A 57,671-nucleotide genomic window follows, 5' to 3' on the forward strand; every position below is an offset into this window, starting at 1 on the left:
TCCATACAACAGGACATAAAAAAACCGGTTTGTGGCAAGATGTGCTACAAACCGGTCTTCCTATTGATGCCTACATTATCTTACATCGCGAGATACCTTCGCTGCAGTACCTCTGCCTGGCAGATAGATCTGCAATCCGAAAGACAGATTAAGTTTATGTTGGTACCCCTCGTTACCAAATCCAGTTAGTCCATTGTACTTCACCAGTGTCTCCAAACCAATGTTCGGTGTAATGAAGTATGCGAAGCCTGGACCAAAACTAAAATCAAAGCCGTTGGTATTACCACCACCCTGACTTACGTTAAGCCCACCCAATCCGGCTGTAACCTCTCCGAAGATACGGCCATGATTCAGGACTTCAACATCTGATCCGGAGTAGTAACGCGCCAAAGGTCCCACACCATAGCTGATGGTGGTTGCCGAGTTCTTCGCGGTTTGCAACCCGAAATTCGCATAGGCACCTAAGGCAATGTTGTCCTGCACAAACCAGGCAGCTTTAGGAGAAATGTTAAATTCAAAAACATGTGGGTCATCGATTCCGAAATTGATCCCTGCAAGGTTACCGCCGACCATGACGTTACCACGTTGAATTTGTGCCTGAGCGGTTAGCCCGGCGAAGCCTGCAACCGCAAGCAGTGTTAAGAAAAACTTTTTCATAGGTTAAAGGTTTAGGTTGTTATTTCTCATTGTTTCACAAAGCCTATGCCACCAGCGGCGCCGTGCCAAAAGCAATTTATTTTTTATGATTATCAGAAAACAAGAAAACTGGTTCAGAATGCTCTTTATCTGGCGAGGTTCCGTGCTACCACGCCTGCTTTACCGCCTGGGTCTGCTATTCGCCCTGAGCCTGCTGGTCCTGTATTTCAACGGTGTGCTTTTCAACTTTAAGATCCAGCTTAACCCGGCGCCATTCACACTCTTCGGCATTGCGCTGGCCATATTCCTGGGCTTCCGCAACAACGTAAGCTACGACCGTTTTTGGGAGGGACGTAAACTTTGGGGCGCATTATTAAACACCACCAGATCGCTTGCCAGACAGGCACAAACCCTCAGCGACCTCCCCGATGGTAATAACGCAGCGAACAGGTTTGTGAACCTGCTGATTGCCTTCACCTACTGCTGTAAACACCAGCTCCGCAATACAGATGCCGGCGAGGACCTCGGCAGACTGCTCGGTACAGCAGACCGCGAACGGTTTGTCCATGCCAGGTACATTCCGAATCTGCTCGTACTGGAGATGGGCAGCTGGCTCAAAGCGCTTCGTACCAACCAACAGATCGACCCTCTCCTGGCAGCCAACATCGATCATAATTTTAATGCACTTTCCGACATCATCGGTGGCTGTGAGCGCATTGCCAGCACGCCCATTCCCTATACTTACAAGGTTCTACTGCACCGCACGGTGTATATTTACTGTTTCCTGCTTCCTTTTGGCTTTGTCGACAGCCTGGGCTGGATGATGCCTCTAATTGTCACTTTTATCGCTTATACCTTTGTGGCGCTGGAAGCAGTTGCCGATGAACTCGAAGATCCTTTCGGCACAGAATCAAATGACCTGGCACTCAACGCGCTCTGCGCAATGATCGAAAATACGCTGCGGGAGATGAAAGGCGAGCCCCTGCGCTCTGTACCGCAGCACAAAGATTATAATCTGGATTAATCAACATCCCAACGAAATTACGTACGTATATACAGCCCGTACAATTTTATTTGCAATGCAATTATGGCGCTAGATTTGATAACGAAAGCTGACACACAAACTACCCCTAATTAATGACCTTTATAAATGATCCTTTATTTCAGGCAGCGCTCCATACGCCTTATCCACGTATTGTAATGGTGGCAGATCAGGGCGACTTTAAAATCCTCAGCTACAATAAGGCTGCGAGTGCCTTGCTAAAAGATGAATATGCTTTAGCCTTAAACCTGCAGCAATTCATCGAAGGGAGATATCGCGATCAACATACCAGTAGAGCCGTCATAGAAGGCCTGCATACGGCTCAGGAAAATCAGGAAACGATACTGCTCTACTTTTCTACAACCGAGATGGATGTAAATGACGAGTTGGATGAACAAAATTGGCTACAGGTGGAGATTGTCCCGTTTCAAACGCCGGATCATAAAACAGACTACCTGCTGGTAAATCTGATCAGCCTCCCGATTGCCCCATCCAGCAGCGAGCGTGCCCGGGAAACCTTCTTCAAGCAGCAGAATCTATCAGAGGAACTTGATGCCACCAATGAAGAATTATCCGCCAGTAATGAGGAATTAACAATCACAGTTGAAGCCTTAAACCAGGCGCAGGAAAACCTTAGACACACCAATGAGATTCTGGAGCGACGGGTTAGAGAACGTACCCTGGAATTACAGAACTCGCTTTCAATCATTCAGGAAGAAAGAAAGCGACTTAGTAACATCATCGCCAATATCCCCGCAGGGATCTGCATTTTAAAGGGTAGAGATTTTATTCTGGAGGATGTGAATAAAGGCATGTTGCGCATCTGGGGTAAGGACATGCGCATCCTTGGCACCAAACTGCTCGATTTCCTGCCGGAATTGGAGCAACAGGCATTTCCGGCTCTACTGCAGCGGGTTTACACGACTGGTGAACCCTACATTGAAAGAGATGCACGTCTGGATATTGTTACCGGAGATGGTAAGAAGACCATCTATCTTGACTTCTCTTATACGCCACTTTTCAATTCAAAAAAAGAGGTGGACCGCATCCTTGTTCATGCTGATGATGTTACCGAACGAAGTTTGGCGAGACTCCGTGAGCAGTATCTTTCGGAAGAGCTTACCGCCATCAACGAGGAGTTATCTTCTTCCAATGAAGAACTGGCCGCAACGAACGATGCCTTATCAGATTCACAGAAGACCCTGAAAAAAAGTGAGGCGAGCCTCAAGTTTATGTTCAATGCTATTCCGCAGCAGGTCTGGACCGCAGCTGAAGGAGGCAAGCTCAACTACGTAAATCAGATGATGTGCGAGGAACTCGGACAGGATATGGAAAGCTTGCTCCAACAAGGCTGGAGGCAATTTATACACCCCGATGATCTACTCGGTGCAATAGAAAAATGGACCATTGCCCTGCAGACTTCCCAGCCAATGGCCGCCGAATACCGCCTGCGATTTAAAGACAACAAGTATTACTGGCACATGGCCAAAGCAGTGCCGATGTTTGAAAACGGAATACTTAAGCTCTGGATCGGTACCAATACCAACATTGAACTTCAAAAAGCCAGTGAACAGAAAAAGGATGAATTCCTTTCTATTGCCAGTCATGAGTTAAAGACACCGCTCACGAGCATTAAAGCCTTCAATCAGCTGATCAGCAGAACCAGGGATAACGATAAAGTGCAACACTTTTCTCAAAAATCTGCCGAACACATCGATAAGCTGGAGTGGCTCATTAACGATCTGCTTGATGTAACGAAGATCAATGCCGGAAAGATGGTGTACAACATGCAACCACTTAACTTCAGGAATTTGCTATTGAGCAGTATTGATACCATACAACAAACCAGCACAACACACCGGATTATTCTTAAAGGAGCGGAAGAAATCACCTATATAGGTGACCATTTTCGCCTAGAACAAGTCGTACAAAACTTCTTATCCAACGCAATCAAATATTCCCCCAGAGCAGATCAGGTGATTGTAGATTATAAGATCGAAATGGACAACATCGTCGTCTCCATACAGGATTTTGGTATCGGGATCGCACGTAAGGATTTCAACCGCCTTTTCGATCGCTACTACCGTGTGGATAATTCGGCCATGCGTTTTGAAGGACTTGGTTTGGGACTATATATTTCTTCGGAAATTTTAAAACGTCACCAGGGCAGCTTTTGGATTGAAAGCGAAGAAGACCAGGGCTCGACTTTTTACTTCCGGCTACCACTGGAACTATCGACCAATCAAAAGCAGGAGATCAATCGGGAAGATTTCTTTAAGAACCAGGCAGTCACCATAGTATATAATGATGCAGATCATCGTTTAGACGTAGACTGGACAGGGTTCCAGGACTTAAAGACGGTACAGCATGGCTGCCTCAAGATGTTGGAAATGTTAACCCGGCATAAAGTAAGCAAAGTGATCAACGACAATAGCCATGTGCTTGGCACCTGGTCTGATGCTTCCGACTGGGTGGGTGAAGTATGGTTCCCAATGATGGAAAAGGCTGGATTGCGCCAGTTTGCATGGATTTACTCCCCTGCAGCATTCAGTCAGCTGTCCGCGCAAAAAGCCGCTGATGTGGCTTATGGTACGGTGCTCACGCGCTTCTTTACCGATATCGCCGTAGCAAGGGAATGGATTACCTCAAATGATTAGTCGCAACCCGGAATTTCAATGTAGAAGGTGGTTCCTTCGCCTACTTTGCTCGTAAACCAGATCTTACCCTGGTGCCATTCTACAATGGTTTTGATAATAGACATGCCCAGCCCCACGGAAGTTTCCCCCTTAATACCGGAGCGCCTGGCCTTACTAAATTTGTCAAATATTGTTGCGTGAAATTCCTCAGGTATACCGATGCCGGTATCTTTAACTTCAATACGTACGCGGTCATTATTTCTACCCACACGAACTTCAATATTTCCATTATCTGGCGTAAACTTCAGTGCGTTGGATAATAGATTATTAATGACCTGCATAAATTTATATTCATCGATCTCTGCATAAATTGCAGGCTCCTCGACAATAAAGCTAAAGTTCTTCTTAAGTTCCACTTCATGCTGCAGGTAATCCTCCATAAAGATCGATATCCTGTCTACCAGATTATATCGTGTTTTAACAAGATCTGTAGCAGAGGCTTCAATAAATTCTAACTTGACGAATTCCTGGATCAAGCGAATACAGCGCCTAGCAATACTCTCAATGGAATGTATCATCTTCAAAGTAAGCGTGTCACTAGGATTCGTTTTCTGTGATAGGAGGTAGCTGTAATTGGATATGGAACCTAAAGGCCCGGCCAGATCATGTGACAAAATGTTCAAGACGGCATTTTTCTTACTGGAAAGCGCCTCCATGGTATCCAGACTTTCCCGGAAGCCGGTCATATCGTCGATATAACCCGTGATCACCCGACCATTTACTTCACATTCTGATAGTGCCATACTGAGACGCAGATAATGCAGCCGTTCCCGAAGTATAAACCTGAACTCCAGGTTGTCACGGAACTCTCCAGGTTTCATAGATTCAAAGATGGTCCTAAGATAATTCTGATCTTCGGGATGAACCATCTGAAAGAGCAAACGTGGTGTTGCCTCCTCCGGTTGAAGTTGAAAGAAGGCTCGAAACGCCGGGTTAGAATACAAATAGGTGTTCTTACTGATGTCAAATGCACAGTAGATTCGCGTATCATGGTTCGCTAAATCAAGAAGAAGTTTCGCTGGATCTGACATAATATAAAAGCAAGGAAGCCTGTGAAAAAGGGAAGTAGAAAGGGGCTGCAACTACAACCCCATGTAAATCTTTTTAGATGAGCCTGTTTAACACGGCATATTTAATGAGTGTAGCGGTGTTCTTACAGCCCGTCTTATCCATAAGGTTCTGGCGATGTCCTTCAACCGTTCTACGGCTGATGAACAACTTCTCGCCCATTTCGCTGTTGGTCAAGCCCTCACCGATAAGTTTAAGGATTTCCAATTCACGACTGTTCAGATGTAAATTCACTGGTTCGGTTGCCAAGGCAGGCGGTCGTTTTGAAGATCGTTCCAGCAGGCCGAAAGACAGGTCTGAGCTGATGTATCTTTCCCCGGAGACAACCTGCCTCAACGAAAAGATCAGCTCATCCGGGCTTACGGTTTTTAAAAGGTAACCGGAAGCACCTTCGGAAAAGGATTGGATCATGTACTTTTCATTGTCCAGCATAGAGAGCATTACGACTTGAATTTTCGGATCAAACTCCTTCACGGCTTTGATCAGCTCAATCCCGTCCATATCCGGCATATTTATGTCAGCCAGGATAACATCAGGCTTATTGCCGTTTTTTAACAACTCAATTGCTTCCAGCCCGTTATGGGCTTCGCCTATAACATTGAAACCTTCATGTGTCTCCAACAATAACCTTATGCCATCTCTAACCAAATTATCATCTTCAGCTAAAATCACATTCATCTTTCTTCTGTTTTATTTTATTTTTTGTTTATGCAAAGAGTTTTCGTAACTACCTAATTTACAATTATTTTTCAACAATTTCACCTGCTCAACCAAGTCAAAGATGTCAAAAGGCTTAGCAATAAATAAGTCACAGTTGTAGCGCCCTAAGGATAATGTGTGCTTCGGGAAAGCAGAGATGATCACCACCGGAAGATCGGGATCAACCATTTTGATCTCGTGGCACAAATCACCACCATTTAGGCCCCGAAGTAAAAAATCAACAATTACCACATCAGGCATAAAGTCTTTAACTACAGCAACAACATCATTTACCGCCAGTAAGGTTTTAACCTCAAAATTTTCTTCAGCAAAACATTCTGTTAATACATCCAGAATGGATTCCTCATCATCTATTATCAGTACTTTACCTTCCATGAGCTCCGGTTATTACTTTTTCTAACCAAAGCATAACCCGGAAACACCGTTTACCAATGATTGTAAAGCAAATCTACAAAAGTTCAGAATCTAAATCTACACGTACATTTACCTCAAAAATAAGTAATACTACCTATTCGAAATGCGCTTTTGGCCCTTTATCTTTTGGTTGATCTCTCATTATTCTTCTCATACAGCAACTACTAGGCAGAAAATGAACTATTTACTTTAAAGCATTCAAATAAATTTCTGCATTAATCATATTAACACAAGCACATCAGAATCTTATTGCAAAGGCAAGTTTTATAATAACCATCGTAACTTTTCCTGATCCAACATTATCAACACCCAAATATGTCGGATCTCGAAACCTTCGAGAACATTGTATTAGGAGCCTGATGGTACCAAAATAACAAATCGTAATTCTACCTGTTGCTTAAAATAGAATAATCGTAAAACTACCTACAAAGCTAATCATTGCAGGGCATATGGTTTCTCAATCTCCTTTACATATTGCAGTGTCTCCATGACATGTTCCGGGTTGAAGAAAATAAATTCCTGCGGGATGGCATGTTCAAGTGCATGGTCCAGGGCATCCAACTCATTCGAGATCACCTCGACAGGCTTGCCGGGGTCTACAGACTGTACACCTTCCATCAACAAAGCCGTGATCTCTTCATTTGAACGTCCGCGGTATTCTTCATCATGCCTTATGATCAGCTGATCAAAGATTTCCGCAGCACATCTGCCATAGCTACAATATCTTCCCTGCGCCGATCACCCGGACAAGCGATGATTCCCGTTTTCCTGGAGGCAGCAACCTTTGCAGCATATTTTTTCAGCTCCAGATAGCCGCTTTCATTATGGGCGTAATCAACAAGCAAGGTGATATCTTTGATGTTAAACACATTCATCCTACCTGGTGTGTGCTCTGCAGAGGGAATAAATGCAGTAAGTGCATCCTTAATGATCGTCAGCGGGAACTTGTATAGCTGCGCCGTAATCAAAGCAGGCAAGATGTTCATCATCATACATTCCGACCGTCCTTCGTGGCTAAGAGGTACATCAGACACCCTTGCTACCGGTATATGTTGTTGCTGATCAATGATCACAAAGTAACCCTGATCGATACTCGCTGCCAGACCACCTGCCCGCACATGCTCCACGATCCTTGGATTATTGATGTCTAAACTGAAGAGTGCCACTTTGCATGTTAAACCTTCGCGCATGGCAAATACCAAATCATCATCTGCATTTAAGATGGCACAGCCATGGGTACTTGTACTGGCCGGCACTACACGCTTAACCTTTGCAAGCTGTTCTACCGTTTCAATGTCTTTCAGGCCCAGGTGGTCACTGGAGATGTTCGTCACAATGCTTACGCTGCATTCGTCGAAACCTAAACCGCTCCTTAAAATCCCCCCTCTGGCGCATTCCAGTACCGCAAACTCTACTAAAGGATCCCGCAGCACAGCTGCTGCACTGGCAGGTCCACTACAATCCCCGGCGGCTATCAGATGCCCGTCCAGGTAAATACCCTCGGTTGCCGTGAAGCCCACCTTCAGCCCTGCAGCTTTTACCAGGTGTGCAATTAACCGGGTGTTTGTGGTTTTACCATTCGTTCCGGTTACCGCCACAATTGGAATTCTGGAGGTACTTTCCGGCGGGTAGAGCATGTCGATAATTGGCGCAGCCACATTTCTGCCCCGACCAACTGTGGGCGCAAGGTGCATCCTTAAGCCCGGCCCGGCATTTACTTCCAGTACAGCGCCATGCGTTGCGGTAATCGGCTGGGCAACATCTGGCGTCATAATGTCGATACCACAGATATCCAAATCCATTAAGCGGGCAACACGTTCGGCAAGGAACACATTATCCGGATGTACCAGATCCGTCACATCTTCTGCAGTGCCCCCGGTAGAGATGTTGGCGGTATCTTTAAGGTCAAGCACCTGCTTTGCAGGCAAAACATCTTCCGGCGTATAACCAAGACTGGCCAAACGGCTTATTGTCGCATCATCTAGCCGGATGACCGTCAATTCCTTTTCATGCCCCTGTCCTCTTCTTGGATCTTTATTCACCTGATCCACCAGGGTACGAATGCTCGAACGCCCATCACCCACAACGCGGGCAGGTAAACGCATAGCTACTGCCACAAGCTTGAAGTTCACCAGCAGAAAGCGGTAGTCCCTGCCATGGATATGCTGCTCCACAATAACCTCCTCCGAATGCTTTTTAGCATAATCAAAGGCATGTTCGAGTTGCTGCTCGTTGGTGATGTACGTAGTAATACCCCTGCCGTGGTTACCATCCAGCGGCTTTACCACCAATGGAAATCTCAGGTTATCTATACAGTTTGCAAGAGAGGTCTTTTTAGTGATCACCATACCTTTCGGTACCGGGATATGATTTTCAGCCAATATGCGCTTCGTACCATCCTTATCACTGGCCTGCTCTACAGCCAGGCTATTCGTTGTGCAGGCTACCGTAGCCCTGAAGGTTTTCTGATTACAGCCATGCCCAAGCTGAATTAAGGAGTGCTTATCAAGTCTTCGGTAAGGTATGCCGCGCCTTAGCGCTTCTTCAACAATGGCGCGGGTACTTGGGCCAAGTTGCGCATTCCGGTACAATCTTTTCAGCTCCTCCAGTTCAGGCGGTAATGGGAAAGGCTGCTCATTCTTCAAGGCCTCTGCAATGCGGAGGGCTAAATTTACGGCATAAAGGCCTGACACCTCCTCGCCATAAGAATAAACCAGGTAAAAGCGATTTGGATTACAGGTGCCATGCACTTTGAAATAAGCACAATCCAGCCCCACCAAAGCCTGGAGCTCCAGTACCAGCTGTCCCGTCAGTTCAACAAGCGTGTTAAATGGCTGACAGCGCCGTGAATAAGGGAACATTGTGGTCTTACCTGCCAGGATCCGGTTAATCGCATCCGTGTTCAGGAATTCAGATTCGTCCAAAGCGATTGACATTACTACTTTATGCCGGTTTGGACACCAGAAGTTTGGGCCCCGCATAACATTTGTCTGTATAATTTGCATGATCTATAAAGCTGGAAACTACCCAACAATTTGACAGCCTCAGACGTTTGTAGGATATCTACCTCAAAACCAGAAATAACTACCTGTAAAACACTTCAGCATTTACGCGATTTAGAGGGCCAGAAAACAATACAATAAGCAACAGCGGTTAACCTTGTAGTTACATCTAATTAAGTTACCAATGGAAGTTGAAGAATTAAGAAAGTATCAGCAAGACAATGATTGCCCTACACCAACGGGCAAACTCATGATTATAGGCGGCGGAAAAGAACGGGAAGCCATTTTGAAAGACTATGTTGAGCTTATTGAGGTTGAAAATCCGGTGATTGAACTGGTCACCTCCGCCGGTTCGGTGGATGTAGAAGACACCTTCCGGGAGTACCGGACAATTTTAGAAAAACACATTTACTGTACTGTTAACCACATACATCATGACCGCAGGGAAGATATCAAGCCGGAGGAAGTTGAAGCGCGGATCAAGGCGGCTGACGCAGTATTCTTTGCAGGTGGCGACCAGCTGAAGCTGACCTCTGTTTACGGAGGTACCGGTTTTCTATTCCTGCTTAAACACCGCTACATCTACGAGGGCTTATTGATTGGCGGCACCAGCGCAGGCGCAATGGTCCTGTCTACCCCCATGATCTTTGCCGGTACCGGGGCTGATGAGATGATTGCCGGAGAGGTGAAGATTACCACAGGTTTCGAGTTCTTAAGAGACGTTTGCATCGACACACACTTCGTAGCCCGTGGCCGTATTGCCCGTCTTGCTCAGGTGGTTGCAACGAACCTTTCCACCGTTGGTTGGGGCATTGAGGAAGATACCGCCGTGATCGTTGAAAATGGTACCGAGGCCAGGGTAGCCGGCAAAGGTGTTGTCCTGATTTTGGATGGGAAGGAAAGCTTTGGCAATAACATCACCGAGTTCGACAAGCATCAGGCAATCAGCATTAGAAACATGAAACTTACCATCCTGCCTAAAGGTGAGCGGTTTGACATCCACCAGATGAACCCACCACATAAATAGAAGGGGTATGGTTAACAAGGGGTTGACAGGGGGTTGACAAGGCCTTCACAAGGCCTTGATTCGGCTGGAGCCATGTTAAGGCCCTGTCAAGACCTTGCCAGGGCCTTGTTAATTTTAACTCCAGTAGCCTGTTCTATTTATTAAAACTATCTTTAGCCGCGTACGTTAAACAACTTTACAGGTCATAAATGAAATCAGCTTCAGAACAGGATAAAAAGATGGATGATACCTCTACACAGATTTTTCCGGTTGTAGGTGTCGGTGCTTCTGCGGGTGGGCTCGCCGCTTACAGGGAATTTTTACAAGGCATACCCGCGGATTCTAATATGGCTTATGTGCTGTTGCAGCACATGAGTCCGAAACACGAAAGCACCCTGCCCGACCTCTTGTCGCAATTTTGCGCCATTCCTGTACTGTTTATTACCGATGATGTGAAACTTGAACCTAACCGGGTTTACGTGGTTCCACCGAATCGCATGCTGACCACGGTAGATGGCAAACTGAGCCTTGAACCCGTTAAGAACCGCCGCATTAAGCTGATCGACAGGTTCTTCTCTTCGCTTGGTATTGTACATCAAAGTTTTGCCGTCGGGGTAATCCTTTCTGGCACTATGGACGATGGCACACTGGGTCTGCAGGTCATCAAAGCCAGTGGCGGTATAACGTTTGCACAGGAAGCACACTCGGCCACACATGGAAGCATGCCACAGAGCGCAATTAACTCCGGTGCAGTAGACTTTGTGCTTCCCGCAAATGCGATTGTACCTAAACTCCTGCAGATCAATCAACTTTTTCATACCTCATATACCCCAGAAGAAATCAAGGAACATACACCGGAAGCAGACGAAGAAGTCTTCAAACAGCTGCTTACGGTACTCCGGATCCGCCGTGGGGTAGATTTTTCAAATTATAAACAGAGCACCATAAAACGCAGGATCATCCGTCGCATGGCGCTCAACAAAATCGATCGTGCGGAGGAATACCTGCGCTTTTTAAGGGATAATAAGACAGAACAGGATCAGCTTTATAACGATATGCTGATCTCCGTAACGAGCTTTTTCAGAGATACCAAGAGCTTTGAAGTGGTTTGTACCGATGTGTTACCAGGAATCTTAAGCAGAAAGAGTGCTTTTGATCCACTGCGCATCTGGGTAGCCGGTTGCGCCAGTGGAGAAGAGGCCTATACCCTGGCAATTTGCATTCAGGAACATTTAGGTGATAGCGCCTATAGCCGCAAGATCCAGATCTTTGCGACTGACATCTCCGAAACGGCAATTGCCAAGGCAAGATCTGGAATATACAAGCAAAGTGAACTTGGCGGGCTTTCTACACAACAAATCCTTCAGTTTTTTAATAAGATTGATGGTAATTACCAGGTTAATAAAGCGCTGCGTGACATGTGTGTGTTTGCACATCATAACCTGTTAAAGGATCCGCCCTTTTCGAATCTGGATCTGGTAAGTTGCCGCAACGTACTGATCTATCTGGATCCCATACTTCAGAAGAGAGCGCTGTCCACCTTCCATTACGGTTTGAATGAATATGGTTATCTTATGCTTGGCAAATCCGAAAGTGTGGGTGGAAGTGCTGACCTGTTCGCACCAGCCTTCGCGCATGAGAAGATTTATCAGACCAAAGGGCCAAAAGGAAGATACCGGAACATTACTACAAACATCACAGAAAGAGCACTACGGGATTTTGATCAGGAAACGGAACTGAGCACGCGTGCCAAAGATGTTCACAGCCTGGCAGACAATATACTGTTGTCACAATTTACCCCTTCTGGCGTCTTGGTGAACCCGAGTTTTGACGTCCTGGAGTTCCGCGGTAAAACAGATCAATGGCTTGTTGTTGCTCCTGGAAAACCAAGCTTCAACGTGTTGAAACTTGCCCGGGAAGGCCTCGCATTTGAACTCCGGAACTTACTCCATCTGGCGAAAACCAGCCAGGTGCCGGCACGTAAAGAACAAGTTTTCTTTAAAATAAATGATCAGCAACAATATGCAGATATTAACGTAATTCCCATCACGGAGATGGAAGAAACGCATTTTCTCATCCTTTTTCAAACCAGCATACAGCCAGTGGCCATAACGCTTTCTTCGGAGCCTTCTGAGCTGGACAATGCCAGCATTAAGACCTTAATTGAACGCAATGCACAGCTGGAAAAGGAGTTGTCGCAAACCCGTGAGGACATGCGTGCCATTACCGAAGTACAGGAAGCTGCAAATGAAGAACTACAGAGTGCCAATGAGGAACTGCTCTCCGGTAATGAAGAACTACAGAGTTTAAACGAAGAGCTCGAGAGCTCCAAGGAGGAGCTACAAAGCACCAATGAAGAAATTACCATCATCAACACCGAGCTGCTGGACCGTAACGAGCAGCTGAACAATGCCAGACGATACAACGAAGAGATCTTCAATACCATTCATGATCCCTTATTAATTCTGGATGCGGAGTTAAAGGTGCTGCGTGCGACGGACGGCTTTTACCGGCTCTTCAGATTACATGAGGAAGAGGTTGAAGGGAAATATATCTATGACCTTGGAAGCCGCCAATGGAAAATTCCATCGCTGAAAAACCAGCTCCTATCGGTATTGCCGAAACAGGGTTTTGTAAAGGATTTTGAGATCGATTACAACTTCAGCATTGGACGACGCATCTTGATGCTCTCGGCAAGGCTGTTTACACCGCATAATCAGGATAAAGTGATCATATTAGCCATTCATGACATTACGGATCGACGTAGAGTGGAGGAAGGGCTGCTGGATGCCGAGCGCATGCTGGCGGAAAGTCAGGAACGTCTGCATTTTGCGATGGAATCTGCCGGTGTGGGCTCCTGGGACTTTAACCCCTTATCGGGTGAGTTGATCTGGGATCAAAAATGTAAACTACTCCATGGCTTTACCTCAGGTGAACATGTGGATTATTCCCGATACCTGAACCAGATTCTTGCTGAAGACCGCGATATGATAGCCTTCGCAACGCATAAGAGTCTTGTTGGAGACAACAATGGCAATTTCAACGTTGAATACCGCCTGGTCGATCTCGGTGATGGCAAGGAACGCTGGATAAAATCCAAGGGTAAAGCGTACTTCAATAAAGAAAAGATCGCAACCCGCTTCATTGGAACTGTACTTGACATCAGTGCAGAGAAGCATGTGGAACGCCAAACCCGCGAACTTGTGCGCAAAAAAGATGAATTTATCGCGATTGCAAGCCACGAGTTAAAAACACCTCTCACGAGCATCAAAGGAATTATCCAGATTCTGGAACGCTCAGCTTCCAAAGGTGAAATAGAAAGGTTAAAAGAACTGACTGCAAAAGCCGCAGCACAGGTTGACAAGTTCAACATCCTTGTAGACCAGCTGCTGGATGGTACAAATATACAGGCAGGAGAGCTTAAGCTACAGAAAACATATTTTTCGCTGCTTGGCCTGGTGCAAACCTGCACCCAACATGCCCTGGAACAACGTGGTGAGGTACAGATCGAGGTATCAGGTTCGGACGACATTATTGTCTATGCTGACCGTGATCGTTTGGAACAGGTTATGATCAACCTGATTACAAATGCAATCAAATATTCGCCGGACAGCCACCTCGTGCAAATACGCCTCTCTGAACACCAGGGCATGGCCAGTGTGCATGTAACAGACTTTGGGATTGGGGTAGAAAAAAGAAAAGTGCCCTTAATTTTTGACCGCTTTTACCGTGTAGATGAGCAGAATGTGAATTACCCAGGACTGGGGCTCGGCTTGTTCATCGCAGCAGAGGTGATTAGAAGGCATAAGGGTGAAATTGGTGTAGAAAGTGAACCTGGAAAAGGTTCGACCTTCTGGTTTAGCATTCCGGTAAAAGAGACCACAGATGAATGAACACGAGCATGTGCAGGACCACAGCCATGATCACGACCATGATCAGGCGCAGAACAGCTGGCTAAGTAAATGGCCGCTGCTCACGGCACTGCTCATTCTGGTAGCAATGCAGGTGCTGGAGCTCGGCTTTGAGCTGGAGTTGAATGCCTGGATCAGCCTGCTGATCTATATTATAGCCTATTTGTTGGCCGGATATCCGGTGCTTTACCTGGCGTTCAAGAAAGCTTCACGCTTCGACTTCTTTAATGAATTTGTGCTGATGAGTGTAGCTACCCTTGGCGCATTTGCCATTGGGGCCTATAGTGAAGGTGTTGCGGTAATGGTATTCTATTCCATCGGTGAATGGTTTCAGGATGCCGCCGTGGATAAAGCCAAACGCAACATCAAAGCCTTACTGGACTTCAGGCCTGACCGTGTAGATGTGATCCGCGGCGCACAGGTGCATACCGTAAAACCACAGGAAGTATCCCTGGAGGAGACCATTCAGGTAAAGCCAGGTGAAAAGCTGGCGCTGGATGGTGTACTACGCACACAGAAGGCGTTCTTTAATACTGCAGCACTTACCGGTGAATCTAAGCCCGAACAGAAGACTCAAGGTGAACAGGTTTATGCTGGCATGATCAACCTCAATCAGCTGATACAGGTACAGGTTAAAGCCTTGTTCAAAGACAGTAAGTTAAGTAAGATCCTGGAAATGGTACAGGATGCGACTACCCGGAAATCACGTACCCAGCTGTTTATCTCGCGCTTTGCGGCAGTCTATACACCAATAGTTTTCCTGCTGGCATTGATCGTGGTGGTACTCCCCTTCTTTTTGGTTGACACCTATATTTTCAGGGATTGGCTTTACCGTGGACTGGTGTTCCTGGTGATCAGCTGTCCCTGCGCATTGGTGGTTTCTATTCCTTTGGGGTATTTCGGTGGTATCGGATTAGCCTCGAAAAACGGCGTATTGTTTAAAGGCGCTAATTTCCTTGATGTGATGACGAAAGTAGATACCATCGTGATGGATAAAACCGGCACGCTTACCCTAGGTGTGTTCAAGGTGCAGGAGCTTAAGTGTGTTAGTCTGGATGAAAAAACATTTCTGCAATATGTTGCGGCCCTGGAGCGTAAGTCCAGTCACCCCATTGCGGTAGCCATCACGGCTTACGCATCCGCTAAAGATGCTTTTAGTGGTAATGAGCAGCTGGAAGCTTTGGACTTGGAAGAGCTTGCAGGACTTGGTTTAAAAGCGCAGGTTAATGGACGTTCGCTGCTCATCGGTAATGCGCGATTGTTGCGCAAGTACAACATTAGCTACGATACTGCACTGGATGCGATTGCCGAAACCATCGTTGTGGTTGCTATAGATGATATTTATGAAGGTTACCTCCGTATTGCGGATGAACTTAAACCCGACGCAAAGCATGCCGTTGAATCCCTGCAGAAAGCCGGGTTGCAAGTTGTTATGCTCAGCGGCGATCGCCAGTCTGTGGTGGAAAGCGTAGCCGGGACGCTTGGGATTACAAACTTCGCCGGAGATTTGATGCCCGAACAGAAAGTAGAACGGCTGAGTGCTTTAAAGGCAGCCGGGCACCGGGTGGCTTTTGTCGGCGACGGACTGAATGATGCACCTGTTATTGCGCTTGCCGACGCCGGGATCGCGATGGGCGGATTGGGCAGTGATGCGGCGATCGAAACCGCAGATATCGTAATCCAGAATGATCAGCCTTCCAAGATCCCTGCCTTGATCAAAGTGGGTAACATTACCAGAAATATCGTTTGGCAGAACATCTGTTTAGCGATGGGCGTAAAGGTACTGGTGCTTATCTTAGGTGCCGGAGGTGTCGCTACGCTATGGGAGGCCGTGATCGCCGATGTGGGCGTAGCTTTACTGGCTATCCTCAACGCCGTGCGCATTCAGAACTTCAGAATATAAGATCTTCCTACTATTGATTGGCAGTTGTATAATGAAAAAAGCCTGCACATATCTGCGCAGGCTTTTATATGGTAGGCTTTTAGGTTTCTTATTGTCCCGGAGGGGTTGTTGTTCCAGAACCAGATCCGCCGGTTGTTCCACCAGTAGAGGTTCCACTGCCCGTTCCAGATCCTGTACCAGTACCTGCACCACCGGTAGTTCCAGAACCAGAACCACTGCCTGTACCTGTACTGCTGCCGCCGCCGCCAGTACCGCTGCCGGTTGTTGTACCACTACCTGTACCACCAGTACCTGAGCCTGTTCCGCCAGTGCTTGATCCGCTAGTACTTGTTCCTGTTCCTGATGCACCACCAGAGCCCATTGTGCCGGTATTTGAAGTGTCCATCATACTTGTGTCGGACATGGTGGTATCCATCATGGAAGTATCCATTGATGTTGAATCACCACTTCCTTCACCATTGTTGTTCGAACTACATGCTGCAAAGACCATCCCGGTAAATGCAAGAGTCATTAAGGCTTTAAATTTCATTGTTTTCTAGGTTTTCGGTTAATATTAGTTTGTTTTTCAGGTTATTATATTTCCATTATCCAGTACCAAAAAACCTGTAAAAATGTTTAACATAATCCGCTGAAAGGCCTAAAATTAAGTACAAATACCTCTAAATCAGTATTTTTCCCCTAGTCCCAGTTTGCCCAGCTGCCAGTGTTTGCCCAGGAATCTGTTGTGCCAAGCGCACCGCGATAGGTTACCGGAGACATGTCGTTCATATCCTTGTTTTTTCCAACGCTGCTGAAGTTAGCGCCCTTAAGCGCCGGCGAACCAACCTGTGGTCTGAAGTCTGGTGCAGCACCTGCCTGATACAAGCCACCAAACATGTAACCAGCGATGTCGGTGATCAACTCGTTGTTATTTGCACGGGTTTTCGTAGTCTTATTTCCAGTTTGCGTGGCCCAGTTGGCAACATCGGCATCTGGGTTTATGATTACCCCTGAAGGACCGCTATCGAAGTTAAATGCCCAGGCTTCATTGTCTGCGTTAACCAGATTGTATCTGAACTCAGAATTCTCTTGAACGGAGTTGTCTACCAGATAAGGTTTGGTTTTTGGACATAACATCAAGCCGCCATAGGTATAACCAGCGATGATGGAGTTCTGGATCGTGAACCTGGTGTTCTTGCGAATGTACACGCCTTGACTTTGGTCCGTTTCGGGTTGCGCTTCCGCAGGGCCGATGATGGTCATGTTCGAGATCACCGGGTGGGTGTATGGTAGTACTTCAGTGGCATCTTTATCGTTCAGGCTCTCTACACCGTTTGCCCGGATACCTGCTTTTGATGCCGAAGGACGGTAAGAAATGACGAACTGCAGACGACCAGTATAACCACGATCAAAGTCGAAGTTGTCATCACCATTGTCGTAAGAGATCAGGAATTTGCCGTTTACTTTACCGCCTACGAACTGGAATCCGTCATCTCTGGAGTGTTTCACCATCACGTTTTCCAGGGTAGTTCCTGATCCAACACCACCAAGCATTAGTCCGCTGGCATGGTCGATTGCCCACTCTTCTTCGTTTTCAGGGTTTAAAGCACCGGTGTATTCCAGGCGAAGGAACTTAATGGAACCGGAATTGTCATTTTCTTCAACGCCACCAAATTCAGTATCAGGTGTTTCTTCCATTCCGGCGATATGCATTACACCACCAGCACCGTTTGTAGCTGCTTTACCTAAAACGATTAGGCCTACCCAATCGCCCGGCGCAGGCTTAGCTGCAGCGGAGGTAAAAACAACAGGTTTTTCAACGTCGCCATTCACATTGATCTTTGCACCACGTGTAATGATCAAAGCACCTTTATCTTCCATTTTTTCCGCCGGTTCAACCATAATGGTTGTACCTGCAGCGATGGTTAAAGCGACATTACCCTTTACGAACACTCTTCCTTTTAGAACATAATTATTATCCGGAGTAAGCTCCGTATTTTTCGTTATCTCTCCGCTTAAAACCAAAGTTGCTTTTTCGGGTCCGGGTATAAACTCATCCTGATCTTTCTTACAGGAGAACAATGCAGTAGCGCACAACAAAGCCAATGTGAGGCCTGTTTTGAAATTCAATTTCATATCGTTGTTGGTTGATGTGAGGCAAAGTTAGGTCTGGCAAATGACTACTTCAGTTTTGAGGCGCATATTGATTAAAAAGCGAGTAATAAAAATTAAGTTTTCACACTTTTTCACGGACGAATTGGCTCGTTTGCCGGCGCATCTGGGTCAGGTAAATTTGGATCGATCTCCGGGTTAAGCTGTACAGCCCCATCTCCATCTTTTTTAGCGAAGAGGATTGGATAAAGAAACATCAGGGCACCAAGAATAAAAAGCAATCCCGAAGCTTCTAAAAAGTACACTGCAACATCTTCCTTCTGTTCTCTAAGCAGCAGATATACGACAAGAGAAATGATTCCGAGGATAATGGCAATTACAGCTTTCTGAAGTTTGAGAACTTTAATCATGGTGTTTTTGGTATAAATTAATAATTCCTGTGAAACACATTGCACAAAAATCAATCCAAGGCGTAAAATGCTTGATATTTAACACTAAGGATACCGTTTTTAAATACAAAAGCTTAACTTTGCATCCTTAATTTTTTGGAGATACTGGATTGATGTATAGGGAATTTAAACAACTGGAACTAGCTAAAATAGGAGAAGAAATACTGGCGTTTTGGAAGAAAGAACAAATCTTCGAGAAGAGCATTTCGACAAGACCTGAAACGCAGCCTTTTACTTTTTTTGAAGGACCCCCTTCGGCCAACGGTATGCCTGGCATACACCACGTAATGGGCCGTGCAATAAAAGACATCTTTTGCCGCTATAAAACCCTTAAAGGTTTTCAGGTGAAACGTAAAGGTGGCTGGGACACCCATGGCTTGCCCATTGAGCTTGCTGTGGAGAAAAAACTCGGCATCACCAAGGAAGATATCGGTAAAAAAATTACCGTAGAAGAATACAATGCGGCTTGTAAGGAAGAGGTGATGAAGTACACCGATGTATGGAATGACCTGACCGAAAAAATGGGCTATTGGGTAGACCTTGAAAATCCGTATATCACTTACCAAAACGAATACATTGAAACCCTTTGGTGGATCTTAAAATCTTTCTACGAGAAAGGTTTGATCTATAAGGGCTACACCATACAACCTTATTCACCTGCTGCTGGTACCGGCCTGAGCTCGCATGAGCTGAATCAGCCTGGCACTTACAAGATGCTTAAGGATACTTCCATCACCGCACAGTTCTTCCTGAAAAAAGATCAGGATCATCCACTGACGCCGGTGTTGTTTGAAGATGATGCGGAAGAAACGGCAATCATTGCCTGGACAACCACACCTTGGACTTTACCGTCTAACGGTGCTTTAGCGGTTGGCGAAAAGATCAGCTACGTGAAAGTGAAAACGTTCAATCCTTACACCTACCTTCCGGTAAGTGTGGTGGTTGCGAAAGATCTTGTTGGCAAACACTTCAAAAAAGATGCGCAAGGCCTATCCTTTGAAAACTATAAAGGTGGTGACAAGCTAGTTCCTTGGCAAATTGCAGCGGAGTTTACCGGCAAGGAGCTTGTTGGTCTGCGCTACCACCAGCTGATGGATTACGTGACTTCGGATGAGCTGAAAGAGAAAGCTTTCCGCGTGATCCCTGCGGATTATGTAACCACGGAAGATGGTACGGGTATCGTACATATCGCTTCCGCCTTTGGTGCAGACGATTTCAGGGTTGCCCGTGAAAGTGGTGTGCCTGCAGTGATGGTTAAGGATGCTTACGGCAATGAACTGCCTTTGGTGAATAAACAGGGTAAGTTTGTTGATGAAGTAACGGACTTCGCTGGCCGTTTTGTGAAAGAGGAGTTCTACAGCGATGAAGAACGTCATGCAGCAGATTTCAAATCAACTGATGTACTGATCGCGATCAAGCTTAAAGAAGACAACAAAGCATTTGATGTAAAGAAATATGAACACAGTTATCCGCACTGCTGGAGAACTGATAAACCAGTATTGTATTATCCTTTGGATAGCTGGTTTATTAAAACTACAGCCGTTAAGGAGAAACTTGTTGAACTGAATAAAGGCATAAACTGGAAGCCAGAAGCTACAGGCACCGGTCGTTTCGGTAACTGGCTGGAGAACCTGGTAGACTGGAACCTTTCACGCTCGAGATACTGGGGTACCCCACTTCCGATCTGGCGCACAGAGGACGGTCAGGAAGAGTTATGCATTGGCTCTATTGCTGAACTAAACAGCGAAATCCAGAAATCTGTTGAAGCGGGTTTCATGGACGCGAGTTTTGAGCTTAAGGATATGCACCGCCCGTATGTGGATGATGTGATCCTGGTATCACCTACTGGTCGCAAGATGAGACGGGAAGCCGATCTGATCGACGTATGGTTCGACAGCGGCGCCATGCCTTATGCGCAATGGCACTTCCCATTTGAAAATAAAGAAGCGTTTGAGAACGCCTACCCTGCTGACTTTATCGCAGAAGGTGTGGATCAAACCCGTGGCTGGTTCTTTACCTTACACGCCATAGCGGTGATGCTGAGTGAAACCAGTGAGGAGATTAAAGCCATCAACGAACGTGTTGGCAACCCAGGTGTCGCTTTCAAGAGCGTAGTTTCGAACGGACTGGTACTGGATAAGAATGGTAACAAGATGTCTAAACGTCTTGGTAACGGTGTCGATCCTTTCAGCACGATTTCTACTTACAGCGCTGATGCCACCCGCTGGTACATGATCAGCAATGCATCCCCATGGGATAACCTGAAGTTCAATATAGACGGACTGGATGAGGTACGCCGTAAGTTCTTCGGAACCTTATACAACACCTACTCGTTCTTTGCGTTATATGCAAACATCGACAAGTTTGTGCTGGATAAAGATAACCAGACGCCAGTAGCTGAACGCAGCGAGCTGGACCGCTGGATCCTTTCCTTGTTACAGACCTTGGTTGCCGAGGTAGATGAAAGTTTCAATACTTACGAGCCGACCAGAGCAGCACGGGCAATCCAGACCTTCGTAGATGAGCATTTGAGCAACTGGTACATCCGTTTATCGCGCCGCCGCTTCTGGAAAGGTGAGATGACCGCAGATAAAAAGGCCGCTTACGAGACCTTGTACACCTGCTTGACCAGCATCGCGCAAATGATGTCGCCTATTGCGCCATTCTTCGCCGACTGGTTGTACCAGAACCTGACCGTTTCAGAAGATCAACCTGCGGAATCCGTACACCTGACCTTCTGGAAGGCTGCAGATGAATCGCTGATCGACCTGGAACTGAATGCCCGCATGGAGCTGGCACAGAACATCTCTTCTATGGTCCTTGGACTAAGAAAGAAATCGGCCATCAATGTTCGTCAGCCTTTAGCGAAGATCTTAATCCCGGTATTGGATCAGCAGCTTGCTGCACGTATTGACCTGGTTAAAGATTTGATCCTTTCAGAAACCAATATCAAGGATATCGAGTACATCACCGATACCGTTGGGTTCATCACCAAGAAGATCAAGCCGAACTTTAAGGCTTTAGGTCCTAAAGTTGGAAAGAGCATGAAGCAAGTTGCGGAAGCCATCACCGGCCTGGATCAGAAAAGCATTAACACGCTTGAAGCAAATGGTGAGATCGAAATCAAGGTTCAGGACCAGAGCTTTATGATCTCTACTGCTGATCTGGAGATCATTGCCGAGGATATTCCTGGATGGCAGGTATCCAACATGGGTAAACTAACCGTAGCATTGGACGTGACCATCACGCCTGCGCTTAAGCAGGAAGGTTTATCCAGGGAGCTGATCAACAGGATTCAGAACCTGCGCAAGGAACTTGGATTTGAAGTTACCGACAGGATTCGTGTGGAAGTACAAAAACACGATTTGATAGCAACAGCGCTGACGCAAAATAAGGAATACATTTGTTCGGAAATTCTGGCAGATGATCTTATATTAGCAGATAACCTGGTTGATGGAAACAAAACAGTGATAGATGACGTTGAACTACAAATTTTGTTAATTAAAAAATAAAATAATGGAAAAGACTACGAAGACAAGGTATTCAGACAGCGAACTTCAGGAATTCAAAACATTGATCCAGGAGAAGTTACGTATGGCCAGAGAGGAATTCTTGTCATTAAGCAACTCGCTAAGCAGCCCGAACTCAAACGGAACTGAAGATACATCAGGTACTTACAAAACGCTGGAAGATGGTTCAGCAACCCTGGAGAAAGAACAATTAAACCAATTGGCAGCACGCCAGAAGAAATTTATCGATAACCTGGAGAATGCATTGGTGCGTATCGAGAACAAAACTTACGGCATTTGTCGTGAGACAGGTAAATTAATTCAGAAAGAGCGCTTAATGGCTGTGCCACATGCAACACTTAGCATGGAAGCAAAACTGAAGCAGGCGTAATGAAAGGCTATACTAAACCTTTATTAATAATATTTTTAGTATTACTTATTGACCAGGCTTCTAAGATTTGGATCAAGACCAATATGTCTATGGGTCAGGAGTTCAACATTCTTGGAGAATGGTTTATCATTCATTACACTGAAAATAATGGAATGGCCTTTGGATTGGAATTTGGCGGGGAGTTCGGTAAGCTGGCTTTATCCTTATTCAGAATTGCAGCTGTAGGCGGTATCGGCTACGGTCTGCACTATTTAATCCGACACAAGTACCACAGAGGGCTCATCCTTAATGTAGCCCTCATCTTTGCCGGTGCACTGGGTAATATCATTGATTCGGTATTTTACGGTGTGATTTGGAACTATGCGGGCCTTTTTCATGGCCGTGTAGTCGATATGTTATACTTCCCAATACTGGAAGGTGTATTCCCTGAATGGGTGCCCATCTGGGGCGGAGAAGATTACATCTTTTTCAGACCAGTATTCAACATTGCAGATGCAGCGATATCTGTAGGTGTTGTGCTGATCATGATCTTTCAAAGCCATTACTTCAAAGAAGAAGTTGTTGAAGAAATCGGCATCAATAACGAGATCGTCGAGGACTAATAAAGCCGGGCATGTAGCATTTTCATATCTTGCTGCGTTTAACAGATAAACACACAACATATGAAAAAGCTATTTGCCCTGGCCTTTGTTGCCTTTTTTTCCCTGAGCGCTGTTGCACAACAAGTAGACCTTCGTAAGAAGATCACCGTGAGCGGCGTTGCCGAATCTGAAGTCACCCCCGACATCATCTACGTAGGTATCTCGCTTAAAGAGTACTTCAAGGACAATAACAGTAAGAACAGAATAGAAATAACCACGCTGGAAAATCAACTGTTCCGTGCAGTACAACAAGCCGGTCTTCCTAAAGAAAGCCTTACGGTAAACAGCCTCTCTGCTTACGCCACCCGTGATAAGAAGAAGAACCCGGAATTTCTAGCCAGTAAGCAATACCGCCTGAAGGTGAACGACCTAAACAGGTACAACGACATCATTGCTGCTATTGACCCTAAAGGCATCGCCTACACGAACATTGAAAGCTATGACTACTCTAAGATCGAGCGACTGAAGCTGGAGCTTAAAGTGAAGGCCCTGCAGAATGCGAAGCAGAAAGCAACCTTCCTGGTAGAGTCTTTAGGTGATAAGCTGGGCAGTGCCCTGGATATTCAGGAGATCAATAATGAAGTGTTCCCACAAGCTTATCGGGCAAATACCATGATGATGAAATCTGCCGCAGCAGATATGGAATCCGCTGCAGAGATCGACTTCAAGCAAATTAAACTCAGCTATACCATCAACGCAGTATTTGAGATTAAATAATTGTTTAGTAGACTAGACAACCTAAGCCTGTAGATCAGCTAAACTATTAATCTTTAGGCAATCAAATTATAAAAGGCAGGTCACACTGCCTTTTGCATTTACGACCTATTCCGGGCAGTAAGGCGACCACTTTAGCGGGCTATTTTGAGCGCACTGATTTTTTGGTAGGTTTTTTGTTCTTAGCGAGTTAATTAAAACGAAATCATATGAAAAAATTAGTTTACGCTTTAGCGCTTGTATTTATCTTAGGATTTAGTGCAAACCCAACCATGGCTGCAGACCGTAAGGACAAAGTTGAGCTTACCGCTGAACAACAGGTGCAGTTGAAAAGAATTACCGACCGTGTGGAAGAGATTAAAAACATGGACAAATCGGACCTTTCTAAATCAGAAAGAAAAGCATTACGTAAAGAACTTAAAGAAATGAAAAACCAAGCCCGTGCAATGGGTGGAGGTGTTTACCTTTCTGTAGGAGCAATTATCATCATCGTTCTGGTACTTATCCTGATCTTATAATCATCTACCTCTTAAAAAAGCCCCTGCTGGAACATCCAACAGGGGCTTTTTTCGTTGCAGGACACTTAGTCGATATACTCGAAGCCTGTATATTTCACCAATGCCTCCGGGATCTTGATCCCTTTATCTGTTTGATTATTTTCAAGAATAGAAGCCACAATCCGAGGCAATGCCAAGGCACTACCATTCAGCGTATGTGCAAGCTGTGTTTTTCCGCTCGGGCCCTTAAAACGCAGCTTCAGACGATTTGCCTGGTAGGTCTCGAAGTTAGACACAGAAGACACCTCCAACCAACGCTGTTGCGCTGCACTCCAAACCTCCATGTCGTAGGTCATTGCAGAAGTAAAGCCCATATCACCTCCACACAGACGTAATACGCGGTAATGCAGACCAAGTTCCTGAAGCAGACTTTGAACATAGCTGCTCATCTCTTCAAGCACTTCGTATGATTTAGATGGGTGAACGATCTGTACCACCTCTACCTTGTCAAACTGGTGCAGTCGGTTCAGGCCGCGCACATGTGCACCATAAGAACCCGCTTCGCGGCGGAAACATGGTGTATATGCCGTATGCTTAACAGGTAATTCTTCTTCTTTAAGGATCACATCACGGTAAAGGTTGGTCACCGGAACCTCCGCCGTCGGGATCAGGTACAGGTTGTCCATACCCGCATGGTACATCTGGCCTTCTTTATCCGGCAGCTGCCCGGTTCCGAAGCCTGAAGCCTCGTTCACCATGTGCGGCACCTGTACTTCGCGGTAACCCGCAGCGGTAGCATGGTCCAGGAAGAAGTTGATCAACGCGCGTTGTAAGCGCGCACCTTTACCCTTGTAAACCGGGAAACCAGCACCTGTGATCTTTACCCCCAGTTCGAAGTCGATGATGTCATACTTTGCAGCAAGCTCCCAGTGCGGCAAAGCACCTTCAGGCAATGCAGCAGGTTCACCATGCAGGGAAACCACTTCATTGTCATCCGCGGTTGTGCCGGCTTTCACCAAGTCATTCGGGAGGTTCGGCACTTGCACGATCAGGTTGAATAAACGTGCTTCAATGTCCGTCAGTTGCTCAGACAGGCTTTTGATCTGCTCTTTGTTGCTGCCGGTCTGTGCTTTCAAGGCTTCCGCCTCTTCTTTTTTACCGGTACGCATCAGCTCACCGATCTGGCGTGCGCTGGAGTTTGCTATAGCCGATATCTGATCCAGGGAAGTTTGGGTTTGTTTACGCTCCTCATCCAGCTGAATGATCTGATCTACCACTTCAGTCTGTTTGAAATTACGTACACTTAAGCGTTCTAAAACTTTCTCTCTATTATCACGGATATAGTTAACTTGCAGCATTATTAATTATTTTTTTACCAAAGATAACAAGAGTTTGGAGAATAATACGTTTGGTAAGCTATTTCTGGTGCCTACACCCATCGGCAACCTGGAAGATATGACCTTCAGGGCCATCCGCATTTTGAAGGAAGCTGATGTCATTTTAGCCGAAGATACCCGCACCAGTGCACCACTACTAAAACACTTCGGCATAGACAAAAAGGCCTACTCCCACCACCAGCATAACGAGCATAAAGCGACCTCAGAGATCATCCGGTTTTTAAAGGAAGGCAAGCTGGTGGCGCTGATCTCCGATGCCGGTACACCTGCGATATCAGACCCTGGTTTCTTCCTATCCAGGGAGGTCCTCAAAGAAGGCATTGCCATAGAATGTTTACCGGGTGCCACAGCCTTCGTGCCGGCGCTGGTCAACTCTGGATTACCCACAGATGCCTTTGTATTCGAAGGCTTCCTGCCGGTGAAGAAGGGCCGGCAGACGCGCCTTAAAAAGCTTGCCGAAGAAGAACGCACCATGGTGCTTTACGAAAGTCCCCACCGCCTGCTGAAAACGCTTGAAGAATTCGAAGAATACTTCGGTGAAGACCGCCAGGCATCTGTAAGCCGCGAGCTTACCAAGATGTATGAAGAAACCGTCCGGGGCAGCATTGCTGAAATAAAATCACACTTCACAAACAATATCCTGAAAGGAGAATTCGTAATTTGTGTAGCAGGAAAACCTGAAGAAAAAAAGAGCAAATCAAAGGATAAAGACTACAAATAAACACACAGACCACCATGATGATACCTGATAAATTTCTGCTTGATGAACAAGACCCGAAAGCTATAGATAAAGTCCTTGGAAAACTTACCGACATGCTGAGCAGCAACGAAGAACTGCTTTACATTGCCGTACAGAAGAAACCTGCTGTGAACTTGTTACCCGACTGCATTGCCGTAACCAACAAACGCATTTTCTACTGCGAACCAGGCAACCTGGGCATTACCATGAACTTCAAAGACATTTCCTGGAAGAGCATTCATGAGGTTTCCTTCAAAGAAGAGTTGTTTGGCGCTAAATTCACCTGCACCCCGGTTCAGGGCGTACCGCTGGTCACCGACTTCATCCCGAAAGTGCAGGCCAGAAAGTTATACCAGGTTACTTCTGAGCAATTGGAGCTCTATAAAGAACAAGCATTGCTGTTGGCCCGCGAAACTCAAGGCATCAAGGAAGCAGCAAAAGGACCTTTATTCCAGGACACTGAGCAGTTTGAAGAAGCTGTAATTGTTGAAAATGCGGAACTGCCTGCTGCTGGTAATACCACAAACGGTTTTCCTACCGAGGCGCAGCCGGAGCAAACGATACCATCGGTACCAGGTACCTCTCAGCCCCCTGCCCCTGCTGCAGCGCCTGTTGAAGAGCCTGAAGACGAAACCACGCTGAAACTGCGTAAACTAAAGTCCCTGTACGATAAACAGCTGATTACCCTCGAAGAATACGAAGCTAAAAAAGCAAGTATTCTGGATAGCTTTTAAGATAAATGACGCAAAAACAAACGTACCTGCTGGCAGTGCTCAGCGCTTTCCTCATGTGGCTGGCATGGCCGCCCATCCCGTTTACCGCTCCGCTATTACTTATTGGCCTGGTGCCCCTGTTTATCGCCTTACAGGCGATATGTAAAGATGGGCAGCCTGAAACCAGTAAACGCATCTTCAGAACCGCAGGATTGACCTTCCTGCTCTGGAATACCGCCAGCATCTACTGGGTGTACAACGCCATTGTAGCTTACAATGACCCAATCACGGCATTTCTGGTTAGCCTCATTCCTTTTGGATTGGGCGCATTGCTCATGACCACCGCCTTCTGGCTGTACTTTCGCTTGGCGCAGCTCAGCAGCCGCAGGATCGCTTATCTTGGACTGATCTGTTTCTACATCGGCATGGAGTATCTGCACCAGAGCTGGGACCTTGCCTTTCCATGGATGACCCTGGGTAATGGATTCGCCAGCATGCACCAATTGGTGCAATGGTATGAATATACCGGTGTTTACGGCGGTTCCCTCTGGATATTATTGAGCAACATCATGGCTTTTGAAGCCTTTAAAGCATACAAAGCCTATAAAGGTTACCCCGGTTACAGGCTCGGGATCTTCTGGCTGATCCTGATTATCATACCCATGGCCATTTCGCTGAGCCGCTACTTCAGCTATGAAGAGAAAAGCATGCCGGTAAACGTGGTAACGGTGCAACCCAACATAGATCCCTACAAGAAACTGGGCGATCTTCCGGTGGCAGAGCAGATGCGTATTCTGACCCATCTGTCGGACTCCGTTGCACAACCCAATACAGAATACTTCTTATGGCCGGAAACCGCCGTGGCACAGTACAGCGAAGAAGAAACGATCCGCGACAGCCGCGAATACGCCACCATGCGCGCATTCATATCGAAATACAAGAACGGAAACCTGATCACAGGTATTGAAACTTTAAACAAATACAACGACCAGCGCACGATAAGCGCCAAAAAGGATTATGAAAGTGGTATTTATTACGACAACTACAACGCAGCCATACAGGTTGAAAATTCATCCAACGTACAGTTTTACCATAAATCCAAACTGGTACCAGGTGTAGAACAGATGCCCTTCCCAACGGCACTGGCCTTTCTGGCACCGATATTCTCCGAACTTGGCGGTAGCGTCGGTGGCTATGGCTGGCAGGAAGAACCTGGCGTATTCTTTTCCCAGAACGGTGTGGGTGTAGATCCCGTGATCTGCTATGAATCCATCTGGGGTGACTGGGTGCGCCGCTCCGTAAAAGATGGTGCGCAGTTCATCGGTGTCATCACCAACGATGCCTGGTGGGGTAATACTTCCGGTAAAGAACAGCACCTGCTGTACGCAAAATTAAGAGCCATTGAAAACCGAAGATGGGTGGTGCGTTCGGCAAACACCGGTATTTCCGCTTTCATCGACCAACGCGGCGACATCACCAAACGCAGTAAATGGTGGGTAGCAACCGCGCTTAAAGCAGACATCAACCTGAACAGCGATATCACCTTCTACACCAAAAACGGAGATATTATAGCAGTTCTGGCCAGCTTCATCGGCATTGTGATGATCTTCATCATTCCTGTACAGGATTACAGACGTAAAAGGGCGCTGAAGCCAAAACAAGCTTAATCAAATACACCCCAAAAGAAAAAGGATAAGCAAACGCTTATCCTTTTTCTTTTAAAAGCATCAGGGATGCTCTAAGAAAGGTATTTACCGGTAAGCGGCATCCTTCTGCCCATACCAAAAGCTTTTGGCGACACCCGCAAAATTGGCGGGGTCTGGTAGCGCTTAAACTCCGCATTGTTCACCATCTTGATCACCTTGCGCACCAGCGCTTCATCGAAACCTTGTGCAATGATCGCTCTCGACGATTGCCGCTGCTCAATGTACAACTGCAGGATCCTGTCCAGCTGATCATAATCCGGCAAAGAATCCGAGTCTTTCTGGTCTGGTCTAAGCTCTGCCGAAGGTGGTTTTACAATCGTATTTTCCGGGATAATTTCACGGTCTTTGTTGATATATCTTGCCAGTTGGAAGATCTGCGTTTTATATACATCCCCAATCACACCAATAGCACCGCACATATCGCCATACAAAGTGCCATAGCCCACCGCACACTCACTCTTATTCGAGGTGTTCAATACGATATAGCCGAACTTGTTAGACATCGCCATCACGATAATACCGCGGCAGCGGGCCTGAATGTTCTCTTCCGTTACGTTAAACGGCAGATCCTTAAACACAGGTGCCATCATTTGATCAAAGGCATCCGCAGCATCCTTAATCGGAATCACCTCATGCATACAGCCAATGTTGTTCACCAGGTCCATCGCATCATCTATGGAATGATCCGTAGAATATTTCGAAGGCATCAATACCGCCATCACGTTCTCCGGCCCTAAAGCACGACAGGCCAGTGCGCAAACAATTGCCGAATCGATACCGCCAGACAATCCCAATACAGCTTTACTGAAGCCAGATTTCTTAAAGTAGTCCTGTATACCCAGAATCAGCGCATCATGGATCTGTGCCACGTCAGGCAGCGCCTGGTGTTCAATTTGCTGCAGCCCTACAAGACCCTTACCGTCAAACTCGTAAACTTTAAAATCTTCCTTGAAGTATGCCATTTCATCCAGCAGGTTGCCCGCCTGATCAAAGGCTAATGAACCGCCATCAAAGATGATCTCCGTTTGTGCACCAACCTGGTTCACATACAGCAAGGGCAGCTGGTACTGTTTTGCGTTACCCGCCAGGATCTCTACCCGTTCATCATCGTGCAGGTAAGAGAATGGCGAAGCCGCGATGTTGATCATCAGCGAAGGCTGCTGCTTGATCAGTTCATCCATCGGATTAGACACGTAAAGCGGATTATCATTGATGTTCCACAAGTCCTCACAGATGGTCACCGCAATTTTGTGCCCCATAAATTCGACACAATCGAACGTAAGCGCAGGTTCAAAATAGCGGTATTCATCAAAAATATCATAGTTTGGAAGCAAAGCCTTTTTAATTACAGCCTTTACCTCCCCTTTTTCTATAAAATACGCAGCGTTGAAAAGATCTTTTCCTGCGACCTGCGGATTCTTTACCGGTAAGCCGATGATACAAGCAATATCCTGTGTATGTGCAGCAATCTCTTGTGCAGATTGCTCACAAAGCTCTATAAACTCATCAAACTCCAGGAAATCGCGGGGCGGATAACCGCAGAGGGCCAGTTCCGCAAACACCACCAGGTCGGCACCTGCTGCCTTTCCTTTTTCCAGGCTTTCAATGATCTTCTTCGTATTCAATTCAAAATTACCGATCTGGTAATTCAGCTGAGCAAGGGCTATCTTCATTATTCAAGAATATGATTCAGTAATATTGGGCAGCCTAAGCAAGCTACCCCACAAATAAGGTCTTAGAAGAATACGGCAAGGTTTAATCCCACGTAGTGGTTACGCACGTTGCGGTTCTTGTCATCGCTGATATCCGTAAACCCATTGTTAAAGGTTAAACCCACCGAAACGCTGGTATGCGTATCCAGGTCGAACTCCCCACCAGCACCAAGAATCAATCCCGCCCGGTAGAAGTTCGTTAAATCCTTGATGTTCCTGTCCTCAACAATCTTTCTGCCAGATAAAGAGACATCCTGTTTAGCGCCGATGTTGAAATCGTTAGATAAACCGAATTGTCCGTACCATACCAACTCGCCTACCTTGGAAGTCCGAAGCTTGATGGTCAATGGAATTTCAATGTACTGCAACTTGTATTTCAGGCCGTAAGCAAGCTTGGCCGGGTCATTAACATCATGGTAAGGCGCTGGGTTGATCTCTGTGCTTTTACCATTGATGGTGGTGATGGTCAACCCTGTTGAGAAGCTATAGTTTTCTGCGAAGTTGAAATCACCGAGCAAACCATAAGAAAAGCCAATACTGGTACCGTCCGCTTTGCCACCTTCCGGTTTTAACCAGCCGAAGGTTGGATGTGCGGTTAAGCCCAGTTTGAAATCATTTCCTAAAGGACCATTCTGCCATTGCGCGAATGCGCTTCCTGTAAAACAAAATAAGAGTAGAGTAAATAAGATTTTTTTCATACCATTTAAAAATAGGCCTCAGCAGCCAGGATTACACATTTCAATTGACACCGCCATTGTTGCAGGATTAAGCCCTGATCTGTCTATATTTGTTCAACATGAACAATACGGTTAAGTTTTCCCAAATCTATCTTTTTTTTGCCGCTCTGCTTATACTATTTTCCTGCAAGCAGAACAAGCGCCCTGATGTAGAAGACATTAAATTGGATATTTCCATAGCACGTTTTGACCGGGATATCGTAGCCGGCATGGCTAAAGGTCCAGCGCAAACCGACGCAGACCTTGCCAAAAAGTACGGCAACTTTTACCAGGATTACATTAACCGCATTGTTGGAAATGGTGCCTATTCCGGTCCGGAGATTCTCGATGTCTTATATCAGGATCAGGCTTTTAAGGACCTGAACCATGATGCCGACAGCGTGTTCAAAAACATGGCGCCCATTGAAAAGGATCTCACGACGGCCTTCAAATACATCAAACACTATTACCCGGAGGTGAATGTCCCTAAGTTTATCGCTTTCGTATCTGGATTTGAAGTGCAGGCACCTGTTGGCGACGGATACATGGGCATAGGACTAGACATGTTCCTGGGTAAAGACAGCCGTTTCTATCCCGCCATTGTACGCAATGTGCCGATGTATCTTTCCCGGCGTTTTAGCCCGGAGTATGTTGTTCCACGATTAGCAGAAACTTTTGCCCGCGAGGAGCTTTTCCCGGAGCGTGATGAAGACCGCACCCTACTTTCAAAGATGATCCATAACGGAAAGATCCTGTATTTCATGGATCAGGTGCTCGATGAAAAGGTACCGGATTCCGTGAAGATCGGCTATACAGACCAGCAACTGGGCTGGTGCAGCACCTACGAAGGCAACATTTGGGGCTACTTTATGGAGCATGAACTACTGTTTAAAACCGACTACCAAAAGATTCAGGTGTACCTGAGCGAAGGTCCTTTTACACCGGGATTGGGCGAAAAGAACCAATCGGCACCAAAATTGGGTGTATGGATGGGCTGGCAGATCGTAAGGAAATACATGAAGGAAAATCCGGAGGTAACCTTACAAGCGCTGATGGCGGAGCGGGATGCAGAAAAGATCCTGCATGCGTCCAAATATAAACCAAGGCAGAAATGACAAAAGTAGGGATTGTACTATCCGGTGGCGGCATCAGAGGCATAGCGCATTTAGGCGTGCTTAAGGCATTTTCAAATGCCGGTGTACAATTCAGTCATATCAGCGGCACCAGCGCAGGTTCTATTGCCGGAGCTTTTTATGCCTCTGGTGTGGACCCCGAAGAAGGACTCAAGATATTCCTCAAAACCAAACTGCTGCGCTTCATCCGTCCTGCACTGCAGGGATTGGGCCTGATCAATATTGAGCGCACCACCGCGCTGTTCCAGACCTACTTCCCGGATGATCGCTTTGAAAGTTTAAAGATCCCCCTGACCATCGCCGCGACCAACTTCAGCGAGGGCAGGATTGAATACTTCAATCAGGGACCGCTCATCCGTACCGTACAGGCTTCCAGCTGCATTCCCGGTATCTTCAGTCCGGTGATGATCAACAACCAAATGTATGTAGATGGTGGCATCCTGAACAACTTCCCTATTGAGCCGCTGGTGGGCAACTGCGACTTCATCATCGGTTCTTCCTGTAACCACCTCAATCCGGTGGAGAAGATCACCAAGATCCGGGCACTGATGGGCAGGGCCTTCCTGATGTCCATCAACAAGGACATGGAAGAGAAATCACCTTTATGCGACGTGCTGATCGAGCCCAAGGGCATGGGTGAGATAAAAACCTTCGATACCGCAAAAGCGGAAACCATTTATTGGCTGGCCTATGAGGAAACACTTCGCGCCATCCACACCAACGAGAAGCTGAAGCAACTGCTCGGCTAAAGCAACGTTCCCCATTTACATCCATTTTGCTATGCATTTGCAAGGTACTTAAACCGTGCTTGCTACGTCTCCGTACGTACAAAGCACGTTGCAACCACGGTTCAAGTACGCCGCAAGCACCTTGCAACACCAGGCTTTTTTGCCACCCTGTTACAAGCAAAAGGCCCCATGCAGCAAATGCATAGGGCCTCTTTATTTGAAAAGTAAAATGTACTTATTAAGCTTTGTTCAGCGCAACCAGGGCATCTCCCACCAGTACGGGAATGGCCTGGCAAATGTTCAACTGCAGGCAGAACTTAACATCTTCGCCGATGTTCAGAGCCGCAAGTCGGTGACTGTGCGAGGATTTGGTCATGTATGCACCTAGATCATGTTCTGCAAGCCCGTAAAGATCCTCGGCCATCACCGAGGAATCGTCGAACACGGTGAATTCAGAACGTAGTTCTTTCACCACTGCGCCGGCAAACAGCGTATCTTCAAGGTTTGCAGAATCCTTCCAGCCTGCGCATAACAACAAAACATCCTGAGGTTGTTTTCTTAACCAGTCGCAGAGCGACTGCAGGTTCAGGAAGGAACCGATAACCACCTGGTGTGCTGTAGCACGCGCCATGTGCAGGGCTTTCGTGCCGTTTGTAGTTGTTAAAACAACGGTCTTACCGGCAACATGCTCCGCAGTATAAGAAAATGGAGAGTTTCCGAAATTGTAACCTGTAACCACTTCGCCGTTGCGCTCTGCAGCAAGCAGGTAACCATGATCTGCATACTTTAAACAATCTTCAACCTGGGCAACCGGGATAATGGAGCTTGCACCATTATCAATGCCATAAACCATGGAAGAGGTTGCTCTTAAGATGTCGATTACAACAACAATACTATCTTTTATATCATAAAGCCCCAATAATGCGGGCGTTAAACAAACTTCAATCTTTCTCGACATGTAATATATGGGTACGGCTTATTTATAAAAAGGGAACTTCACTAGCTTAGCTTTCACTTTGTTGTTGCGGATACTGATGTAAATCTCGCTGCCTTCTTTCGCGAATTCCTTAGCTACATAACCCATTCCAATGGCTTTTTGAAGTGATGGCGACTGCGTTCCAGAAGTTACCCTTCCAATTTTGTTACCTTCTGCATCTACAATTTCATAATCATGACGCGGAATACCACGGTCGATCATTTCAAAACCTACCAGTTTGCTTTTTACACCAGCTTCTTTTTGTGCTTTAAGCGCTTCGCTATTGGTAAAGTTCTTGGTGAATTTGGTGATCCAACCTAAACCTGCTTCAATTGGCGAAGTGGTATCGTCAATATCATTTCCATACAAGCAGAAGCCCATTTCCAGTCTCAGGGTATCACGGGCACCTAGTCCGATCGGCTTAATGCCCAATTCCGCACCCGCTTCGAAAATAGCATCCCAGATTTTATCAGCGTGTTCATTGTCGAAATAGATCTCGAAACCACCTGCACCAGTATAACCGGTTGCAGAAATCAACACGTTATCCACGCCTGCAAACTGGCCTTTAACAAAGGTATAGTACTCCATAGAGGCAAGGTCTACCTCGGTAAGGCTTTGCAGTGCTTCGGCAGCTTTAGGGCCTTGTACGGCAAGTAAAGAGGTTTTATCAGAAATGTTGTGCATCTCCACCCCTTGTGTATTGTATTTCTGGATCCAGTTCCAGTCTTTTTCAATGTTGGAAGCATTAACAACAAGCATATAGGTTTTCTCATCAATGCGATAAACCAGCAGATCATCTACAATACCGCCATCTTCATTGGGCAGGCAGGAGTATTGGATCTTGCCATCATACAATTTAGAAGCATCATTGCTGGTAACACGTTGAATAAGATCTAAAGCATTTTCGCCTTTCAAGATAAACTCACCCATGTGTGATACATCAAATACGCCGACGCCTTGTCTTACTGTCGCGTGTTCGGCATTGATGCCTTCATATTGCACCGGCATGTTGTAGCCAGCAAAGGGAACCATCTTAGCACCTAAGGATATGTGTTTGTTTGTTAAAGCGATCTCTTTCATCTGTTTAGATTCGTGTTTGCTGCTGAATCCATCAGGATGTTGATGAATTCATGCTTTGTTGTTAAAAATTGCGAGCAAAAGTACACAAATTTTTAAGCATTAAGTAGTTGCAGATATACCTGAAACATCCTTTGCGATACGCCGGAGATGTCGTATTCGCGTTCTGCAGTTTTTCTGGCCTGTTGTCCGATTTCCTTCCATTTTCTGGATTGGGTGAGGCACTGGAGGATGTAGCGGTAGAACTCGTCAGGGGTATCGGCGAGCAGAATGTCTTTGCCGTGTTCGCAGGCAATGCCTTCTGCGGCAATGGTAGTAGCAATGATACATTTGCCCATGGCCATGCCTTCCAGGATCTTTACCCGCATACCGCTGCCGGAGAGCATCGGCACGATCATGATGGATTTGGAGTTCATGAATTCCACGGCATCGAAGATCTCCCCTTCTACCAGTACATTATCAGAGTCGTATTCGAAGAACTTCTTGGGCATGTTGCGACCGGCAATATAGAAGCGCAGCTCGCTGTTCAGCTCTTCAATGTCTGGCCATACTTCATCCAGGAACCACTCAATGCCTTCCCGGTTGGGCAGCCAATCCATGGAACCCAGGTGGAACAGGGTTGGAAAGTTGGGGCTGGCAGGATCTACTTTATACTGCTCAATGTCCAGGGATACTGGGAAAACATCAACACTGGCTTCACAGCCGAGCTTGATGATGTGATGCCGGTCGGGTTCGGATATGGCGAATACCCGGTGGAAGCGGTTGATCTGTTCACTTTCATAAGCTTTCAGGCGCCTTGCCAGGAACTCCAGGTAGGTACGTTTGGGTCTGAACTTTTCACCTTGGGATAGTCGCTCCCAGACATCAAACAGCATGTTATGTGCGCGGTAAATCAGCCTTGCTTTACTATTGGCTTTTACCACATCAAGGTAAGGCACCACGAAAAGACTTTCGAACTGGATGATGTCGAACTCCGTTTCCCGGAGAATGTCTTCCAGCATTCTGGCGGCTTCATCATCATAGAACCTGGAGATGTTGTAAGATTCGTTCGAAAAGATGTTGAACAAGGCACCGATTAGGTTGGCATCTGTGTTTACGCTGTAATGGTGGAACTTGATGGCATCGAACACGGGATCATAGATGTCCTCGACATCGACCTGGTGCTCATTGGGATTAATGCTGAACAAGGTGATATCTACGCCCATACGAAGCAGGCCCTTAATTGTGTTATAAACAACTATAGGATATCCGCTCTTCGGCGGAAAAGGGACCCGGTTTGTAATGAAAAGCGTTTTCAAGTTACTGAAAGTACAAATTTATACGACAAGATCAGGCATACCGTAAAATTGCGGGTGACTGATCGTAAAGGTTCTTCTATGATATGGTGTTAATCCTCTTTCAATAGATACCAGGCGGTGCGCAGCTGTTGCATAGCCTTTATTTTGATGCCACTCATATTCCGGATGCTCCAAAGCGATGTTGGCCATATAATCATCACGGTATGTTTTCGCGAGAATCGAAGCCGCTGCGATGTTCAGATACTTGCCGTCGCCTTTAACGATGCAGGCATGTGGGATATCTGAATAGGGTTTAAAGCGGTTTCCGTCGATCACCAGGTATTGCGGAATAACCATAAGCTGGTCGATGGCGCGGTGCATCGCCAGAAAGGAGGCATTTAAAATGTTAATCTCATCAATCTCGTTGTTGTCCACCACACCTACCGCCCAGCAAATGGCTTGTTTCTGGATCACCTCACGCATCTCCAGACGCTGTTCCAGGCTAAGTTTCTTGGAGTCGTTCAGGATCTTGGATTTGAATTTCCGTGGAAGAATGACGGCAGCAGCATATACCGGACCTGCAAGGCATCCTCTGCCCGCCTCATCACAGCCTGCTTCGATCAGTTCTTTTTGGAAACAATTGATTAACATACCGCAAAGTTAAGGATAATGCAGCTGAAGAATTCAAGGGAAAAAGTAATTTTTAAACCGTTACGTTCTGTGATTTGACATCAAAGGCATCTCTTAAGCCGATGGCAAGTACGTTGAAGGCGTAGACGGTAAGCATGATGGCCAGTCCAGGCAGTACGGCGAGGTATGCGGCATCCATGATGATGTAGCCATAATGCTCCTTGATCATGGTGCCCCAGCTTGGCATTGGTGGCTGTGCACCGAAACCCAGGAAGCTTAGCCCGGTTTCGAGCAGGATGGCCGAGGCGAAGTTTGCGGAAGCGACCACCAGGATCGGGCCGGCGATGTTCGGCAGGATGTGTTTGATGATGATGCGGCTGGTGGGAAAGCCCAGCGCTTTGGAAGCTTCTACGAACTCCACTTCTTTGAGCGCCATGACTTGTCCGCGGACAAGCCTCGCAACATCCACCCAGGTCGATAAGCCCACGGCAATGAAGATCTGCCAGAAGCCTTTACCCAGGGCAAAAGAGATGGCAATGACCAGCAGTAAGGAGGGCAATGACCAGATCACGTTCATGAACCAGCTGATTGCCGCGTCTACTTTGCCGCCAAAATACCCGGCTAGCGCACCTAAGCTGATGCCGATCAATAAGGAGATGATCACCGCCATAAGGCCTACGGAAAGCGAAACCCTGATGCCGAGGATGAGCCTGCTGAGTAGGTCGCGGCCATAGATGTCGGTACCCAACAGGAAGCGCTGCTCATAGATGTTGCTCTGGATAAATTGCGCTTTCAGCTGTTCTGGGTTTGCGTTCAGATCGCAGCTGCTGCAGATGTCTTTGATGTTGTACACCTTGCGTTCACCGGGTTCATCATCGCCGATGTAAGCCGCGGCTTCCACTTTCGTGCGGGTAATCTTGTAGCTGTTTATGGGTATGCTTTTGAAGTTCGCTTCCTGTCCGTACAGCATCTTTTCAAAGATGTTGACCTGCTGGATGGATGGATTTTGGTTGATGACCAGAAAGCTGAAACTGCGGCCAGGCTTTTTATTGCTGAGCTGCAGGTGCATGGTGTTGGCCATAGGCGTTTGATCCGGAGTTACGAGGTAACCTAAAATCCCGATGATCATGGTGGCCAGGATGAACAGCAGGCCGCCAACAGCGAATTTGTTCTTTTTGAACTTCTTCCAGATCTTTTTTGAAGGGCTGTGATCATTCATTAGCGAACCATCCTTCCTTTCCAACTGTACTTACCGGAGTTGCCGGCAATACCGATATAGATGATGTAAATGATGTGCAGGATGTTTAACAAAGGCAAAAGTTGCATGAGTTCCGGTCTGCGGGCAAATTGAGTAACTTTTTTCAAAAACAGGAATTCTATCAGCAATTTTATAGAGAACTGAAGAAGTGCGAGGGATAACAGCTGCGCCCCCGCGGAGATGTTGAACAGCAACATCGCTGTGCCAGCTAGCAGGTTAAGCAGGATGCTCAGGTTAAATAACCAGACCAGCACACCGAGCACAATGATCGACTTGTTCTTGTACCTGGTGCTTTTTGAAGCCCAACGTTTACGTTGCTGTATAAACTCCCGCAGGGTTGGCTTGGCCTGGGTATACACGATGGCTTCGTGGTTCTTGAGGAAACCGATCTTGTTGCCGTATTTGTCGGCCATTTTGTGCAGCAGCAACTCGTCATCGCCAGAGGCAAGGTCATCGATACCTTTAAAGCCACCAACTTCATAGAAAGCCTGACGCTCATAGGCCAGGTTGGCGCCGTTGCAGGTTGATGGTTTGTTGTTACCAATGGTAGAGGCGCCCATGCCGATCAGGAACAGGAACTCCAGGGATTGTGCCCTTTCAAAGCGGCTCTGCTCTTCGAAGTATACCACCGGAGAGGAGATCATTTTGTAACCACCCTCCTGGTAATAGCTCACAATGGTTTTAAGCCAGTTCGGACCCATACGGCAGTCTGCATCAGTAGTGATAATGAGATCGCCCTTGGCATCGCCTATGGCCGTTTCAATGGCTTTCTTTTTATAGGAATTGATGGTATTGCTTTCGTTCAGGCTGATCAGGCTGATGCCTTGTGCAGCATAGGAGCTGATGATCGCCCCGGTATTGTCTGTAGAATGGTCGTCGATAAAGATGATCTCCAGGTATTCCTTCTCGTAATCCTGCGCCAGCAAATCTTCTATCGTTTTGCTGATGTTTTCGGCTTCATCCCGGGCTGCAATGATGATGGAGACCTTTATGGGCTGGTGTTTGCGGTAGGTAAAGGTTTTCAGCGCTTTCCAACCTTTTATGAACCAGAGGATTACACCCAGGTAAAGTAACGTCAGCAAAAGGGATAATACACTAGTTACGTTTAAGACTTCCAAAGAAATTAAGTTTAAAGACGAAATAGGATCCTAATATAGCAGGAATAATAATATTAATAAGCCAGATGCTGGCGGTGCAGGCCACTACAGGTGCACTTTGGTCGGTAATGAATTCGAAGAAAAATAAGGCTGTCACACTTCGGATGCCAATGTCGAACAGATCTAGTGATGGCAGGTTGGATTGTATGAAAAACAGGATGCAGACCATCATCAGCACATCGGTAAAATGCAGGCTTGGTATCAGCCAGAAAAACATGATGAAATATTGGGTGCTGAATACGGCATATCTCGCCAGGCAGTAAAGCAGTATTCTCAGGAGCTCGGCCTTTCGGTACCGGGCCAGGATGGTGTAGAACTTCTTATATTTTCTGGTAAAGCGCATGGAGAGCAGCAGCCCATTCAGCCACCTGATGTTGAAGTAGAATATGGCCAAAAAGGAACAGAAGATAAAAGCGATGGTGCAGAGGAACAGGAAGAACAGGTCGTCCATCGGTTTGAAACGGTAAATGAAAATGCACAGGGCAATGGAGCCGAAGATGTTGGTGAGCACCATTTGTCCGATGTTACCCACAGCCATCGCTACTGCCCCGATGATCCGCCGTTTAGGCGAAAGGAAAAAGACACGCCCGCCATACTCCCCGATCCGGTTCGGTGTGAATACCGCCCAGGTAAGTCCACAGAATACCGATTCTATCGCTTTCCAAAGGCTGATGCGCTCTATTGGTGCTATAAGTCTTTTCCATTTTACTGCTTCCAGGCCCCAGTTTACAAGCATCAGCAGGAACACGAGCGAGATAACGGCAATGATCTGTACGGAAGGAATGCGGTGGATGAGGTCAAGAAATCCTTTGAGGTCCTGGTTGGCGCTAAGCTTGACGTAGATGAAGTAAAAGGCAAATACGACAACGCCAATTTTGATCAGATTAGATATGATGGTCTTGTATCGGGGTGTTATACTTTTTGCGCTCACTCTCTGCAAATATGCTTATTATTGTTCTATGTTGGTGGAAAAAAAGGAAAGGGTGATCATGGGAATCGATCCGGGAACAGCGGTTATGGGCTACGGATTGATCCTGGAACAGGGGAGTAAAATTAAGCTGATCAGCATGGGGGTGGTAAAGATGGATCACCTTGACGATCATTTTCTAAAGCTTCAAAGGATATTTGACAAGACGGTAGGTTTGATTGAGCAGTACAAACCAGATGTGATGGCGCTTGAAGCGCCGTTCTACGGTAAGAACGTTCAGGTGATGCTGAAACTGGGCCGCGCACAGGGTGTGGCGATGGCAGCAGCGCTATCGAAGAGCATCCCGGTGACGGAATATGCGCCACGGAAAATTAAACAGTCGATTACAGGCAATGGTAGTGCGGGCAAGGAACAGGTGGCGGCGATGTTGCAGCGGCTGCTGCTGTTTAAAGAAACACCCGAGTTCCTGGATGCTACAGACGGACTTGCCGTGGCGGTTTGCCATGCTTTTCAAAGGGTGCCTTCAGGGGGCGGCGGTAAGTCCTACTCCGGCTGGGAAGCTTTTGCGAAAGACAATCAGAAGCGTGTGAAATAAGCTCACAAACAAGAAAGCCTATTATAAACAAAAAAGCCAGTTCTTATCGAACCGGCTTTTTTAATGTTGGTATCTGGAAGGTTATGCACCTAGAATCTTGAAAACGCCTTTGAAGCAAAAAGCTGCTCCTACAAACAGGATAGCCCATGAAATTAGGGACAGCATATCAGAATCACCTGCAAAACGCAAAAACACGCCGATTACACCTAATATAATTCCAACTAGTAATAATTTGTAGATCCCTTCATCGTTTGCAGTTTTCATGCTGGGAGTACTGTAGATTGGTTTCTTATCCATGTTAATTTTTTAGTTTTACCGCACAAAAATAATATTAATTAGCCTATATAAAAGGATTAATACTAATAAGTTTTCAATCCTTTTAACCGTTCTGCAGCCTTAATGGCTTCCGTCGGTTTGCCCTCTTTATAGAACTGTTTTTCCCAGTCGCCATACATTGGGTTTGGTAGTACAATAAAATGCGTACCAAATTCGGCTTGTGCCGCATTTACCTGCTCAATAGTGTTCTTGCCTGAACGATAGAAGATGTTAGAGAAGTCGCTGAGGTTATCACCGCATAGAAGCAGGATATGATAATTCTCCAGGATCTGCTGTCTTCTAGGTTCTTTATCTGAGGTACTGCTTTTTAGCAGGATGTGTGCTTTATCCGCATTGGGGAAGCCAAGGGTCTTAAGGTTGTACAAGGTACCTTTCATTTCTGAAGTGTCCCTGTTGGTCACGTAAAAGGTCTCCACCTGATGTTCAGCGGCAAACTTGAGGAAGCTCAATGCACCGGGAACGGTGTCGGCTATGCCTTTGCCCGTCCAATCACTCCAGTCCTTAGGATCAAAGGTCCTGCCCTGGGTGATCTCATAACCTTGCAATGGTGAATTGTCCAGAACGGTTTCATCCACATCTACCACTACGCAGTACTTCTTGTCCTTGCCCGCTTGTTTCAAGCGCTCCAGCAGGGAAATTTTGGCAAAGTTGTAGGCCTGAAAGGCAAGGGCGCGGTATTCTCCGGCATGTTGCTGCCAGAGTACTGCAGCGGTATAATCGCGGTAACCGCTTTGGTTGTTTGATGTGGTATCTATCTGGTTTGTGCTATTGTCCTGAGCCAGTAGACCTAATGGCATGAGGAAGGCAATCAGGATCGCTAAACGTGTTTTCATTTGACTGATTTGTTTAAACAAAAAAGCCTCTGTCGTGCGACAGAGGCTTTGATAATATATTCTTTGATTATCCATTCAGGGCAGCAGCACCACTTACAATCTCAGTTAACTCGGTTGTAATAGCAGCCTGACGGGCCTGGTTGTAGGATAGTTTTAATGCTTTCAAAAGATCTCCGGCATTTTCAGTTGCTTTGTCCATAGAGGTCATACGCGCACCGTGTTCTGAAGCATGTGAATCTAATACCGCTTTGTAAAGCTGTATCTTGATCGACTTCGGAATCAACTGTTCTACGATCTCTGCTTGAGATGGCTCCAGGATGTAGTCCACATTTGAACCTTTTACCGTCTCTACTTGTGTTTCAGCAGCACCTTTTAATGGAAGCAGTTGCTCTGTTGTAACGATTTGAACAGCGGCATTTTTGAAGCGGTTATAAACCACCTGAACTTCATCGTAATCGCCTTTCACAAAGCCATCCATGATCGCTTCTGTAATTTGGGTTACATTCTCGAAGGTCAATGCTGAATATAGCTCGTTGTTGTTACCGATGGTGTTGTAATTACGCTTCTCGTAGAAGTCCTGAGCCTTCTTACCAATTGCAACGACACTAACATTACCATTCTTCAACTGCTCACTATAGCGCTCCGCAATCAGATTGTTGGTTGCTTTGATAACATTCATGTTGAACGCACCTGCAAGACCACGGTTTGATGACACGACCACAACTAAAACTTTGTTCGGTTCACGCTCCTGAATAAAAGGTGATGATGAACCTTCTAAACTTGCCGACAGATTACCTAAAATCTCCTTTAGTTTAGTAGCATATGGACGTAATTGTGTAATCGCATTGGTAGCACGCTTTAGCTTAGCAGCCGAAACCATTTTCATGGCCTTGGTAATCTGCTGTGTAGATTGCACCGATGCTATACGTATTCTTACTTCTTTTAAATTAGCCATGTTATTTTAGTGTGCGCCGTTAGAGATTAATATTTACTTGAAACCTCTTTAGCTACTGTTTCTAATACGCTTGTACTTGCATCTTCAAGTTTACCTGCTTTTAGGGCAGCTAAAACCTCTGGGTGACGCAATTCAATTTGCTCAAGGAATTCTTGTTCGAATTCTTTAACACGCGCTACTGGAACCTGACGCATCAGGTTTTTAGTACCGATGTAGATGATCGCAACTTGCTTTTCAACTGGCATTGGTGAGAACTGGCCTTGTTTTAACAACTCCACGTTACGGGCACCTTTGTCCAATACAGATTTAGTAGCAGCATCTAAGTCAGATCCGAACTTAGAGAAAGCCTCTAACTCGCGGTATTGCGCCTGATCTAACTTTAAAGTACCAGCAACTTTCTTCATCGACTTGATCTGTGCGTTACCACCTACACGTGATACCGAGATACCTACGTTGATCGCCGGACGAACACCTGCGTTAAACAAGTTCGACTCCAGGAAGATCTGACCGTCAGTAATGGAAATTACGTTGGTCGGGATGTAAGCAGATACGTCACCAGCCTGAGTTTCAATGATTGGCAATGCCGTTAATGAACCACCACCTTTAACGATTCCTTTGATAGACTCCGGAAGATCGTTCATGGATTGTGCGATATCATCGTTAGCGTTGATTTTCGCAGCACGCTCTAATAAACGGCTGTGAAGGTAGAACACGTCACCTGGATAAGCCTCACGGCCCGGTGGACGACGTAGTAAAAGAGAAACCTCACGGTAAGCCACAGCTTGTTTAGACAAATCATCATAAACGATCAATGCCGGGCGACCAGTATCTCTGAAGTACTCACCAATTGCAGCACCAGAGAAAGGTGCGTAGAATTGAAGTGGAGCAGGATCAGCAGCAGCAGCAGAAACGACTACCGTGTATGCCATTGCACCATTCTCTTCTAGTGTACGAACAACGTTCGCTACGGTACTTGCTTTCTGACCGCAAGCTACATATATACATAAAACAGGGTTGCCTGCTTCATAGAATTCTTTTTGATTGATGATGGTATCGATACAAACGGCACTTTTACCAGTTTGACGATCACCAATAACCAACTCACGCTGACCACGGCCAATTGGAATCATTGCGTCAATCGCTTTGATACCAGTTTGTAATGGTTCAGTAACCGGCTGACGGTAAATTACACCAGGTGCTTTACGTTCAATCGGCATTTCGTAGGTTGGGCCTAAGATTGGACCTTTACCGTCGATAGGCTCGCCAAGTGTGTTTACAACACGACCTAACATACCTTCACCAACTTTGATAGAAGCAATTTTATTGGTACGCTTAATGGTATCACCTTCCTTGATGTCGCCATAAGGACCTAATAAAACCACACCAACGTTATCTTCCTCAAGGTTCAATACAATCCCTTGTAAGCCGTTGTCAAATTCAACTAACTCACCTGACTGTACTTTAGTTAAACCGTAAACACGGGCGATACCATCACCCACTTGTAATACGGTACCAACCTCTTCCAGTTCAGCTTCTGATTTGAAGCCCGCCAATTGTTGCCTGATAATTGCCGATACTTCGTCTGGTCTTACCTCTACCATAATGTTTTATATTATTTCTTTTGTAATCAGTAATCTGTTAATGTTTATTAAACCACACCGTGGCTAAATTCTTTTTTTAGTTTATTCAGGTTGCTGGCAATGCTGGCATCAAACTGCCTGTCGCCGACCTTTAAAATAAACCCGCCAATCAGTTTCTCATCAACTTTTTCTTTGATCAGTACTTCGTTGGCGCCAACTTCTCTTTTAACTATAGTTATAATCTCAGTACGGTTCGCTTCTGTTAGCGGAATCGCTGAAGTTACCTCTGCAGTGATAATACCTTTCAGGGCATTATACTGTGATAAATAAGCTTTAGCAGTTTCAAACACGATTGAAGACCTTCCTTTGCTTACGATCAGCTTCAGGAACAGATCGGTAACTGCACTAACCCTTCCGGAGAAAGTGTCTTTTAAGATACCGGCTTTTTTATCAAGCGGAATAATCGGGTTGCTAAGAATTGCACCCAGTAAAGGGTTTGCAGTAATTACCGAAACGATGCTTGCCATGTCAGCCCGAACAGCTTCCATAGAGTTTTGCTCGATAGAAAGATCAATAAGTGACTTCGCGTATCTTGATGCTGCTTTACTATTTGACATTTGTACTTTACGTTTGGATAAAATTAGTTTAACTCTACATCCTTTAACAGGCCTGTAACCAATTCCTGCTGTTTCGCTTTATCCTGTAATTGTCCGCGCAAAACACGTTCCGCGATCTCGATAGATAAAGTAGATACCTGCGACTTCATTTCAGCCAGTGCAGCTTTCTTCTGGTTAGCAATTTCGATCTTAGCTTTTTCAAGCATCTTGCTACCTTCAGCCTGCGCCTGTGCTTTAGCCTCATTCAGGATGCTGTCTTTAAGCGTTTTTGCTTCTTTAAGGATAACATCCCTTTCAGCACGCGCCTGCAGCATCAACTCCTCGTTTTGAGCAGTTAAACGAGCCATTTCTTTTTTTGCCAATTCCGCTTTATTTAAAGCCTCATCGATGTACTGCTCGCGCTCATAGATAGCACCCATGATTGGTTTCCAGGCTAGCTTTCTAAGAAGCAGCAATAGAAACAAAAACGCGATTAATGTCCAGAAAACAAGTCCAATACTTGGGGTAACTAACTCCATATGATATTTAAATTTCTAAGTCTTAATTTAATTAAGGCTGGAAGGCAACCAATCGTCGACTTCCAACCTTATTTTTTTTCCTGTACTTACAATCCTGCTGATTAAGCAGCTGGAGGATTGTTTCCAAGGAACGCAACTACCACACCGAATAACGCAACACCTTCAATAAGTGCAGCAGCGATGATCATTGCAGTTTGAATTTTAGAAGCAGCCTCTGGTTGACGAGCAATACCTTCCATTGCTTTACCACCTACTTGTCCGATACCTAATCCAGCACCGATAACTGCGATTCCGGCACCAATTGCCGCGATTGAACCTACCATAACTAATTTAATTTATATTAATGAATCTATAGTTTAATATTAATGATGCTCCTCAACAGCCATACCAATGAAAAGCGCGCTTAACAAGGTAAAGATGAAAGCTTGTAGAAAAGCAACTAGTAACTCCAGGACATCCATGAAGATCACGAACGCTACCGATACCGGCGCTATTGCAAGTGATTTGAAAATGAAGATCAGAGAGATTAAGCTTAACACGATAATGTGTCCAGCAGTAATGTTGGCGAATAACCTCACCATTAACGCGAATGGTCTTGAAAGTACACCGATAACCTCTACCGGGATCATGATCACATACATCCATTTCGGAACGTCAGGTGCAAAGATGTGACTCCAGTAAGATTTGTTACCATTTACGTTTACGATGATCAAGGTGAACAACGCAAGGATGAAAGTCGTTGCAATGTTACCGGTCACGTTAGCACCACCCGGGAAGATTGGAACCAATCCCAAAAGGTTGTTGATTAAAATAAAGAAGAATACCGTTAACAGGAAAGGCATAAAACGACCATAGTCATGACCAATGTTTGGTTTAGCAATATCGTCTCTTACAAACACAATGATCGGTTCTAAGAAAGACTGCAATCCTTTAGGCGATTTTCCGTGACGCTTCTTGTACGCAGAGGCTACCGCAGAAAAGACAAGCAACAAGATCACTACAGTCAGGAACATTGCAGCAACGTTCTTGGTGATCGAGAAGTCCATAATGCTAGCCGTTGCAGCTTCATCGATCTGACCATCCGGAGCAACAACTTTAATTTTCTTGTTGAAGAAGTTCTGACCCACACTCTGATCTTTAGGGTTTTCCACCAAACGGTAGGTGTTATAAGCACCTTTATGATCAGCCTCACCATGATGAAAGTTACCAGAAGAAAACACTTCTAAACCTTGAGGAGTATACAAAATTACCGGAAGCGGGAAAGAAAAATGACCAGCCACATGCCAAACATGAGAATCAGCGATGTGCTCCATGATCACTTCCGTAGGATCAAAATTACCTTCTTCATGCCCAGCTTCAGCACCATGAGCAGCAGTAGTTGCAACAGCCTCATGAGTAGCGCCAGCTTCAACACTGTCAGTCTGCGCTAAAACAGATGGTACAACAGTGAAAAGCGCTAAAAAAAGCGTAAAAGCAGCAATTAACCTATTCACTTTAAAATCAAAAACGTGGCTACAATCCATTTATTCGCAGATTTTTACTATTTATTTTGGTGGCGCAAGTTACGCAACAACCAGTATATTTCAAAGCAGGTAAACAATAAATATAAAGAAAAAAAGTTGGCCAGGAATATTCCGCCTAACTGGGGCTGTTTCTGACTGTAAATCAGTACAAAAGCCATCGAAAAGATCATCTTCACCGCAATAGATGCCATAATAGCCATTACGCCTACTTCAGGGTCCTTTTTAATCCCAAGATCTGCGGTTACATAGGCGATGTAGGTAATGCCTGCAAGGAAGCAGAAAATCACCCAGAATTTGTTAACAAGAAGATCGGCGTCAGGAAAGATTTGCTGAAGGGCGGCTGCCAGGCCGGCAAGCACAATACAAAACCCCGTATATAAGATTGTAAAACGAACGATGCTCAATGGATCAGATTTGCTGCAAAAATAGCAAATTAATCTGGTGGGCTTTAACTTTTAGGATTGTTCAGCTGATTTACTTCTTTCAGCACCTGATAAATCGCGATCACGACCCCGATCAAGGCCAGCCCCGCAGTATAATATGGCTGTTTGGTCGCCTGGTAATCATCCAGCCAGGATCCCACAAAGGCAAAAACACCTATGATCACAAACATTTGAAAAAACAGACCAGTATACCGGGCGTAACTGACAACCTGTTTGCGCTTGACTTCTCGCTGTGGATCTTCCATCTTTTTAGTAAATAAATAGTCTATTGTTTTCTAATGATAGGCTAATCAGATATTTTTGCATATATTTTGTACCATACCACGTAATTCATAACGTATATCATTGAGCAACTCCTCCCTTCATCAGGTAAAGCTACTTCTATTTTGCCTGTCCATCAGTATCCTATATGCCTGCAGCGTACAAAAGGACGGCTCTTCCGGTAGGGGGATGCAAAATCTGACGGCGCGGTATAATTATTTATACAATGCGAATATAATCCTTGAGGACTATGTTTCCGAATTATACAATGCTTTCCCGAACAATTACAATGAAGTCCTGCCGGTACACCTGAGTCCACACAAGTTCGACCCTACAAGTTTGACGGCAAACCCCAACAATAAGGCGCTTGATGAAATCATTCGTAAGTCCAAAACGATTATCACAGACAAAAGTTTGAGTAACTACCTGGATGAGGCCTACCTGTTGATGGGCAAAAGTGAGTTCTATAAAGGCAATTACTTTCTGGCCGCTGAATATTTTAACTACGTCGCGAAAACTTACCCGGAAAACCAGGCAAGTTTAATCCAGGCGCTGGACTGGCAGGCAAGGTCATTGATGCAGGTGAATGAGTTGAAAACTGCTGCAATTGCGCTCGACTCCCTGGAAAAGCATCTGGAGCAAAGCAAGAAGGACCGTGCAGAGCCCATTGCGACACTTTCTCAAATGGCGCTTCTGATGTCTCAGCAAAAACAAGCCATTCCATACCTTGAAACCGCAGTAAAGGAAAGTAAACACAAGCGCAATACCATCCGCTGGCACTTTATACTTGGACAGCTGTACCAGGAACAACAAGATTATGCTCAGGCGATCAGCCATTATAAAAAAGTACAAAGCAGTAATACCGGGTTTGATCTGTATTTCAACGCAAGGCTAAACCTGGTTGAAGTAAACGCCTTACAAAATGGTGATCAGCTTCGAAAAGAGGAGCAGCTACTGGCCCTACTCAAAGATGAAAAGAACGAGGAGTTCAGCGATCAGATCTACTATCGCATTGCGGAACACTTCCGCGGGCAGCAATTTTATACCAAAGCAGCAGACTATTACAACAAGGCGATAGAAGCGGTAACAACCAACGTCACGCTTAAAGGTATGGCCTTTCTGCAGCTGGCTGAGCTGAGTTTCACGCAGCAAAGAGACTATCTCCAGGCCAAAAAGCACTATGATGCTGCAATTCAAAATCTACCTAAGGAGTACCCGGGACTAGAACTTATCCAAAAGAAGAGTCAAAGTCTGGATTATCTTTCCAGTCGATACGAGACCATCGCAAGGGAAGACAGCCTGCAGGTCCTGGCTACCTTACCCGAAGTAACACGTGAAAGCCGGGCCAGGGAAATGCTCTTCCCGACAGCCTCAGAGGCTGCAGCGACCGCAACAGGTACCAGTGTCATCACAGCAGACACAAGCTCTAGCGCAGCTGGCAATAGCACCAACCTGACAAATGCAAGCTCTGGAACTTCACAACAAAACGCGACCTTCTATTTCCAGAACCGAAATGCAATGGAGCGTGGCTATGCGGATTTCATCAAAAGCTGGGGCAATAGAAAACTGGAAGATAACTGGCGCCAAAGCATCCGGAATACTGCACCGAATACCCAACAAACACTAAGTCTGGATCCGATCACACTACAGCCAAACGATGGCAATGCCGTACAATCTGGCACCGACAGCCTAAGGCTCACTAATTTTCTGGCTGCTGTCCCGGTAAACAATCAGATGCTTCATGCTTCAAACGAAAGGATCGTAAATGCCTATCTTGAGCTTGCATCATTCTATGAGCAGGAACTTAAAGCAAGCAAAGATGCTGCAGCGATCTATGAGCTGCTTTTACAGAAGTATCCGGAGAATAGCCAGCTGGCCGCCATCAACTACAGCCTGTACCGGATTTACAAGGGTCTGGATCAAAACAAGGCCGAAGGCTACAAGAACCAGGTCCTGAACAACCATGGCAGCAGCATCTATGCCCGGATTATCCTGGAACCGAACTTCCGGGCTGACCAGAATATCCTGGAGCTGGAGATCAGTAATACTTACAACACCCTTTTCGAAAGCTACCTGCAGAAAGATTTTCCTAAGGTGATCCGGATGGCAGATGAAACCCTGGCCAAAATGCCGGAGACAAACTTTGCACCACAGTTCGCCTATTTACGCGCGATCGCGGTTGGCCGCACACAACCTGTAGACAGCCTATTACAGCAGCTTGAACAGATCAGATCTGCATACCCGCAGGATCGCCTTATTGTACCCCTGGTCAGCGAGCACCTCAGCTACATCTATGCGCATCTGGCGGAATTTAAAAAGCGTAAGATCGCCTTGATTGATTTTGACCCGAACGAACCTAGATTTTATGCACAGGTTCCTGGAGCACCTGGAATGCAGAGCATGCCAAAGGGGAATGATAGCACTCCACCCACAAAAGCGCAAGCTGTAAGGGAGCTAAATACAAACAACCAAGCCGCGCAAGGGAAGGACCAAACATTAACCGTAACAGTTCCAGCTGAACAAAAGCCGGAATCCGCGCAACCCCCTAACACTTCTCCTTTCCGTAATGCGCCTTCCAGCACCTGGTACTTCGTGATCAATGTCGAAGATGCCTCCATCCGCCTCAGCTCTTCACGATTTGGCATCGGACAATTCAGCCGTGGAAACTATCCTGAAAGTGATTTGAGGCACCAATTGGTTGAATTTGACAACGATCAGCTAATTTACGTTGGAAACTTTAGTAATTTTGAGGCTGCTAAGGCATTTCAGGACCGGATAACACCGCAACTGAACAGGATCATGAGGGTCAGTCCAACATTATATAAGACTTTCATCATCAGCAAGGAGAACTTTGACATAATCAAAAGCAAGTCGCTCCTGAACCAATACCTGGATTTTTATAAAAACACTTATTAAAATGAAGCAACAACTTACCCAATCAGATATCAAAAGATACAACTTCACGCTTTGGAAACTACTGATTGGCGGTATCATACTTTTCTCCTTATTCATCGCAGGTGTGGGCTTTGGTATCTTTGGTACACTGCCCTCCTTCCGTGATATTGAACACCCGAAAAGTAACCAGGCTACCGAGATCCTCAGCGAAGACAGTCGCCCATTGGGTAATTACTTTGTGCAGAACAGATCGAACATCACCTACCCGGAGATCTCTCAGAATGTAATTGACGCGCTAATCGCAACAGAAGACACGCGTTTCATGACACACTCCGGTATAGATTTCAAAAGAACATTTACCATCTTCTTCTACAACCTTGTGGGTAAACGTCAGGGTGGTAGTACCATCACCCAGCAGCTGGCCTTAAACCTTTTCTCTGAAGAGGCCCGTCAACGTAACTTCTTTAAGCGACTGATGCAGAAGTTTCAGGAATGGGTTATTGCGGTAAAACTGGAGCGCAACTATACCAAAGAAGAGATCATTACCATGTATTTGAACACCGTAGATTTCGGTAACCAGGCATACGGTATCAAATCTGCAGCGAGAATATACTTCAACACCACACCAGATAAATTATCATACACGGAAGCGGCGACACTTGTAGGCCTACAAAAAGGTATCACAAGATACTCTCCTACCCGTAATCCGGAGCGCTCCCGCGAACGAAGAAATACCGTACTTGCCATGATGGTAAAGGCCGGTAAACTTACCGATGAGCAGTTTCAGGTAGAGCAGGCAAAGCCACTGGGTCTAAAATTCAGAAGCGCTACAGTAAGTGACGGTGTTGCACCATACTTCCGTGCGGTACTGAAATCCGACATTAAACGTATTTTCCAGGAACGTTCCATCTTGAAAGCAGATGGTACACCATACGATCTGGACCGTGATGGCCTGAAGATCGTGACCACCATCAACTATGATATGCAGGTGTATGCGGAAGAGGCACAACGTGAATACATGAAAACGCTTCAACAGCAATTTAACAGAAGCTGGAGAGGTAAAAACCCCTTTAAGGGCAATCAAACCCAATTGCTTCAGGGTGTTAAACGCTCGGAGCGCTACAAAGCACTTCAACTGGAGGGTAAGTCTGAGGAGGAGATCATGAAAGACTTCAACACCCCTACCCGCATGAACATCTTCACCTGGAAAGGCGACGTAGATACCTTGATGAAACCTATGGACTCCGTGAAGTACTACAAAATGCTGTTGCGTAATGCCATGATGGCCATGGATCCTAAAACCGGGCACATCAAAGCCTGGGTTGGCGGCATAAACTTCCAGCATTTCAAATATGATCAGGTAAAGATGGGTTCACGTCAGGTGGGTTCCACAGCTAAACCTTTCACCTATGCCGTAGCTATTGAGAACGGTTATTCACCTTGTTATACGGTGGCAAATGAACCTGTAACGATCGAAACGCCGGGCAGTGCACCATGGACACCACGCTCTTCCCCAAGTTCGACCATTCCGGGTATGGTTACCCTGCAAACCGCATTGGCCAACTCCCAGAATTATATCACCGCCTTCCTGATGAAGCAGGTTGGCCCTACCGCAGTGGCTACACTGGCAAAGAAGATGGGTATCAGCACCGATGTTCCAGCTTATCCTTCCATCAGTTTAGGAGTATTTGATGCTTCGATTTACGACATGGTAGGGGCTTACAGCGTATTTGCAAACAAAGGCGTGTGGACTGAACCCACCTATATTCTACGGATAGAAGACAAAAATGGCGTGGTATTGTACAACAAAACACCACAAGTGAAGGTTGTTATGAACGAAGAAGTTGCTTACGTGATGACAAGAATGCTCCAAGGTGTGGTGAATAAAGGTACAGGATCGAGATTAAGATATAAATACGGCATTAACGCGCCAACCGGCGGAAAAACGGGAACAACGCAGAATAATTCCGATGGATGGTTCATGTCCATAACACCAGACCTGGTAGCTGGGGTTTGGACCGGTTGTGAGGACCGTGCATTTCACTTCATCAGCACCCGCGAGGGTGAGGGTGCGAATACGGCATTGCCGATTTATGCCGGTTTCATGAAACGGGTATATGCCAATCCTTCCCTGAAGATCTCAAAAGGAGATTTTGAGGCGCCGACTACCCCACGTACCATCGAGTATGATTGTAACCAGTATCAGCAACAAGAGCAAGGGAAAACAGAACTCGACGAGAAATTAGGCTTCTAGCGCATGGCTGCATTCGATTATAAAACGGCATTGAACGATGTTCCGCATCGCCCCGGTGTATACCAGTTTTGGGATGCCGAGGGGGTGCTGATCTATATTGGCAAGGCAAAGGACCTGCGCAACCGCGTAGGCTCTTACTTTAACTCCGACAATCAGCTGAATGGTAAAACCCGTGTGCTGGTGTCCAAGATCCGCAAGATCACCTTTACCATTGTCGATACGGAAATCGATGCCTGGCTGCTGGAAAACAGCCTTATTAAAAGGCACCAGCCAAGATATAACATCATGCTCAAGGATGATAAGACCTATCCATGGATCATCATCAAAAAAGAGCCCTTTCCACGGGTTTTCTGGACCCGTAAAATGGTCAAAGACGGCTCCACCTACTTTGGCCCTTATGCCTCGGTAGGCATGATGCACACCATCCTGGACCTGATCAAGGAAACCTATCCCCTCCGTACCTGCAACCTGCCCTTAACGATTCCAAACATTGAAGCAGACAAGTTTAAAGTCTGCCTGGAATACCAGATCGGCAACTGCAAAGGCCCCTGTCAGAAGTACCAGTCGCTGGAAGACTATGAAAAGAATATTGAAGAGATCAAAGAGATCCTCAATGGTAAGATCGGGAATGTCATCCGGGATGTTAAACAAATCATTAAAAATGCCGTTGCGGATTTAAACTTCGAAACAGCACACCAATATCAAAAGAAACTGCTGGTACTCGAAAAGTATCAGAGCAAATCCACCGTTGTCAACAGCTCCATCACCAATGTTGATGTGGTGAGCATTGCCTCCGATGAACGTTATGCCTTCGTGAACTACCTGAAGATCATGAACGGCAGTATCATTCAAACGCAAACCATCGAGATCAAGAAGCGACTGGATGAAACCGATGAAGAGCTGCTCAGCATCGCCATCACCGAGTTCCGCACCAAGTTTAACAGTACCTCAAAAGAGATCATTGTTCCCTTTGAGTTATCCATCACCGATCCGGGATTAAAGTTTACGGTACCCAAACTGGGCGAAAAGAAAAGCCTGCTGGAGCTTTCTCAAAAGAACGTGCTGTTCTTCAAGCGGGAGAAGCTGAACCAGTATGAGAAGGTCAATCCGGATTTAAGAACGGAACGCATCCTTACCCAGATGCAAAAGGACCTTCGCCTTACACAACTACCTTCGCACATTGAGTGTTTTGATAACTCCAACTTCCAGGGCAAGTACCCCGTATCCGCGATTGTGGTGTTCAGAGATGCGAAACCATCAAAAAAGGACTACCGGCATTTCAACGTGAAAACCGTTGAGGGGCCCAACGACTTCGCCACCATGGAAGAAGCGGTTTACAGGCGATATAAGCGCATGTTGGAAGAAGAGCAGCCATTGCCTCAGCTTATCATCATTGATGGCGGCAAGGGCCAGCTTTCCTCTGCTATGACCAGCTTAAAGAAGCTTGGTATAGAGAATCGGGTTACAGTAATTGGTATCGCTAAAAGGCTCGAAGAACTTTACTACCCGGGCGATAGCTTCCCGCTGTACCTGGACAAGAAATCCGAGACCTTGAAAGTGATCCAGCAATTACGGGATGAGGCGCACCGCTTCGGCATTACCTTCCATCGTAAGAAGCGTGATCAAGGCACCTTGAAAACGGAACTTGAAAACATCTCCGGCATCGGGAAAACTACAGCCGACAAGCTGTTGAGGCACTTTAAATCCGTTAAACGGATCAGGGAAGCCACAGAAGATGAACTAGCGACCATTGTTAACAAGACCCAGTTAAAAACCCTGATCGAATATTTCAATCAACACGCCTGAACGAAAAAAGCCCGGCATCTCGAAGATGCCGGGCTTTTTATCTACCTGGGGGTTAGTACTCCCAAAGGCCTTGTTCGTAATCTGAAATGGACTTCTTAACCCTTTCAGACTCGTATAACTTTCTTGGATCTTTAGGATCTGTCTGGCCTACAATTTCAGCAAGGGTCTTATTTGCTGGGTTGGTCTCTTTAACGATATAGCTGGTGAACAACCTCCTTACAAAGAAATCATCGTAAGTTAATGTTGACGCATCATTCGCAGGATTAACCAGTTTCTTTTTGCTCAGGATCTCTCTTGCCTCATCAAAATACACCCAGAATACGGGCTGCCAGTTACCTTCTACCATCTTCATCGGTGCAATACCAACAATGCGGGGTTCGAAGATGGAACGTTTAACGTCCAGGATCCAGTCTTCCTTGATACGGTATTTCATGAATTCCTCCGGTCTGAAACGACGTAGAGTAGGCTCAGATAATTTACCGGTAAGCGGATCAGGCTCGCCTTCGGTAACACCTCTCGCTAAACGCAGGGCATCCTGTGCCGTTAAGGCGATTTGAAAGGAATCATTATCTTCCAGAATACGGCCTGCAGCGGTATCTTTTGGAGAATATGCCGTGAGTTCTTCCCGGCCGATGGCCTCGATCAAAACATCAATAAGCTTTGATTTCTCCGCAGCAAGCACCGAATTCAACGTATCTCTCAGATCGATCTCACGCCAGATCCGTTTCGAGTAGTAAACGTCCTCGTCACGTACTTCAGCAAAAGGCGCCATAAAGCCGCTATCAACGTCGTTCCTTACTGCAAAACCATCCTTTGGAGGCGTTTTAATCTTGGATCTGGAGCTGTCAGCCGCTGCTGAAGTGCTTTGTGCAAAAGCAGCAGCGCCAAAGAGCATAAACACAGCGGTATATAACACCTTTTTCATCTTTACTATTTTGCTATAAATGTAATTCCATTAAGCACTTTCTGTCTTCCGTCTGGTCCTTCTGCAACGATATCTTTGAAGATTACCGTAGCGCCAGGTTTAATGGAATTTAAAGCACCTTTAATCTGTCCGGAGAAACTACCTCCGCTATTCTGAATGGTCACCGCATCAGATCTTGGATTGATAAACGTTGTAGAGAACCTCAATACGCGATATTTGATATCGAACACGAAGTCTTCCAACTCTGTTTCAATCTGATTTGAAGCCACTAACCACTCCAGATCAACATTACCACCTGATTTACCTTTAATGAAGGCTTTAGGTGTCGGTAGGGCTTTAACACGGAACTTCTGTGCGCCGAGGTTTATTGTCTTACCGCCTGCTGAAGCAGATACGTTGATGTTTAATTCTTTACCAATCTGTGAACCGGGAACATTAACCATGTATTTACCACCACTTCCACTGATTGAACCACCAGAGATCGTTGCACGCACGCTTTCCAAAGGAAAACCTGCTGCGGATACCGAAAATGGATTCGGGATACCTGCATAGATCACGTTCATCTTATCCGGGGAAACCGTAGCGGATGGTTTTGCCACCTGGTAGGTTTGCTCTGGTGTACGGTATTCTTTGATCTGTCCGTCAGTTTGTTTAACGCGGATCGTTCCAACCCACTTAAACACACCCACACTATTCGTGCCGCCAGTATAAGTTGCCTTACCATTTCTCACGGTAAGTTTACTTCCACCTACGGAAATGTCCGGACTCGACTTCGAATCACTGGCTGTTAAAAATACCTCAGCAACATAAGGCTGACCTTGGATCACGTAGGATGATGGTGCTACAGCAACTGCAGCAAACTGATCCAGGTTCACCAAGGACTTATCCATGTTTCCGAAAAGCTTCTTAACTACTTCCGCTTCCGCATTCTTGGTATCAGTCTGTATTTTCGTTAAAATGGTGTTTGCTGCCGTTAATGGCGTGCCTTCACCAAAGTTAATGTCAGCCCATTTCTTCTTGCCATTCACATTCTTCTCTGCATCGTTGGCAACAAGCGTGAAGGTAACACCTGCACGATCTTCCGGGTTGAGTAAGCCAATCAGCTTTTCACGGGTATCGTTGATCATCTTCTGAAGTTTTTCACCTTCTTTTTGATTGATCATGATTCCCTGAGCGATATCCTGATTACCTCTTTCTACCAGGTCTCCGGTTTCTTCGTCGATACCGCTACCCTCCGCTACAAAGCGGGCTTTTAGTTTCTGAATGTATCCATCCAGTTCCCCTGCATAAGCT

The 57,671-nt window shown here is 46.1% G+C and carries 50 protein-coding genes (1 of these 50 cut by a window edge); 19 read left to right on the forward strand and 31 right to left on the reverse strand.

Annotation, left to right across the window (positions count from 1 at the left end):
• Positions 1–75 precede the first annotated feature (75 nt).
• On the reverse strand, positions 76–657 hold the full coding sequence (locus tag ACTHQF_RS02265; RefSeq protein ID WP_440428221.1) for an outer membrane beta-barrel protein: 582 nt from the start codon (positions 655–657) through the stop codon (positions 76–78).
• Positions 658–742: 85 nt separating this feature from the next.
• On the opposite strand from ACTHQF_RS02265, the gene ACTHQF_RS02270 reads away from it, so the two are divergent.
• Both ACTHQF_RS02270 and ACTHQF_RS02275 read left to right on the forward strand, forming a co-directional pair.
• On the forward strand, positions 743–1,660 hold the full coding sequence (locus tag ACTHQF_RS02270; RefSeq protein ID WP_440428222.1) for a bestrophin family protein: 918 nt from the start codon (positions 743–745) through the stop codon (positions 1,658–1,660).
• 113 nt (positions 1,661–1,773) lie between these two features.
• Positions 1,774–4,335: an ATP-binding protein gene (locus ACTHQF_RS02275; RefSeq protein WP_440428223.1), complete on the forward strand. Its 2,562-nt coding sequence runs from the start codon at positions 1,774–1,776 to the stop codon at positions 4,333–4,335.
• On the opposite strand, the gene ACTHQF_RS02280 is transcribed toward ACTHQF_RS02275, so the two are convergent.
• The 5 genes from ACTHQF_RS02280 to cphA all read right to left on the reverse strand — a co-directional run bounded on the left by ACTHQF_RS02280 (position 4,332) and on the right by cphA (position 9,581).
• Positions 4,332–5,405 (reverse strand): sensor histidine kinase, encoded by a 1,074-nt coding sequence (locus tag ACTHQF_RS02280; RefSeq protein WP_440428224.1) that lies wholly within the window; start codon positions 5,403–5,405, stop codon positions 4,332–4,334. The genes ACTHQF_RS02275 and ACTHQF_RS02280 overlap by 4 nt on opposite strands.
• Positions 5,406–5,478: 73 nt before the next feature.
• Positions 5,479–6,120 (reverse strand): response regulator transcription factor, encoded by a 642-nt coding sequence (locus ACTHQF_RS02285; protein WP_440428225.1) that lies wholly within the window; start codon positions 6,118–6,120, stop codon positions 5,479–5,481.
• A gap of 12 nt (positions 6,121–6,132) precedes the next feature.
• Positions 6,133–6,537 (reverse strand): response regulator, encoded by a 405-nt coding sequence (locus ACTHQF_RS02290; protein WP_440428226.1) that lies wholly within the window; start codon positions 6,535–6,537, stop codon positions 6,133–6,135.
• Positions 6,538–7,011: 474 nt separating this feature from the next.
• Positions 7,012–7,194, reverse strand: coding sequence for a hypothetical protein (locus ACTHQF_RS02295; RefSeq protein ID WP_440428227.1), 183 nt, complete (start codon positions 7,192–7,194; stop codon positions 7,012–7,014).
• A 59-nt stretch (positions 7,195–7,253) separates the two neighbouring features.
• Positions 7,254–9,581: a cyanophycin synthetase gene (gene cphA, locus ACTHQF_RS02300; RefSeq protein ID WP_440428228.1), complete on the reverse strand. Its 2,328-nt coding sequence runs from the start codon at positions 9,579–9,581 to the stop codon at positions 7,254–7,256.
• Between the two features lie 181 nt (positions 9,582–9,762).
• Here cphA and ACTHQF_RS02305 point away from each other — a divergent pair, with 181 nt between their 5' ends.
• The 3 genes from ACTHQF_RS02305 (at position 9,763) to ACTHQF_RS02315 (ending at position 16,398) form a co-directional block, all read left to right on the forward strand.
• The gene (locus ACTHQF_RS02305; protein WP_440428229.1) at positions 9,763–10,605 is read left to right on the forward strand and encodes a cyanophycinase; all 843 of its coding nucleotides are present in this window, start codon (positions 9,763–9,765) and stop codon (positions 10,603–10,605) included.
• Between the two features lie 188 nt (positions 10,606–10,793).
• Positions 10,794–14,477: a CheR family methyltransferase gene (locus ACTHQF_RS02310; RefSeq protein ID WP_440428230.1), complete on the forward strand. Its 3,684-nt coding sequence runs from the start codon at positions 10,794–10,796 to the stop codon at positions 14,475–14,477.
• On the forward strand, positions 14,470–16,398 hold the full coding sequence (locus tag ACTHQF_RS02315) for a heavy metal translocating P-type ATPase (protein WP_440428231.1): 1,929 nt from the start codon (positions 14,470–14,472) through the stop codon (positions 16,396–16,398). Before ACTHQF_RS02310 ends, ACTHQF_RS02315 begins: the two co-directional genes overlap by 8 nt.
• A gap of 88 nt (positions 16,399–16,486) precedes the next feature.
• Here the strand turns inward: ACTHQF_RS02315 and ACTHQF_RS02320 are convergent, their stop codons facing one another.
• From ACTHQF_RS02320 to ACTHQF_RS02330, 3 genes are all read right to left on the reverse strand, one after another.
• Positions 16,487–16,927: a hypothetical protein gene (locus ACTHQF_RS02320; protein ID WP_440428232.1), complete on the reverse strand. Its 441-nt coding sequence runs from the start codon at positions 16,925–16,927 to the stop codon at positions 16,487–16,489.
• 149 nt (positions 16,928–17,076) lie between these two features.
• On the reverse strand, positions 17,077–18,513 hold the full coding sequence (locus tag ACTHQF_RS02325; protein ID WP_440428233.1) for a hypothetical protein: 1,437 nt from the start codon (positions 18,511–18,513) through the stop codon (positions 17,077–17,079).
• A gap of 110 nt (positions 18,514–18,623) precedes the next feature.
• Positions 18,624–18,899, reverse strand: coding sequence for an isoleucyl-tRNA synthetase (locus ACTHQF_RS02330; protein ID WP_440428234.1), 276 nt, complete (start codon positions 18,897–18,899; stop codon positions 18,624–18,626).
• 152 nt (positions 18,900–19,051) lie between these two features.
• On the opposite strand from ACTHQF_RS02330, the gene ileS reads away from it, so the two are divergent.
• From ileS to ACTHQF_RS02355, 5 genes are all read left to right on the forward strand, one after another.
• Positions 19,052–22,450: an isoleucine--tRNA ligase gene (gene ileS / locus ACTHQF_RS02335; protein WP_440428235.1), complete on the forward strand. Its 3,399-nt coding sequence runs from the start codon at positions 19,052–19,054 to the stop codon at positions 22,448–22,450.
• Positions 22,451–22,454: 4 nt separating this feature from the next.
• Complete coding sequence (locus tag ACTHQF_RS02340; protein WP_440428236.1) at positions 22,455–22,838, forward strand: TraR/DksA family transcriptional regulator; 384 nt, start codon at positions 22,455–22,457, stop codon at positions 22,836–22,838.
• Positions 22,838–23,440, forward strand: coding sequence for a lipoprotein signal peptidase (locus ACTHQF_RS02345; protein ID WP_440428237.1), 603 nt, complete (start codon positions 22,838–22,840; stop codon positions 23,438–23,440). Before ACTHQF_RS02340 ends, ACTHQF_RS02345 begins: the two co-directional genes overlap by 1 nt.
• Before the next feature lie 60 nt (positions 23,441–23,500).
• A complete protein-coding gene (locus ACTHQF_RS02350; RefSeq protein ID WP_440428238.1) occupies positions 23,501–24,196 on the forward strand; it encodes an SIMPL domain-containing protein in 696 nt (231 codons plus the stop codon).
• Between the two features lie 206 nt (positions 24,197–24,402).
• A complete protein-coding gene (locus ACTHQF_RS02355) occupies positions 24,403–24,711 on the forward strand; it encodes a hypothetical protein (RefSeq protein WP_440428239.1) in 309 nt (102 codons plus the stop codon).
• 65 nt (positions 24,712–24,776) lie between these two features.
• Here the strand turns inward: ACTHQF_RS02355 and serS are convergent, their stop codons facing one another.
• Positions 24,777–26,048: a serine--tRNA ligase gene (serS, locus tag ACTHQF_RS02360; RefSeq protein ID WP_440428240.1), complete on the reverse strand. Its 1,272-nt coding sequence runs from the start codon at positions 26,046–26,048 to the stop codon at positions 24,777–24,779.
• A 34-nt stretch (positions 26,049–26,082) separates the two neighbouring features.
• Between serS and rsmI the strand changes: the two genes are divergently transcribed.
• From rsmI to lnt, 3 genes are read left to right on the forward strand one after another with little or no spacing between them, the layout of a single operon-like run.
• Positions 26,083–26,808 (forward strand): 16S rRNA (cytidine(1402)-2'-O)-methyltransferase, encoded by a 726-nt coding sequence (rsmI, locus tag ACTHQF_RS02365; protein ID WP_440428241.1) that lies wholly within the window; start codon positions 26,083–26,085, stop codon positions 26,806–26,808.
• A gap of 14 nt (positions 26,809–26,822) precedes the next feature.
• The gene (locus tag ACTHQF_RS02370) at positions 26,823–27,560 is read left to right on the forward strand and encodes a PH domain-containing protein (protein WP_440428242.1); all 738 of its coding nucleotides are present in this window, start codon (positions 26,823–26,825) and stop codon (positions 27,558–27,560) included.
• Positions 27,561–27,565: 5 nt separating this feature from the next.
• On the forward strand, positions 27,566–29,206 hold the full coding sequence (lnt, locus tag ACTHQF_RS02375; protein ID WP_440428243.1) for an apolipoprotein N-acyltransferase: 1,641 nt from the start codon (positions 27,566–27,568) through the stop codon (positions 29,204–29,206).
• 71 nt (positions 29,207–29,277) lie between these two features.
• Here the strand turns inward: lnt and ACTHQF_RS02380 are convergent, their stop codons facing one another.
• Positions 29,278–30,918, reverse strand: coding sequence for an NAD+ synthase (locus ACTHQF_RS02380; RefSeq protein ID WP_440428244.1), 1,641 nt, complete (start codon positions 30,916–30,918; stop codon positions 29,278–29,280).
• 62 nt (positions 30,919–30,980) lie between these two features.
• Positions 30,981–31,655 (reverse strand): porin family protein, encoded by a 675-nt coding sequence (locus ACTHQF_RS02385; RefSeq protein WP_440428245.1) that lies wholly within the window; start codon positions 31,653–31,655, stop codon positions 30,981–30,983.
• Between the two features lie 98 nt (positions 31,656–31,753).
• Here ACTHQF_RS02385 and gldB point away from each other — a divergent pair, with 98 nt between their 5' ends.
• Together gldB and ACTHQF_RS02395 are read left to right on the forward strand one after the other, a co-directional pair.
• A complete protein-coding gene (gene gldB, locus ACTHQF_RS02390; protein WP_440428246.1) occupies positions 31,754–32,788 on the forward strand; it encodes a gliding motility lipoprotein GldB in 1,035 nt (344 codons plus the stop codon).
• Positions 32,785–33,555 (forward strand): patatin-like phospholipase family protein, encoded by a 771-nt coding sequence (locus tag ACTHQF_RS02395; protein ID WP_440428247.1) that lies wholly within the window; start codon positions 32,785–32,787, stop codon positions 33,553–33,555. The genes gldB and ACTHQF_RS02395 overlap by 4 nt, the downstream gene beginning before the upstream one ends.
• A gap of 217 nt (positions 33,556–33,772) precedes the next feature.
• On the opposite strand, the gene ACTHQF_RS02400 is transcribed toward ACTHQF_RS02395, so the two are convergent.
• The 7 genes from ACTHQF_RS02400 to ACTHQF_RS02430 all read right to left on the reverse strand — a co-directional run bounded on the left by ACTHQF_RS02400 (position 33,773) and on the right by ACTHQF_RS02430 (position 40,825).
• A complete protein-coding gene (locus ACTHQF_RS02400) occupies positions 33,773–34,492 on the reverse strand; it encodes a 2-phosphosulfolactate phosphatase (RefSeq protein ID WP_440428248.1) in 720 nt (239 codons plus the stop codon).
• Positions 34,493–34,510: 18 nt separating this feature from the next.
• Positions 34,511–35,590 (reverse strand): glycine cleavage system aminomethyltransferase GcvT, encoded by a 1,080-nt coding sequence (gcvT, locus tag ACTHQF_RS02405; protein WP_440428249.1) that lies wholly within the window; start codon positions 35,588–35,590, stop codon positions 34,511–34,513.
• 92 nt (positions 35,591–35,682) lie between these two features.
• Complete coding sequence (locus ACTHQF_RS02410) at positions 35,683–36,885, reverse strand: glycosyltransferase family 4 protein (protein ID WP_440428250.1); 1,203 nt, start codon at positions 36,883–36,885, stop codon at positions 35,683–35,685.
• Between the two features lie 18 nt (positions 36,886–36,903).
• Positions 36,904–37,515 (reverse strand): ribonuclease HII, encoded by a 612-nt coding sequence (locus ACTHQF_RS02415; RefSeq protein ID WP_440428251.1) that lies wholly within the window; start codon positions 37,513–37,515, stop codon positions 36,904–36,906.
• Between the two features lie 52 nt (positions 37,516–37,567).
• Positions 37,568–38,713, reverse strand: coding sequence for an ABC transporter permease (locus ACTHQF_RS02420; protein WP_440428252.1), 1,146 nt, complete (start codon positions 38,711–38,713; stop codon positions 37,568–37,570).
• Positions 38,713–39,870, reverse strand: coding sequence for a glycosyltransferase family 2 protein (locus ACTHQF_RS02425; protein WP_440428253.1), 1,158 nt, complete (start codon positions 39,868–39,870; stop codon positions 38,713–38,715). Before ACTHQF_RS02425 ends, ACTHQF_RS02420 begins: the two co-directional genes overlap by 1 nt.
• Positions 39,848–40,825, reverse strand: a complete 978-nt coding sequence (locus tag ACTHQF_RS02430; RefSeq protein WP_440428981.1) for a hypothetical protein — start codon at positions 40,823–40,825, stop codon at positions 39,848–39,850. Before ACTHQF_RS02430 ends, ACTHQF_RS02425 begins: the two co-directional genes overlap by 23 nt.
• A 43-nt stretch (positions 40,826–40,868) precedes the next feature.
• Between ACTHQF_RS02430 and ruvC the strand changes: the two genes are divergently transcribed.
• A complete protein-coding gene (gene ruvC, locus ACTHQF_RS02435; protein WP_440428254.1) occupies positions 40,869–41,432 on the forward strand; it encodes a crossover junction endodeoxyribonuclease RuvC in 564 nt (187 codons plus the stop codon).
• A gap of 81 nt (positions 41,433–41,513) precedes the next feature.
• On the opposite strand, the gene ACTHQF_RS02440 is transcribed toward ruvC, so the two are convergent.
• The 10 genes from ACTHQF_RS02440 to ACTHQF_RS02485 all read right to left on the reverse strand — a co-directional run bounded on the left by ACTHQF_RS02440 (position 41,514) and on the right by ACTHQF_RS02485 (position 48,482).
• Positions 41,514–41,729: a hypothetical protein gene (locus ACTHQF_RS02440; protein ID WP_440428255.1), complete on the reverse strand. Its 216-nt coding sequence runs from the start codon at positions 41,727–41,729 to the stop codon at positions 41,514–41,516.
• A gap of 62 nt (positions 41,730–41,791) precedes the next feature.
• Entirely contained in the window at positions 41,792–42,601 is an 810-nt protein-coding gene (locus ACTHQF_RS02445; RefSeq protein ID WP_440428256.1) for a 5'-nucleotidase, lipoprotein e(P4) family, read from the reverse strand.
• Positions 42,602–42,668: 67 nt separating this feature from the next.
• Positions 42,669–43,556, reverse strand: a complete 888-nt coding sequence (atpG, locus tag ACTHQF_RS02450) for an ATP synthase F1 subunit gamma (RefSeq protein ID WP_440428257.1) — start codon at positions 43,554–43,556, stop codon at positions 42,669–42,671.
• 26 nt (positions 43,557–43,582) lie between these two features.
• Positions 43,583–45,157: a F0F1 ATP synthase subunit alpha gene (atpA, locus tag ACTHQF_RS02455; RefSeq protein ID WP_440428258.1), complete on the reverse strand. Its 1,575-nt coding sequence runs from the start codon at positions 45,155–45,157 to the stop codon at positions 43,583–43,585.
• A gap of 47 nt (positions 45,158–45,204) precedes the next feature.
• Positions 45,205–45,753, reverse strand: coding sequence for an ATP synthase F1 subunit delta (gene atpH, locus ACTHQF_RS02460; RefSeq protein WP_440428259.1), 549 nt, complete (start codon positions 45,751–45,753; stop codon positions 45,205–45,207).
• 23 nt (positions 45,754–45,776) lie between these two features.
• A complete protein-coding gene (gene atpF / locus ACTHQF_RS02465; RefSeq protein ID WP_440428260.1) occupies positions 45,777–46,271 on the reverse strand; it encodes a F0F1 ATP synthase subunit B in 495 nt (164 codons plus the stop codon).
• Between the two features lie 101 nt (positions 46,272–46,372).
• The gene (gene atpE, locus ACTHQF_RS02470; protein WP_440428261.1) at positions 46,373–46,594 is read right to left on the reverse strand and encodes an ATP synthase F0 subunit C; all 222 of its coding nucleotides are present in this window, start codon (positions 46,592–46,594) and stop codon (positions 46,373–46,375) included.
• A gap of 39 nt (positions 46,595–46,633) precedes the next feature.
• Entirely contained in the window at positions 46,634–47,794 is a 1,161-nt protein-coding gene (gene atpB / locus ACTHQF_RS02475) for a F0F1 ATP synthase subunit A (RefSeq protein ID WP_440428262.1), read from the reverse strand.
• A 17-nt stretch (positions 47,795–47,811) separates the two neighbouring features.
• Positions 47,812–48,198 (reverse strand): hypothetical protein, encoded by a 387-nt coding sequence (locus tag ACTHQF_RS02480; protein ID WP_440428263.1) that lies wholly within the window; start codon positions 48,196–48,198, stop codon positions 47,812–47,814.
• 44 nt (positions 48,199–48,242) lie between these two features.
• On the reverse strand, positions 48,243–48,482 hold the full coding sequence (locus tag ACTHQF_RS02485; protein ID WP_440428264.1) for an AtpZ/AtpI family protein: 240 nt from the start codon (positions 48,480–48,482) through the stop codon (positions 48,243–48,245).
• Positions 48,483–48,582: 100 nt separating this feature from the next.
• Between ACTHQF_RS02485 and ACTHQF_RS02490 the strand changes: the two genes are divergently transcribed.
• Genes ACTHQF_RS02490 through uvrC form a run of 3 tightly spaced genes read left to right on the forward strand, consistent with a single transcriptional unit; the run spans position 48,583 to position 55,453 of the window.
• Complete coding sequence (locus ACTHQF_RS02490) at positions 48,583–51,414, forward strand: type IX secretion system periplasmic lipoprotein PorW/SprE (RefSeq protein WP_440428265.1); 2,832 nt, start codon at positions 48,583–48,585, stop codon at positions 51,412–51,414.
• Between the two features lies 1 nt (position 51,415).
• Positions 51,416–53,647: a penicillin-binding protein 1A gene (locus tag ACTHQF_RS02495; protein ID WP_440428266.1), complete on the forward strand. Its 2,232-nt coding sequence runs from the start codon at positions 51,416–51,418 to the stop codon at positions 53,645–53,647.
• Positions 53,648–53,650: 3 nt separating this feature from the next.
• Positions 53,651–55,453 (forward strand): excinuclease ABC subunit UvrC, encoded by a 1,803-nt coding sequence (gene uvrC / locus ACTHQF_RS02500; RefSeq protein WP_440428267.1) that lies wholly within the window; start codon positions 53,651–53,653, stop codon positions 55,451–55,453.
• Between the two features lie 52 nt (positions 55,454–55,505).
• On the opposite strand, the gene gldN is transcribed toward uvrC, so the two are convergent.
• Complete coding sequence (gldN, locus tag ACTHQF_RS02505) at positions 55,506–56,378, reverse strand: type IX secretion system protein PorN/GldN (protein WP_440428268.1); 873 nt, start codon at positions 56,376–56,378, stop codon at positions 55,506–55,508.
• Between the two features lie 5 nt (positions 56,379–56,383).
• A protein-coding gene (gldM, locus tag ACTHQF_RS02510; protein ID WP_440428269.1) for a type IX secretion system protein PorM/GldM crosses the window boundary here: on the reverse strand, positions 56,384–57,671 show its 3' portion. The gene runs 251 nt beyond the window's last position; 1,288 of the gene's 1,539 nt are visible here — the last part of the coding sequence; its start codon lies beyond the right edge, outside the window; the stop codon is at positions 56,384–56,386.

Source organism: Pedobacter sp. SAFR-022 (genome assembly GCF_051965375.1).
Taxonomy (GTDB): Bacteria; Bacteroidota; Bacteroidia; order Sphingobacteriales; family Sphingobacteriaceae; genus Pedobacter.

Coding starts and splice junctions, on each gene's coding strand:
- ACTHQF_RS02320 (WP_440428232.1), bottom strand. CDS start 16,927: ATGAAATTTAAAGCCTTAATGACTCTTGCATTTACCGGGATGGTCTTT.
- atpG (WP_440428257.1), bottom strand. CDS start 43,556: ATGGCTAATTTAAAAGAAGTAAGAATACGTATAGCATCGGTGCAATCT.
- ACTHQF_RS02345 (WP_440428237.1), top strand. CDS start 22,838: ATGAAAGGCTATACTAAACCTTTATTAATAATATTTTTAGTATTACTT.
- lnt (WP_440428243.1), top strand. CDS start 27,566: ATGACGCAAAAACAAACGTACCTGCTGGCAGTGCTCAGCGCTTTCCTC.
- ACTHQF_RS02385 (WP_440428245.1), bottom strand. CDS start 31,655: ATGAAAAAAATCTTATTTACTCTACTCTTATTTTGTTTTACAGGAAGC.
- atpF (WP_440428260.1), bottom strand. CDS start 46,271: ATGGAGTTAGTTACCCCAAGTATTGGACTTGTTTTCTGGACATTAATC.
- ACTHQF_RS02265 (WP_440428221.1), bottom strand. CDS start 657: ATGAAAAAGTTTTTCTTAACACTGCTTGCGGTTGCAGGCTTCGCCGGG.
- ACTHQF_RS02440 (WP_440428255.1), bottom strand. CDS start 41,729: ATGGATAAGAAACCAATCTACAGTACTCCCAGCATGAAAACTGCAAAC.
- ACTHQF_RS02275 (WP_440428223.1), top strand. CDS start 1,774: ATGACCTTTATAAATGATCCTTTATTTCAGGCAGCGCTCCATACGCCT.
- ACTHQF_RS02350 (WP_440428238.1), top strand. CDS start 23,501: ATGAAAAAGCTATTTGCCCTGGCCTTTGTTGCCTTTTTTTCCCTGAGC.
- ACTHQF_RS02420 (WP_440428252.1), bottom strand. CDS start 38,713: ATGAATGATCACAGCCCTTCAAAAAAGATCTGGAAGAAGTTCAAAAAG.
- ACTHQF_RS02495 (WP_440428266.1), top strand. CDS start 51,416: ATGAAGCAACAACTTACCCAATCAGATATCAAAAGATACAACTTCACG.
- atpE (WP_440428261.1), bottom strand. CDS start 46,594: ATGGTAGGTTCAATCGCGGCAATTGGTGCCGGAATCGCAGTTATCGGT.
- ACTHQF_RS02285 (WP_440428225.1), bottom strand. CDS start 6,120: ATGAATGTGATTTTAGCTGAAGATGATAATTTGGTTAGAGATGGCATA.
- atpA (WP_440428258.1), bottom strand. CDS start 45,157: ATGGTAGAGGTAAGACCAGACGAAGTATCGGCAATTATCAGGCAACAA.
- ileS (WP_440428235.1), top strand. CDS start 19,052: ATGTATAGGGAATTTAAACAACTGGAACTAGCTAAAATAGGAGAAGAA.
- ACTHQF_RS02485 (WP_440428264.1), bottom strand. CDS start 48,482: ATGGAAGATCCACAGCGAGAAGTCAAGCGCAAACAGGTTGTCAGTTAC.
- ACTHQF_RS02315 (WP_440428231.1), top strand. CDS start 14,470: ATGAATGAACACGAGCATGTGCAGGACCACAGCCATGATCACGACCAT.
- ACTHQF_RS02415 (WP_440428251.1), bottom strand. CDS start 37,515: ATGTTAATCAATTGTTTCCAAAAAGAACTGATCGAAGCAGGCTGTGAT.
- ACTHQF_RS02400 (WP_440428248.1), bottom strand. CDS start 34,492: ATGTCGAGAAAGATTGAAGTTTGTTTAACGCCCGCATTATTGGGGCTT.
- cphA (WP_440428228.1), bottom strand. CDS start 9,581: ATGCAAATTATACAGACAAATGTTATGCGGGGCCCAAACTTCTGGTGT.
- ACTHQF_RS02340 (WP_440428236.1), top strand. CDS start 22,455: ATGGAAAAGACTACGAAGACAAGGTATTCAGACAGCGAACTTCAGGAA.
- gcvT (WP_440428249.1), bottom strand. CDS start 35,590: ATGAAAGAGATCGCTTTAACAAACAAACACATATCCTTAGGTGCTAAG.
- ACTHQF_RS02305 (WP_440428229.1), top strand. CDS start 9,763: ATGGAAGTTGAAGAATTAAGAAAGTATCAGCAAGACAATGATTGCCCT.
- atpH (WP_440428259.1), bottom strand. CDS start 45,753: ATGTCAAATAGTAAAGCAGCATCAAGATACGCGAAGTCACTTATTGAT.
- ACTHQF_RS02280 (WP_440428224.1), bottom strand. CDS start 5,405: ATGTCAGATCCAGCGAAACTTCTTCTTGATTTAGCGAACCATGATACG.
- ACTHQF_RS02355 (WP_440428239.1), top strand. CDS start 24,403: ATGAAAAAATTAGTTTACGCTTTAGCGCTTGTATTTATCTTAGGATTT.
- ACTHQF_RS02325 (WP_440428233.1), bottom strand. CDS start 18,513: ATGAAATTGAATTTCAAAACAGGCCTCACATTGGCTTTGTTGTGCGCT.
- ACTHQF_RS02445 (WP_440428256.1), bottom strand. CDS start 42,601: ATGAAAACACGTTTAGCGATCCTGATTGCCTTCCTCATGCCATTAGGT.
- ACTHQF_RS02395 (WP_440428247.1), top strand. CDS start 32,785: ATGACAAAAGTAGGGATTGTACTATCCGGTGGCGGCATCAGAGGCATA.
- ACTHQF_RS02370 (WP_440428242.1), top strand. CDS start 26,823: ATGATGATACCTGATAAATTTCTGCTTGATGAACAAGACCCGAAAGCT.
- ACTHQF_RS02310 (WP_440428230.1), top strand. CDS start 10,794: ATGAAATCAGCTTCAGAACAGGATAAAAAGATGGATGATACCTCTACA.
- ACTHQF_RS02380 (WP_440428244.1), bottom strand. CDS start 30,918: ATGAAGATAGCCCTTGCTCAGCTGAATTACCAGATCGGTAATTTTGAA.
- ACTHQF_RS02330 (WP_440428234.1), bottom strand. CDS start 18,899: ATGATTAAAGTTCTCAAACTTCAGAAAGCTGTAATTGCCATTATCCTC.
- atpB (WP_440428262.1), bottom strand. CDS start 47,794: ATGGATTGTAGCCACGTTTTTGATTTTAAAGTGAATAGGTTAATTGCT.
- serS (WP_440428240.1), bottom strand. CDS start 26,048: ATGCTGCAAGTTAACTATATCCGTGATAATAGAGAGAAAGTTTTAGAA.
- ACTHQF_RS02270 (WP_440428222.1), top strand. CDS start 743: ATGATTATCAGAAAACAAGAAAACTGGTTCAGAATGCTCTTTATCTGG.
- gldB (WP_440428246.1), top strand. CDS start 31,754: ATGAACAATACGGTTAAGTTTTCCCAAATCTATCTTTTTTTTGCCGCT.
- ruvC (WP_440428254.1), top strand. CDS start 40,869: ATGTTGGTGGAAAAAAAGGAAAGGGTGATCATGGGAATCGATCCGGGA.
- ACTHQF_RS02290 (WP_440428226.1), bottom strand. CDS start 6,537: ATGGAAGGTAAAGTACTGATAATAGATGATGAGGAATCCATTCTGGAT.
- ACTHQF_RS02295 (WP_440428227.1), bottom strand. CDS start 7,194: ATGGAAGGTGTACAGTCTGTAGACCCCGGCAAGCCTGTCGAGGTGATC.
- gldN (WP_440428268.1), bottom strand. CDS start 56,378: ATGAAAAAGGTGTTATATACCGCTGTGTTTATGCTCTTTGGCGCTGCT.
- uvrC (WP_440428267.1), top strand. CDS start 53,651: ATGGCTGCATTCGATTATAAAACGGCATTGAACGATGTTCCGCATCGC.